At 67.9% G+C, this 56095-nt stretch carries 51 protein-coding genes (2 of these 51 running past the window's edge); 31 read left to right on the forward strand and 20 right to left on the reverse strand.

Annotation, left to right across the window (positions count from 1 at the left end; translation table 11 throughout):
• Positions 1-2096, reverse strand: partial view of a heavy metal translocating P-type ATPase gene (locus Q8K84_RS14770; protein ID WP_305283469.1) — the 5' portion only. It extends 232 nt beyond the left edge of the window; the window shows 2096 of its 2328 coding nt (coding positions 1-2096); it begins with the start codon at positions 2094-2096; its stop codon lies beyond the left edge, outside the window.
• A gap of 93 nt (positions 2097-2189) precedes the next feature.
• Between Q8K84_RS14770 and Q8K84_RS14775 the strand changes: the two genes are divergently transcribed.
• From Q8K84_RS14775 to prfA, 7 genes are all read left to right on the forward strand, one after another.
• The gene (locus Q8K84_RS14775) at positions 2190-2468 is read left to right on the forward strand and encodes a metal-sensitive transcriptional regulator (RefSeq protein ID WP_305283470.1); all 279 of its coding nucleotides are present in this window, start codon (positions 2190-2192) and stop codon (positions 2466-2468) included.
• Between the two features lie 88 nt (positions 2469-2556).
• On the forward strand, positions 2557-4818 hold the full coding sequence (ptsP, locus tag Q8K84_RS14780; protein WP_305283471.1) for a phosphoenolpyruvate--protein phosphotransferase: 2262 nt from the start codon (positions 2557-2559) through the stop codon (positions 4816-4818).
• Positions 4819-4968: 150 nt separating this feature from the next.
• Positions 4969-5964, forward strand: coding sequence for a RodZ family helix-turn-helix domain-containing protein (locus Q8K84_RS14785; RefSeq protein WP_305283472.1), 996 nt, complete (start codon positions 4969-4971; stop codon positions 5962-5964).
• Between the two features lie 78 nt (positions 5965-6042).
• Entirely contained in the window at positions 6043-7185 is a 1143-nt protein-coding gene (ispG, locus tag Q8K84_RS14790) for a flavodoxin-dependent (E)-4-hydroxy-3-methylbut-2-enyl-diphosphate synthase (protein WP_305283473.1), read from the forward strand.
• 36 nt (positions 7186-7221) lie between these two features.
• Entirely contained in the window at positions 7222-7725 is a 504-nt protein-coding gene (locus tag Q8K84_RS14795; RefSeq protein ID WP_305283474.1) for a hypothetical protein, read from the forward strand.
• A 34-nt stretch (positions 7726-7759) separates the two neighbouring features.
• On the forward strand, positions 7760-8053 hold the full coding sequence (locus Q8K84_RS14800) for a hypothetical protein (RefSeq protein ID WP_305283475.1): 294 nt from the start codon (positions 7760-7762) through the stop codon (positions 8051-8053).
• Positions 8054-8346: 293 nt separating this feature from the next.
• A complete protein-coding gene (gene prfA / locus Q8K84_RS14805) occupies positions 8347-9423 on the forward strand; it encodes a peptide chain release factor 1 (RefSeq protein ID WP_305283477.1) in 1077 nt (358 codons plus the stop codon).
• Positions 9424-9427: 4 nt separating this feature from the next.
• On the opposite strand, the gene Q8K84_RS14810 is transcribed toward prfA, so the two are convergent.
• Entirely contained in the window at positions 9428-10492 is a 1065-nt protein-coding gene (locus tag Q8K84_RS14810) for a YihY/virulence factor BrkB family protein (protein WP_305283478.1), read from the reverse strand.
• A gap of 216 nt (positions 10493-10708) precedes the next feature.
• Between Q8K84_RS14810 and Q8K84_RS14815 the strand changes: the two genes are divergently transcribed.
• From Q8K84_RS14815 to Q8K84_RS14825, 3 genes are all read left to right on the forward strand, one after another.
• Positions 10709-11512: an MOSC domain-containing protein gene (locus tag Q8K84_RS14815; protein ID WP_305283479.1), complete on the forward strand. Its 804-nt coding sequence runs from the start codon at positions 10709-10711 to the stop codon at positions 11510-11512.
• Positions 11509-12378, forward strand: coding sequence for a peptide chain release factor N(5)-glutamine methyltransferase (gene prmC / locus Q8K84_RS14820; RefSeq protein ID WP_305283480.1), 870 nt, complete (start codon positions 11509-11511; stop codon positions 12376-12378). Before Q8K84_RS14815 ends, prmC begins: the two co-directional genes overlap by 4 nt.
• Before the next feature lie 266 nt (positions 12379-12644).
• Positions 12645-13481 (forward strand): DUF4167 domain-containing protein, encoded by an 837-nt coding sequence (locus Q8K84_RS14825; RefSeq protein WP_370867874.1) that lies wholly within the window; start codon positions 12645-12647, stop codon positions 13479-13481.
• A gap of 79 nt (positions 13482-13560) precedes the next feature.
• Here Q8K84_RS14825 and Q8K84_RS14830 read toward each other — a convergent pair whose 3' ends face one another.
• A complete protein-coding gene (locus tag Q8K84_RS14830) occupies positions 13561-15618 on the reverse strand; it encodes a TonB-dependent receptor (protein WP_305283482.1) in 2058 nt (685 codons plus the stop codon).
• Positions 15619-15720: 102 nt separating this feature from the next.
• Between Q8K84_RS14830 and Q8K84_RS14835 the strand changes: the two genes are divergently transcribed.
• The 5 genes from Q8K84_RS14835 (at position 15721) to Q8K84_RS14855 (ending at position 19062) form a co-directional block, all read left to right on the forward strand.
• Entirely contained in the window at positions 15721-16206 is a 486-nt protein-coding gene (locus Q8K84_RS14835) for a Fur family transcriptional regulator (protein WP_305283483.1), read from the forward strand.
• A gap of 85 nt (positions 16207-16291) precedes the next feature.
• Positions 16292-17596, forward strand: a complete 1305-nt coding sequence (locus Q8K84_RS14840; protein ID WP_305283484.1) for a hemolysin family protein — start codon at positions 16292-16294, stop codon at positions 17594-17596.
• Positions 17580-18005, forward strand: a complete 426-nt coding sequence (gene arfB, locus Q8K84_RS14845) for an alternative ribosome rescue aminoacyl-tRNA hydrolase ArfB (protein ID WP_305283485.1) — start codon at positions 17580-17582, stop codon at positions 18003-18005. Before Q8K84_RS14840 ends, arfB begins: the two co-directional genes overlap by 17 nt.
• 67 nt (positions 18006-18072) lie before the next feature.
• Entirely contained in the window at positions 18073-18606 is a 534-nt protein-coding gene (locus Q8K84_RS14850) for a hypothetical protein (RefSeq protein WP_305283487.1), read from the forward strand.
• 75 nt (positions 18607-18681) lie between these two features.
• Positions 18682-19062, forward strand: a complete 381-nt coding sequence (locus tag Q8K84_RS14855; RefSeq protein WP_305283488.1) for a hypothetical protein — start codon at positions 18682-18684, stop codon at positions 19060-19062.
• 60 nt (positions 19063-19122) lie between these two features.
• Here Q8K84_RS14855 and clpB read toward each other — a convergent pair whose 3' ends face one another.
• Positions 19123-21705, reverse strand: a complete 2583-nt coding sequence (gene clpB, locus Q8K84_RS14860; protein ID WP_305283489.1) for an ATP-dependent chaperone ClpB — start codon at positions 21703-21705, stop codon at positions 19123-19125.
• Positions 21706-21920: 215 nt separating this feature from the next.
• Between clpB and Q8K84_RS14865 the strand changes: the two genes are divergently transcribed.
• Entirely contained in the window at positions 21921-23201 is a 1281-nt protein-coding gene (locus Q8K84_RS14865) for an OmpP1/FadL family transporter (protein WP_305283490.1), read from the forward strand.
• Positions 23202-23225: 24 nt separating this feature from the next.
• Here Q8K84_RS14865 and Q8K84_RS14870 read toward each other — a convergent pair whose 3' ends face one another.
• Genes Q8K84_RS14870 through Q8K84_RS14885 form a run of 4 tightly spaced genes read right to left on the reverse strand, consistent with a single transcriptional unit; the run spans position 23226 to position 25602 of the window.
• Complete coding sequence (locus tag Q8K84_RS14870; RefSeq protein ID WP_305283491.1) at positions 23226-23654, reverse strand: DUF1178 family protein; 429 nt, start codon at positions 23652-23654, stop codon at positions 23226-23228.
• Entirely contained in the window at positions 23651-24484 is an 834-nt protein-coding gene (locus tag Q8K84_RS14875; protein WP_305283492.1) for a carbon-nitrogen hydrolase family protein, read from the reverse strand. The genes Q8K84_RS14870 and Q8K84_RS14875 overlap by 4 nt, the downstream gene beginning before the upstream one ends.
• A 19-nt stretch (positions 24485-24503) precedes the next feature.
• Positions 24504-24761: a glutaredoxin 3 gene (gene grxC / locus Q8K84_RS14880; protein WP_305283493.1), complete on the reverse strand. Its 258-nt coding sequence runs from the start codon at positions 24759-24761 to the stop codon at positions 24504-24506.
• 58 nt (positions 24762-24819) lie between these two features.
• Positions 24820-25602 carry a ComF family protein gene (locus Q8K84_RS14885; protein ID WP_305283494.1) on the reverse strand — a complete coding sequence of 261 codons (783 nt, stop codon included), beginning with the start codon at positions 25600-25602 and terminating at the stop codon, positions 24820-24822.
• On the opposite strand from Q8K84_RS14885, the gene Q8K84_RS14890 reads away from it, so the two are divergent.
• Complete coding sequence (locus Q8K84_RS14890; RefSeq protein WP_305283495.1) at positions 25601-26515, forward strand: methyltransferase domain-containing protein; 915 nt, start codon at positions 25601-25603, stop codon at positions 26513-26515. The two genes, Q8K84_RS14885 and Q8K84_RS14890, sit on opposite strands and share 2 nt — an antisense overlap.
• 4 nt (positions 26516-26519) lie before the next feature.
• Here Q8K84_RS14890 and Q8K84_RS14895 read toward each other — a convergent pair whose 3' ends face one another.
• Both Q8K84_RS14895 and mutT read right to left on the reverse strand, forming a co-directional pair.
• Positions 26520-26753, reverse strand: a complete 234-nt coding sequence (locus Q8K84_RS14895; protein WP_305283497.1) for a Flp family type IVb pilin — start codon at positions 26751-26753, stop codon at positions 26520-26522.
• Positions 26669-27076 (reverse strand): 8-oxo-dGTP diphosphatase MutT, encoded by a 408-nt coding sequence (mutT, locus tag Q8K84_RS14900; protein ID WP_305283498.1) that lies wholly within the window; start codon positions 27074-27076, stop codon positions 26669-26671. The genes Q8K84_RS14895 and mutT overlap by 85 nt, the downstream gene beginning before the upstream one ends.
• Before the next feature lie 312 nt (positions 27077-27388).
• On the opposite strand from mutT, the gene Q8K84_RS14905 reads away from it, so the two are divergent.
• The 3 genes from Q8K84_RS14905 to Q8K84_RS14915 all read left to right on the forward strand — a co-directional run bounded on the left by Q8K84_RS14905 (position 27389) and on the right by Q8K84_RS14915 (position 32136).
• Positions 27389-28816 carry a DEAD/DEAH box helicase gene (locus tag Q8K84_RS14905; protein WP_305283499.1) on the forward strand — a complete coding sequence of 476 codons (1428 nt, stop codon included), beginning with the start codon at positions 27389-27391 and terminating at the stop codon, positions 28814-28816.
• An 85-nt stretch (positions 28817-28901) separates the two neighbouring features.
• Positions 28902-29453, forward strand: coding sequence for a biliverdin-producing heme oxygenase (locus tag Q8K84_RS14910; protein ID WP_305283500.1), 552 nt, complete (start codon positions 28902-28904; stop codon positions 29451-29453).
• A 163-nt stretch (positions 29454-29616) separates the two neighbouring features.
• The gene (locus tag Q8K84_RS14915) at positions 29617-32136 is read left to right on the forward strand and encodes an HWE histidine kinase domain-containing protein (RefSeq protein WP_305283501.1); all 2520 of its coding nucleotides are present in this window, start codon (positions 29617-29619) and stop codon (positions 32134-32136) included.
• 3 nt (positions 32137-32139) lie between these two features.
• Here Q8K84_RS14915 and argJ read toward each other — a convergent pair whose 3' ends face one another.
• Both argJ and Q8K84_RS14925 read right to left on the reverse strand, forming a co-directional pair.
• The gene (argJ, locus tag Q8K84_RS14920) at positions 32140-33498 is read right to left on the reverse strand and encodes a bifunctional glutamate N-acetyltransferase/amino-acid acetyltransferase ArgJ (RefSeq protein WP_305283565.1); all 1359 of its coding nucleotides are present in this window, start codon (positions 33496-33498) and stop codon (positions 32140-32142) included.
• A 95-nt stretch (positions 33499-33593) separates the two neighbouring features.
• The gene (locus tag Q8K84_RS14925; protein ID WP_305283502.1) at positions 33594-34595 is read right to left on the reverse strand and encodes a peptidylprolyl isomerase; all 1002 of its coding nucleotides are present in this window, start codon (positions 34593-34595) and stop codon (positions 33594-33596) included.
• Between the two features lie 150 nt (positions 34596-34745).
• On the opposite strand from Q8K84_RS14925, the gene Q8K84_RS14930 reads away from it, so the two are divergent.
• The 5 genes from Q8K84_RS14930 to Q8K84_RS14950 all read left to right on the forward strand — a co-directional run bounded on the left by Q8K84_RS14930 (position 34746) and on the right by Q8K84_RS14950 (position 40955).
• Entirely contained in the window at positions 34746-35915 is a 1170-nt protein-coding gene (locus tag Q8K84_RS14930) for an acetyl-CoA C-acyltransferase (RefSeq protein WP_305283503.1), read from the forward strand.
• 237 nt (positions 35916-36152) lie between these two features.
• Positions 36153-38912 carry a preprotein translocase subunit SecA gene (secA, locus tag Q8K84_RS14935; RefSeq protein ID WP_305283505.1) on the forward strand — a complete coding sequence of 920 codons (2760 nt, stop codon included), beginning with the start codon at positions 36153-36155 and terminating at the stop codon, positions 38910-38912.
• A 141-nt stretch (positions 38913-39053) separates the two neighbouring features.
• Entirely contained in the window at positions 39054-39701 is a 648-nt protein-coding gene (locus tag Q8K84_RS14940) for a class I SAM-dependent methyltransferase (protein WP_305283506.1), read from the forward strand.
• 28 nt (positions 39702-39729) lie between these two features.
• Positions 39730-40440 (forward strand): tetratricopeptide repeat protein, encoded by a 711-nt coding sequence (locus tag Q8K84_RS14945; RefSeq protein ID WP_305283507.1) that lies wholly within the window; start codon positions 39730-39732, stop codon positions 40438-40440.
• Between the two features lie 89 nt (positions 40441-40529).
• Complete coding sequence (locus Q8K84_RS14950; RefSeq protein WP_305283508.1) at positions 40530-40955, forward strand: hypothetical protein; 426 nt, start codon at positions 40530-40532, stop codon at positions 40953-40955.
• Here Q8K84_RS14950 and Q8K84_RS14955 read toward each other — a convergent pair.
• Together Q8K84_RS14955 and Q8K84_RS14960 are read right to left on the reverse strand one after the other, a co-directional pair.
• Positions 40939-41322, reverse strand: a complete 384-nt coding sequence (locus tag Q8K84_RS14955; RefSeq protein ID WP_305283509.1) for a DUF4440 domain-containing protein — start codon at positions 41320-41322, stop codon at positions 40939-40941. The two genes, Q8K84_RS14950 and Q8K84_RS14955, sit on opposite strands and share 17 nt — an antisense overlap.
• Positions 41319-42305, reverse strand: coding sequence for an NADPH:quinone reductase (locus Q8K84_RS14960; RefSeq protein ID WP_305283510.1), 987 nt, complete (start codon positions 42303-42305; stop codon positions 41319-41321). Before Q8K84_RS14960 ends, Q8K84_RS14955 begins: the two co-directional genes overlap by 4 nt.
• 142 nt (positions 42306-42447) lie before the next feature.
• Here Q8K84_RS14960 and Q8K84_RS14965 point away from each other — a divergent pair, with 142 nt between their 5' ends.
• The 5 genes from Q8K84_RS14965 to Q8K84_RS14985 all read left to right on the forward strand — a co-directional run bounded on the left by Q8K84_RS14965 (position 42448) and on the right by Q8K84_RS14985 (position 47671).
• On the forward strand, positions 42448-43551 hold the full coding sequence (locus Q8K84_RS14965; protein ID WP_305283511.1) for an NADH:flavin oxidoreductase: 1104 nt from the start codon (positions 42448-42450) through the stop codon (positions 43549-43551).
• Entirely contained in the window at positions 43548-44699 is a 1152-nt protein-coding gene (locus Q8K84_RS14970; protein ID WP_305283512.1) for a trans-acting enoyl reductase family protein, read from the forward strand. Before Q8K84_RS14965 ends, Q8K84_RS14970 begins: the two co-directional genes overlap by 4 nt.
• Positions 44700-44837: 138 nt before the next feature.
• On the forward strand, positions 44838-45434 hold the full coding sequence (locus tag Q8K84_RS14975) for a TetR/AcrR family transcriptional regulator (RefSeq protein ID WP_305283513.1): 597 nt from the start codon (positions 44838-44840) through the stop codon (positions 45432-45434).
• Between the two features lie 66 nt (positions 45435-45500).
• The gene (locus Q8K84_RS14980) at positions 45501-46652 is read left to right on the forward strand and encodes an epoxide hydrolase family protein (RefSeq protein ID WP_305283514.1); all 1152 of its coding nucleotides are present in this window, start codon (positions 45501-45503) and stop codon (positions 46650-46652) included.
• On the forward strand, positions 46649-47671 hold the full coding sequence (locus Q8K84_RS14985) for a low specificity L-threonine aldolase (protein ID WP_305283515.1): 1023 nt from the start codon (positions 46649-46651) through the stop codon (positions 47669-47671). Before Q8K84_RS14980 ends, Q8K84_RS14985 begins: the two co-directional genes overlap by 4 nt.
• On the opposite strand, the gene Q8K84_RS14990 is transcribed toward Q8K84_RS14985, so the two are convergent.
• From Q8K84_RS14990 to Q8K84_RS15015, 6 genes are all read right to left on the reverse strand, one after another.
• Entirely contained in the window at positions 47631-49349 is a 1719-nt protein-coding gene (locus Q8K84_RS14990; RefSeq protein ID WP_305283516.1) for an alpha/beta fold hydrolase, read from the reverse strand. The genes Q8K84_RS14985 and Q8K84_RS14990 overlap by 41 nt on opposite strands.
• 94 nt (positions 49350-49443) lie before the next feature.
• A complete protein-coding gene (locus Q8K84_RS14995) occupies positions 49444-50439 on the reverse strand; it encodes a nitronate monooxygenase family protein (protein ID WP_305283517.1) in 996 nt (331 codons plus the stop codon).
• Between the two features lie 96 nt (positions 50440-50535).
• Positions 50536-51495 carry an acetyl-CoA carboxylase carboxyltransferase subunit alpha gene (locus Q8K84_RS15000; protein ID WP_305283518.1) on the reverse strand — a complete coding sequence of 320 codons (960 nt, stop codon included), beginning with the start codon at positions 51493-51495 and terminating at the stop codon, positions 50536-50538.
• A 120-nt stretch (positions 51496-51615) separates the two neighbouring features.
• Positions 51616-52665, reverse strand: coding sequence for a mechanosensitive ion channel family protein (locus Q8K84_RS15005; protein WP_305283519.1), 1050 nt, complete (start codon positions 52663-52665; stop codon positions 51616-51618).
• Positions 52666-53586 (reverse strand): tyrosine recombinase, encoded by a 921-nt coding sequence (locus Q8K84_RS15010; protein ID WP_305283521.1) that lies wholly within the window; start codon positions 53584-53586, stop codon positions 52666-52668.
• A complete protein-coding gene (locus Q8K84_RS15015; RefSeq protein ID WP_305283522.1) occupies positions 53583-54896 on the reverse strand; it encodes a hypothetical protein in 1314 nt (437 codons plus the stop codon). Before Q8K84_RS15015 ends, Q8K84_RS15010 begins: the two co-directional genes overlap by 4 nt.
• Before the next feature lie 119 nt (positions 54897-55015).
• On the opposite strand from Q8K84_RS15015, the gene Q8K84_RS15020 reads away from it, so the two are divergent.
• On the forward strand, positions 55016-56095 hold the 5' portion of the coding sequence (locus tag Q8K84_RS15020; RefSeq protein WP_305283523.1) for a coniferyl aldehyde dehydrogenase. The gene runs 366 nt beyond the window's last position; 1080 of the gene's 1446 nt are visible here — the first part of the coding sequence; the start codon lies at positions 55016-55018; the stop codon falls past the right edge of the window.

Below are 56095 nucleotides of genomic sequence, written 5' to 3' on the forward strand. Positions count from 1 at the left end.
TCTCCATTGATCAGCGTCACCGCGGCGCTCTCTTTGGCGACGTCGGCGCCAGCGCCCATGGCGATTCCCACATCGGCGCTGGCCAGGGCCGGGGCGTCGTTGACCCCGTCGCCAGCCATAGCCACGACCCGGCCGGCCTTTCGCAGTTCCTCGACAATGCGCGCCTTGTCCTGAGGAGACACGTCGGCGCGCACCTCGTCGATCCCCAGGCGCGCGGCGACCGCCAGGGCTGTCACCTCGTTGTCGCCGGTCAGCATCAGGATGCGGAGACCCGCCGCGTGCAGGGCGGCGATGGCCGGGCCAGCGCTGTCCTTGATCGGGTCAGCAATGGCGATCAGGCCCGCCAGGGCGCCGTCGAGGGCGACGAAGATCACGGTGGCCCCCTGCCGCCGGTAGACTTCGGCATCCTCTTTCAGGGAAACTGCGGACGCGCCCTGTTCGGCGAGGAATGCGGCGCTGCCGACCGCGACCGCGCGCCCCTCCACCTGTCCCAGAACGCCGCGGCCGATCGGGGAGTCAAAGTTCATTGGGTCGCTCAGCGGCAGGTTGCGGGCCTGGGCGGCGCGAACAATGGCCGCGCCCAACGGGTGCTCGCTGGATCGCTCCAGGCTGGCCGCCAGCCGCAGCAGGTCGTCCTCAAGCATCTCCTCGACGGTCGTCACCGCCACCACATCGGGCCGCCCCTCGGTCAGGGTGCCGGTCTTGTCCACCACCAGGGTGTCGACCTTCTCAAGACGTTCCAGGGCCTCAGCCGAACGGATCAGAACCCCGGCCTGTGCGCCGCGCCCCACCCCAACCATGATCGAGATCGGCGTCGCCAGCCCAAGGGCGCAGGGGCACGCGATAATCAGTACAGAGACGGCCGCCACCAGGGCGTAGGCCAGCCGTGGCTCAGGGCCCAATAGACTCCAGCCGATGAAGGCGGCGACCGCCACGGTGACCACCGCTGGGACGAACCAGCCCGCCACCCGGTCAGCCAACCGCTGGATCGGCGCGCGACTACGCTGGGCCTGCGCCACAAGCTGGACGATCTGAGCCAGCAGGGTCTCGGCGCCGACCCTTTCAGCCCGCATGACGAAGCCGCCGGTGGTGTTCAAGGCGCCGGCGGAGACCTTGTCGCCGACCCCCTTGGTGACCGGCAGCGACTCTCCGGTGAGCAGGGACTCGTCGACCGCAGCGCGCCCCTCAATCACCTCGCCATCAACGGCGATCTTCTCGCCAGGACGGACCCGCAGTCGATCCCCGGGCGCAATCTGATCCACCGGAACTTCTGCGTCCTGCCCATAGGCGTTGACCCGCATTGCGGTCTTGGGCGCCAGATTCAACAGGGCGCGCAACGCGCCCGAGGTCCGCTCGCGGGCGCGCAACTCCAGGATCTGGCCGACCAGAACCAGGACCACGATGACGGCGGCCGCCTCGAAATAGAGCGGTGGCGCGCCATGGGCGTCCCGGAAGGCGGCGGGGATGATCCCGGGCGCAAGGACCGCGACGGCGCTGAAGGCCCAGGCCGCCAATACCCCCAGAGCGATCAAAGTGAACATGTTGAACTGGCGCGTGCGCAGAGACAGCCAGCCGCGCTGCATAAAGGGCCAGCCCGACCACCAGACCACTGGAGTCGCCAGGCCGAGTTGCACCCAGCCTCCCACGCCCTCGGGCAGGGGCGCATGGAGGCCAAACAGGTGCGCGCCCATCTCAAGCATAAACAGCGGCAAGGTCAGGACGCCGCCGATCCAGGCGCGGCGCGTGAAGTCGGCTAGCTCGTGGTTGGGCGCGGCCTCGGCGGAGACCAGGTCAGGCTCCAGCGCCATGCCGCAGATCGGGCAGGCCCCTGGCCCTTCCTGGCGGATCTGGGGGTGCATGGGGCAGGTGTAGATCGTCCCCGCCGCCGCCGGGGCATCTGGCGCACCGGGGGACAGGTAGCGCTGGGGATCGGCCTCGAACTTGGTCTGGCATCCGGCGCAGCAAAAATAGTGGGACTGGTCGTCATGTTGGGTCACGTGCCGCGCGCCGGCGATCGCCACCCGCATGCCGCAAACTGGATCTACGGCGTCCCCGGTCCCGGTCCTCCCCTCGCGATGATGATGAGACTGCAGCATGGCGACCTCCGTGACCCCGGCAAATTATACCCCCTTAGGGTATTACGCAAATGCAGGCCTGGAGTTATGATCACGGCAGTGTCGGAGACGCTCATGAAGGATGCAGAGACCAAGTCCAAGCTGACCAACCGCCTGAGCCGTATCGAAGGCCAGGTGCGCGGCATCGCCCGCATGGTCGGGGATGATCGCTATTGCATCGACATCCTCACCCAGGTGCAGGCCGTTCGCGCGGCGCTCGCCCGGGTCGAAACCGAGCTTCTGAAAGACCATCTGGACCACTGTATCGAGGGCGCCATTGTGAGCGGCGACACCGAGGAACAACGGCGCAAGGCCAGCGAGCTGATCGATCTGCTCAGCCGCGCGACACGATAGTGGCCTGTTTGGCGCGCGATCGAATTCCGTCTCTGATCCGACGTCTGTTGCTGCTAGAAATTCCTGAGGGACAGGAGGCCACCAGAAGATGGCGATGACCGGCGCGGTCATACGGGGACAACGGAGCCTGCTGCGGCAGATCCGCGAGGCTGTCCAGCGCAGCGCGCCGGCGCAGGACCGCCTGGACATGGTGGTGCGGATCATCGCGCGCTCCATGGTCGCTGAGGTGTGCACGCTCTACATGCGCCGCTCGGGCGGCGAGATGGAGCTGTTCGCCACCGAGGGCCTCGATCCCCTGGCGGTCCACCTGACCCGTATGCGGCCGGGCGAAGGCTTGGTGGGCGAGATCATGCGCCTGGGCCGGCCGCTGAACCTGGCCGACGCGCCGAACCATCCGGCCTTCTCCTATCGCCCGGAGACCGGCGAGGATCCCTATCACGCCTTCCTCGGCGTCCCCCTCCTGCGAGGCGGCCGGGCCATCGGCGTGCTGGTGGTCCAGAACCGCACCGAGCGGGTCTATACCGAGGACGAGGTCGAGGACGTCCAGATCATCGCCATGGTGTTGGCCGAGATGGTCGCGGGCGAACTGATCTCCGAGGACGAGCTGGCCGGTGTCGAGATCGCCCCTCATCGGTCGGAACGGCTGAAGGGCGCCCGGTTCGCCGATGGCCTGGCGCTCGGCGTGGCGGTGCTGCACGAGCCGCCTGTGGCCCCGTCGAAGCTGCTGGCCGACGATGTGGTGGCGGAAGAAGCCAAGCTGACCCAGGCCATTTCCAGCCTTCAGGCGCAGCTGGACGAGATGCTGGAGGGCCAGCACGGCCTGGTGGAAGCCTCCTATGAGGTGCTCGACACCTATCGGATGTTCGCCCACGACCGGGGCTGGAACCGGTCCCTGCAGGATGCAGTACGCAACGGCCTGACCGCCGAGGCCGCCGTGGAGCGGGTGCGTTCCGAGCATCGGGCGCGCCTGGGCCAGGCGCGCGACCCCTATCTGCGCGAGCGGCTGCACGACTTCGAGGACCTGGCCGACCGACTGCTGCGCCATCTGGCCGGCGACGGCCATGTGGCCCGCGAACTGCCTGAAGACGCCATCCTCATCGCCCGCAACCTCGGCCCGGCCGACCTGCTGGAATACGACCGCCACAAGCTCAAGGGTCTGCTGCTGGAGGAGGGCTCCTCAGCCAGCCATGCGGCCATCGTCGCCCGAGCCCTGGACATCCCCTGCGTCGGGCGGCTGGACGGCCTGCGCGACCGGGTGACCGAGGGCGACCCGGTGATCGTCGACGCCGAGACGGGCGAGGCCTATCTGCGGCCGCGCCTGGACGTGGTGCAGGCCATCCGCTCGCGGATCGAGGTCCGGTCCCAGCGTCGGGCCGAATTCGCCAAGCTGCGCGATACGCCCGCCTTCACCCGGGACGGGGTCAAGGTCACCCTGCTGATGAATGCGGGTCTGGACGTGGACCTGGAAATCCTGGGGGAGACTGGGGCCGAGGGCATTGGCCTGTTCCGCACCGAATTCCAGTTCATGGTCGCCGAGGAGCTGCCCCGCTTCAACGCCCAGACCGCCCTCTACAGCCGGGTTCTGGACGCCGCCGGCGGGTTGCCGGTGACCTTCCGCACCCTCGATCTCGGCGGCGACAAGGTCCTCCCCTATCTAGAGGCCGAACGGGAGGAGAACCCGGCGCTCGGCTGGCGGGCCATCCGCATGGGACTGGATCGCCCCGCTCTTCTACGCCTGCAACTGCGGGCCCTGATCGCCGCGGCCCGGGGTCGGGCCTTGCGCGTCATGTTCCCCCTGGTGGCCAGCGTGGACGAGTTCCGCGCCGCCCGGGCGCTGGTGGACCATGAAGTCGCCTGGGCCCAGCGGCGCGGTCGGCCCGCGCCGGCCCGCCTGGACGTGGGCGCCATGATCGAGGCGCCGTCGCTGATCTGGCATCTGGACGCCCTGCTGCCCATGACCGACTTCGTGTCGGTCGGGACAAACGACCTGCTGCAGTATCTGTTCGCCGCCGACCGCGGCAACGCCCGCATGGCCGACCGGTATGATCCGCTGTCGCCGCCGGCCCTGCGGGTGCTGGCCGAGATCCAGAAGGCCTGCGCCGATACGGGCACGCCGGTTTCGGTGTGTGGCGAGATGGCCGGCCGGCCGCTGGAGGCCTTCACCCTGGTGGCGCTGGGCTATGAGCGCCTGTCCATGCCGCCCGCGGGCATTGGGCCGGTGAAGCAGATGGTGCTGTCCTGCGACCGCGAGGCGGCCCACCGGGGGGTCACCGCCCTGATCCGCGGAACCGGCGGGTCGGTGCGCAACGAGATCGAGACCCTGGCTCGGAAACTCTACCTGTCGGTATAGCTTGACCGTAGAGAATCAACCACAGGCCGACATTGAGTTCCGTCGGCTATCGCGTTATGCTAAAAGGGAAATTAATAGTTCCGTGCAAAACGGACAGGGCGGGTGGCGACCTTAGGTCGCAGCAATTTTATTCGAGGGCGGCGAGCAGACATGGCGCTCGACACGGGCCGAGTCACTGACTTCAACGTGAGCTACGACGGCCAGCGGGCCGCCGCCAGCGTCGAGTCCTACATGCCCACCCTCGACTCCGGCCCAACCATCGGCGCAGCCCTCAAGGCGGCGCGGGAGTTCCGTGGTCTCTCCCTGCAGGACGTGGCCGATTCGACCCGGATCCGGCGCGCCTATCTGGCCGCCATCGAAGAGATGCGGATCGAGGATCTTCCCTCCCGGCCCTTCACCATTGGCTATGTCCGCTCCTATGCCCGGGCCCTGGGCCTTGAGGCCGAGGCGGCGGTCAGCCGCTTCAAAGCCGAGGAGCCAGCCACGGATGACGCCCTGCGTGAGCCCGTAGGCGTCCGCCGCACCGGCGATCGTCGGCTGGGCTTCGCCATCGTGGCCGGAACCCTGGTGATCGGGGCCATTGTGGTCTGGAACTTCGCCCAGCGGGGCATTCAGGACGCTCAGGCGCCGGCGGCGCCGGTCGCCGCCGCCGCGCCGGAAAAGGGCGTCGGCCCGACCGAACCGCAGGGGCCCCTGGCGCTCGGCGCCCCCCTGCCCGCGCCGGTGGAATCCACCGTGCCCGAGCTCTATGAGACCCCGGGTCTCGACGTGGCCGCCGCGGCCGGCGGCTCGGCCGATGCGGTCATCGCCTCCAACCAGGCCCGGGCGCGCAACCCCGAAGCGGCGGTCGATCCGACCGACCTGCCGGCGGCCTTCAAGGCTGATGGCGCAGTCTATGGAACCCCGCCTCAGTCCGCCACGGTGGTGCTTCAGGCCCGCGAGTCAGCCGCCCTGATCGTGCGCGGCGCCGATGGCTCAGTCTATTTCGCCCGGCAGCTAGCGGCCGGCGAGGCCTACGGGGCCCCGCAGATGAAGGGCCTGGTCATTGATGTGTCGGAGCCGAAGGCTTTCCAGGTCTTCGTGGGCGGCCAGACCCGCGGCCTTCTGACCACCGCTCAGACGCCTGTGAGCCGGCTGGCCGACTAGGCCCCGGTCTGGGCCCAGGTCTTGCCTCTGTCTGGGCCCTTGGGAATTCCGCCGCGAGGCGCTATTTTCCACGGCGTCATGACCCAGCACGATCACACCCATCTCCGCCCCTGGCGCACTATCGAACGACGGGTCAGCCGCAAGATCCGCGTGGGCGCCGTCGAGGTGGGGGGTGACGCCCCGATCACGGTCCAATCGATGACCAACACCCTGACGTCGGACGCCGGGGCGACCATCGACCAGATCCGCCAGCTCGAAGAGGCTGGCGCTGACATTGTCCGCGTGTCCTGCCCAGATGAAGACTCCACCGCGGCGTTTGCGACCATCGCCAAGGCGGTCAAGGTCCCCCTGGTGGCCGACATCCACTTCCACTACCGGCGGGGCATCGAGGCCGCCAAGGCCGGAGCGGCCTGTCTGCGCATCAATCCCGGCAATATCGGCTCCCCAGACCGCGTGCGCGAGGTGATCCAGGCGGCCAAGGACCATGGCTGTTCGATCCGCATCGGCGTCAACGCCGGCTCCCTGGAGCGGGAACTGCTGGAACGCTATGGCGAGCCCTGCCCGCAGGCCATGGTCGAGAGCGCGCTCAGCCACGCCCGCATCCTGCAGGACCACGACTTCCACGAGTTCAAGATCAGCGTGAAGGCGTCGGACGTCTTCATGACGGTGGCCGCCTACCAGATGCTGGCCGAGGCCATCGACTGCCCATTGCACCTGGGCGTCACCGAGGCCGGCGCGCTTCGCACCGGCACGGTCAAGTCCGCCATCGGCATGGGCTCCCTGCTCTGGGCCGGCATTGGCGACACCATCCGGGTCAGCCTGGCCGCCGACCCTGTGGAAGAGGTCAAGGTCGGCTTCGACATGCTGAAGTCGTTGGGCCTGCGCCACCGGGGCGTCAATATCATCGCCTGCCCCTCCTGCGCCCGACAGGGCTTCAACGTCATCAAGACGGTGGAGGCCCTGGAGGAACGCCTGGCCCACATCTCCACGCCCATGAGCCTGTCGATTATTGGCTGCGTGGTGAACGGACCCGGCGAAGCCCTGATGACCGACCTTGGCTTCACCGGCGGCGGCAAGGGGTCAGGCATGGTCTATATGGCCGGCAAGCCCGACCATAAGATGGACAACGAGCACATGGTCGACCACATCGTCGAGCTGGTGGAGGCCCGCGCGGCGGAACTGGCGGCGGCGGAAACCGCGGCCCTGGCCGCCGCAGAGTAAACCGGGCGAGGCGTGCCCCCTTTCGAGTAGCTTTTCATGACGGCGCCCACGGACAACCGACGCCTGACAAGCCGAATTCTGGCCTATGAGTTCATCGATCTGCTGAGCGCGATGGCGCGGCTCCACGGGGGCGACATCATCTCCCTATTGGTCTTCACCGGCGTTTGGACAGCCAATACGAGCCATCTTCGGGCCACCACAGACCGCTACGCCGCCCTTCACGACATCCCGCCTGACAGCCAACGCCGACCAATCAGCGAAGCAGACCTCGCCGCCCATCTGTGCATGCCCCGACAGGTTCAGGACCCCTATGTGGAGGCCCTGGTTGGGACAGGGCTGCTGGAGCGTCGCCCGGGGGGTCTGGTGGTTCCCTCGGCGATCTTCACACGGCCGGAAATGCTTTCGGACGCCAACGAGACCTACCGCCGCCTGATCTCCATGCTGGCGCGCCTGCGCCAGGGCGGCATCTCCCTGGGAGAGAGCGCAGACGAGGCCAAAGGTGACGTCAGCGTCACGCTTGCGCGCCCCTCCGCCACTTGATTAGGTGGCCCCTCAACGAAACGGGGAGGACATCATGTCCGCGGACGGCAACTGGAAGATCACGATCAACACACCGATGGGGGCGCAGACGGTCGACGCCGCCATCACCACCAATGGCGACACCTTCACCGGCACGACCTCGGGCCAGATGGGCACGCAGTCCGTCGAAGGTAAGGTCAATGGCGACACCCTGAGCTGGTCCACCCAGATCACCTCGCCCATGCCCATGACCCTGGAGTTCGAAGCCACGGTCGCCGGCGACACCATGAGCGGCAATGTGAAGCTGGGCGCCTTCGGCTCGGCGCCGATGAGCGGCGTCCGCGCCTAAGGCGAGGCGCAGCAATACTGCCGGGAAGGCGGCTGCGTGCGCGCAGCCGCCGACCGCTTTTCAGCTGCGACCGTCCGCACGCAGCACGGCCGTCAGAGCGTTCATCAAGGACTTGGCCGACGCGAGTCGTCGCCTGCAAGCCCAGCCCCTCGGGCGCCAGGGCCGCCCGCGCAGGGGGCAAGCTCGACCACACGACATTGCAGCCTGGAACACGGGGCGAGTGGTTCGTCATTTGTCGGCGGCCGCCGCCGACGCTAGATAGGCGCTCTTCGTCCATCAGGTGCTTCAAGATCGTGCGACTTCCCCAGGCCAGGCTCGACCAGGTGCTCGACCGCTACCATGAGATCGAGGCGCGGATGGGCGCGGCTGCGGATGGCGCGGAGATCGTTCGCCTGTCCAAGGAGCATGCCGAGCTGCGCCCCGTCGCCGAGGCCGTGCAGACCCTGGTGAAAGCCCGAGCCGAGGCGCCCGACCTGGAGCAGATGGCCGCTGCGGCCGACCGGGAGATGGCGGGTCTGGCCCGGGAGGAGCTGGCCGAGCTCAACGCCCGTCTGCCGGAGCTGGAGCATCAGGTGGCCCTGTTGCTGGCGCCCAAGGACAAGGACGAGAACGCCTCGGCGATTCTCGAGGTCAGGGCCGGCACCGGTGGCGATGAAGCCGCCCTGTTCGCCGGCGACCTGTTTCGGATGTACCAGCGCTACGCCCAGACCCGCGGCTGGCGGGTGGAGATCGACTCGGTCTCCGAGGGCGAGGTTGGCGGCTACAAGGAGATCATCGCCGCCATCACCGGCGACGGGGTGTTTGGCCGGCTGAAATTTGAGAGCGGCGTCCACCGGGTGCAGCGGGTGCCTGAGACCGAGGCCGGCGGGCGCATCCACACCTCGGCCGCCACCGTGGCGGTGCTGCCTGAGGTCGAAGACGTCGAGATCGAGATCAACGACGCCGACCTGCGGATCGACACCTACCGCGCCTCAGGCTCCGGCGGGCAGCACGTGAACAAGACCGACTCCGCGGTCCGCATCACCCACCTGCCCAGTGGCATCGTGGTGACCTCGTCTGAAAAGTCGCAGCACCAGAACCGGGCCCGGGCGCTGAAGGTGCTGAAGGCCAGGCTCTATGATCAGCAGCGTGAGGCGCTGGACACCGCCCGCGCCGACGCCCGCAAATCCCAGGTGGGGTCTGGCGACCGCTCCGAGCGCATCCGCACCTACAATTTTCCGCAAGGCCGGGTCACCGACCACCGGATCAACCTGACCCTCTATAACCTGCCGAAGATCATCGAGGGCGAGGGCCTGGACGATGTGATCGAACCCCTCATCGCCGAGGACCAGGCCGGCCGCCTGGCGGCTCTGGAAGACGAGTTCAACTAGACCCCTAGCCCCGGCGCCGCAGCCGGGTGACGAAGCCGCCTGCGCCCTGGCGAACGCGGCCGATCGCGTCTGCCAGGGTGGTGGTCAAGGCCTTGCCCACCGTATCGGCCATGGTGGCGCCGCGCTCTCCCAGGGGGGCTTCGGGACCGGTCGTGGAATCCAGGGCTGTCTGGTGCTCAATCTCGGCGTTCAGCTCCGCGCCGATCAGGACGATCATGGATGAGATCCAGATCCACATCATGAAGCCGATCACCGCGCCCAGGGAGCCATAGGTCACGTCGTAGCGGGCGACATTGTTCAGGAACCAGGAGAAGATCAGCGATCCGCCGAGCCACACCACGGCGGCGAAGACACCCCCCGGAATCACCCAGCGCCAGCGCGCCCTAGCCCGGCACGGGCCATAGCGGTACAGCAGGGTGAAGGCGCCGGCGGCGACAGCCAGCAGCACGGCCCATCTGAGCGGAATCCACACCGCCGCGAACCCGCCAAGTCCCAGCAGCGTCATGGCGATGGGCATGGCCACCAGCAGGCCGGTGACCAGGATCAGAAAAGTCAGGGCGCCGAAGGTGGCGGCATAGGTGATCGCCATCAGCTGCACGATGTTGCGCTTCTCCTGCTCGTCATAGGCGATGTTCACCCCCTCCACGAGGGCGCGGACGGCGTTGCTGGCGGTCCACACCGAGACCAGCAGGCTGAAGGCGAAGGCGAGACTGAGGTTGGCCTTCCGCTCCACCGCGAGGCGGCGCATCTGGTCGCCGATGATCTCCAGGACATCCCCGGGTATGACCCGCGACATCTGCGCCAGTTGGGACTGCACCTGGCCAATGTCGGCGACCAGGCCATAGAGGGAGACAAACACCGCCAGGGCCGGGACGATGGCGAGCAGGGTGTAGAAGGTGACCCCGGCCGCCACGCGTGGGAGCTGATCACGATTGATTTCGGCGACGGTGCGCCAGACCACATCCTTCCAGCCATGGAGCGGGATTTGTGTCGGATGGCCCGCCAGCCGTCCCCTGCCCGGCTCCTCGGCGGCGATCTGGATGGGGTCTGATCCCCCTGAACGGCTCATGCCGGGGGGCGGCTCCGGCGGCTTGCGACGGCGCCAGGCCGTCATGCCCGCCAGCAACAGCCAGGGGGCGACCGCAAGGCCGCGCCGTAAAAGCGCGGGGCCACGGGAGCCTTTCGGTGGGGGGGAGGAGTCGGCGGGCATGGGTCTCAGGTCAAACCCCTAGCAAGCCACGCCGTTCCCCTTGTGAGGGCGCACGCCTTGCGGCAACAGAGGACCATGGCCGGACACATTGCAGCCCTCTATCGCCATCCCGTCAAGGGATTCACCCCTGAGCCCCTGGCGCGCGCCCAGCTGCAGGCCGGCGCGCCCTTCCCCTGCGATCGTCTCTATGCGGTGGAGACCGGCCCATCAGGCTTTGATCCGGCCGCGCCGGCCTTCGTGCCCAAGCAGAAGTTCGCGGTGCTGGCCGCCCTGCCCCAGGTGGCGCGGGCCACGACGCGCTACGACGAGGACAGCCAGACGCTGAGCGCCAGCGCTCCGGGTCTGCCAGACCTGACCGCCTCTCTCGGGGAAGAGGCTGGGCGCCAGGCCTTCGCCAGCTGGCTGTCGCGGCTGCTGGGCGAGGAGGCTCGAGGGCCGCTTCGGGTCGTGCAAGCGCCCGGCCACCGATTCATGGACCATCCCCGCGGCGACGTCTCCATCGTCAACCTCGCCAGTGTCCGCGACCTGGAACAGAAACTCGGTCGGGAAATCGATCCCCTGCGGTTTCGCGCCAACATCTATGTGGAGGGCTGGCCGGCCTGGGCCGAAAACCAGTGGGCCGGCGCCCCCATGATGATCGGGTGGGCGCAGGCCCAGGTGTTCAAGCCCATCGTGCGATGCGCCGCCCCCGATGTGGATCTGGTCACAGGCGCGCGCGACATGGAGATCACCAAGGCCCTGTTCGAGCACTACGGCCACATGTTCTGCGGCGTCTATGTCCACGTCACCCGGGAGGGTGCGCTCAGCCCCGGCGACGCCTGCAGCCAGCCTGAGGCTGAAGACGCCCCCCGCTCTGCTGCGAAGGAAGCCAAGGCATGAGCCTGACCCTCTTGAAGGCCTGGGGACAGGCCAAGGCCCGCCTTGAAGCCGTCGGCCTGTCTGGGCCGGTGATCGACGCCCGCCTGCTGGTGGAGGCCGCCGCCGACGCCACGCGGCTGGATATTGTCACCGATCCCCACCGCCTGTTGACGCCGGAGCAGGAGACGCGGCTGGAGGACTATCTTACCCGCCGTTCCCGGCGGGAGCCGGTCAGCCACATCCTGGGGCGCAAGGGGTTCTGGAAGATCATGCTGCAGGTGACGCCGGATGTGCTGACGCCGCGGCCAGACACCGAATGCGTGGTGGACGCCGTCCTGAAGGCCACGGGAGAGCATGACCGCCTGTCGATCCTCGACCTCGGTGTCGGCTCGGGCGCCATCCTGCTGGCCATCCTGGCGGAGCGCGCCAACGCCCGGGGGCTGGGGGTCGACGTTTCCGAGGACGCCCTGGCGGTGGCCCGGGACAACGCCGCCCATCTCGGCCTCGCCAGCCGCTGCGCCCTCCTGAGGGGCGACTGGGCGCACGGCCTGTCGGACGCCAGTTTCGACATCGTCACCGCCAACCCCCCCTACATCGCCTCAGAGGTGATCGAGACCCTGGAGCCGGAGGTGCGGGTGCACGAGCCGCGACTGGCCCTGGACGGGGGCCCCGACGGCCTGGACGCCTATCGCCGCCTGGCGCCGGAGATCCTGAGGGTGCTCAAACCCGGCGGACGGTTCGCGGTCGAGATTGGTTATGATCAGAAGACCTCGGTCGAGACCCTGTTCCGCGAGGCTGGGGCCCTGGGCGTGACGACCCAGCAGGACCTGGCGGGACTGGACCGGGTTGTGCTCGGCGAAAAAAGAGCCTTGGAAACTCCGGCCTGAGCCGCTACATCCCTAATTGTCTCCACCCAAATCGCCGGTGAAACAGGCCTGGATCCCGGCAATCGGGACATCGGCCAAGCCGGCAAGCGCCGCGTTGCGACGCGCGCTCCCAGGTCCGGGCGGATGACGGGGATAATTTACGTCTTCAACACGGAAACTTGGGCCAAGGCCCGATCCCGAGATGAGGCTCACGCAGCCGCACGTCCTGAAGGTTTAGCCCAGGACGCGGCGCAAGACGGTTACCGAATATGAGAGATTTCAAGGGCATGAAGCGTCAGCGCGGGCGCAATCGCGGAGGCGGCGGGAACAAACCCCAGCAGCACAACGCGAACCGCGCCTTCGATTCGAACGGCCCCGACGGCGTAAAGGTGCGGGGCAACGCCCAGCATGTGTTCGAAAAGTACCAGCAGCTCGCCCGCGACGCCGCGTCGTCCAGCGACCGGGTGCTGGCCGAGAACTACCTCCAGCACGCCGAACACTATTTCCGCCTGCTGCGGGCCATGCAGCCCCAGCGCTCACCCAGCGAAATTCTGGGCCGCGATCAGGTGAGCTCGGGTCTGGACATCGATTTTGAGGACGAGAGCGGCCAGGGCCTGCCCTATGCCTCCGACCCGCCGGAAGGCGAGGCTGAGCCTGAGGGCGAGGCCCGCAACGGTCGCGACCGGGACGAGGCTCGCCGCGAGGAACCTCGTCGGGATGAAGTACGCCGGGACGAACCGCGGCGGGACGAAGGTCGCCGCGACGAAGCCCGTCGGGACGAGAATCGGCCCCCTCGGCGCGACCGCTGGCGCGAACGCGACGAGCGCAGGGAGCGCAGCGAGCGCGGCGAACAACGGCCCGAGCGCGATCCCCTGGCCGTTGTCGAGCCGCAGGCCACGCCCCTGGGCGCGCCGGCCTCTACGCCGGCCCCCGACGGCCCCATGCTGCGTGACTCCGAGGGCGGCGCCAGCGAGGCGCCGGCCTTCCTCCAGGCCCGCAGCCCCGAGCCCGCCAAGACCGAGGGCGAAGAGCCCGCCCGCAAGCCCCGCCGCCGCCGCGCCCCGCGCAGCTTCGAAGGCGGCGAAGGCGCAGCGCCCACAGCCAGCGAGACCGAAGAGGCCTGAGCGCCCCTCACCGTCCTGACATGAAGAACCCCGGAAGCCAGGCTTCCGGGGTTCTTTCGTCTGGGCTGAGGCGCTGGCCTCAGAAGGTGTAGCCCACCCCGAGCCGGAAGCTGCGGCCCGGAAGGGGCGCGAGGTCCTTGAGGAAGGAGGCGTGTTCCCGGGCCTCGGCGTCGTTCAGATTGCGGCCTTCCAGGAAAATCTTGAACCCGTCGGTCGGGCGAACCACCACCGAGGCGTTCAGCAAGCGATAGCCGTCCGTGGGCAGCTCGCCCTCCGTCACCCGGGTCTGTTCCCCCACTTGGCGAAGCTCCAGCTTGCCGGTCCACCAGCTGGTGGCGAAAATCGCTCGGCCCGCGGCCGACCAGGGCGGAATGCGGGCCGGCGCGCCCAGGTCAGTGTCGCCGCGGACATAGTCAGCCGCGCCTTCCAGGGTGAAGCTGCGCGCCCCATCCTGCCAGAGGCGATAAGCCACTTCGACCTCCCCGCCCCAGAACTCGGCGTCGGTCTGGCGGTAGGTGAAGATCGCGAGATCGCTTTCGGGATCCTCCGCGCCGGTGGGTCGCAGGTCGATAAACCCCTCATAGCGCACGGCGAAGGCGTGCAGGTCAGCGTCCCAGGGGCCGCCGTCATAGTGCAGGGTCGCGTCCAGGGCGTAGGAGATCTCGGAGTCCAGATTCGCATTCCCCACCTCGTAGGCGCGGGTGGCGATATGGGCGCCGTCGGCGAACAGCTCAGCCTCGGTGGGGGCCCGGGCGGTGCGCGACAGGCTCACGCCGGCATACCAGCCCTGCGCCGGTCGCATGAAGGCGCCGAGGCTGGCCGAAACATTGTCGAACTCCGCCTTTTGCGCGGCGGTCTCCAGGGTGCGTCGGTCGAAACGCAGGCCGCCCTCAAGACCCCAGGTGTCACGATCCAGGCGCTGCAGGGTGAAGACGCCCGCCTCGTTGATCTCCACGGCCGGCACATAGGCTTCCTCGCCCTGGGCGTCGAAATCACGGGTCAGGGCCTGCAGGCCCACCGCGCCTTGCCAGCCGTCGCGTTCGGCCTGGACCAGCTCCAGCCGGCCTTCCCAGCCCTCGGACAGGAAGCGGGTCGCCGGCGCGCCGTCCTCAATTTCCACATGCTCATAGTCGGCATAGCCGCCGGAGACGCGCAGCCGCTCGAAGGGGCCGAGCGCCAGGTCCAGCCCGCCTCGCAGGTCATAGCGCGTCTGCTTCAGCTCGATGCGGACGCCTTCTTCCTCATGCCCATCATGATCATCGTCGTGACCGTCGTCGTCGTGGTCGTCGTCGTGGTCATCATGATCATCCTCATGAGCGTGCCCCGGGACGCCGTAGCGGCTGTCAGTCTGTTTAACCGACAGGCCCAGGAAGCCGCGCTGACCGACATAGGAAAGCCCGGCGCCGTATGATTCCAGGGTGACGGCGGTGTTTTCGACGGTGCTCGCCTGCCGACCCAGAAACTCTTCGCCATCGGCAGCCAGCTGGCGGCGCGATTCAGCCGGGACCGGCACGTCATAGTCCTCGGTCTGGCGACGCAGGGCGTCGAGGCTGAACACCCACGGGCCGACCCCGGCCTTCAGCGCGCCTGAGGCCATTTCGCCGGTGTCGACGCTGGAGATCGCCCCCATGACGCGACCTTCGATCCCCTCCACGGGGGTCTCTGAAATCCGGTCGTCGATGACATTGACGACCCCGCCGATCGCCGAGCCGCCATAGGCCAGAGCCGCAGGCCCCCTCAGCACCTCGATCCGCCGCGCCTCCTGGGGATCGACGGCCACCTGATGGTCGGGCGACAGAGCGCTGGCGTCCACCATGCCGACCCCGTTGGTCAGGACCAGCACCCGGGGGCCCGCCAGGCCCCGGATTACCGGCCGGCTGGCGCCGGGGCCAAAGAAGCTTGACCGCACTCCGGGCAGATCGCTGAGCGCCTCCCCCAGACCGCCGGCTGTGGCGGTATCCAGGTCGTCCCGGGTCAGGACGTCGACGCTGGTGGTCACCGAGTCGAGAGACAACGCATAGGGCGCCGCCGTCACCACCACTTCGGACACCTCATTGCCCCGCGCCGAGGTCTGGCTCATGGCCGGGCCCGCCGCGACCAGCAGGCCTGCGGAGGCGAGGAGAAGGGATTTGCGCATGACGACGACCTGTTCTTAGAAACCAAGCCTCAGCGTTATGAAATAACATAACCAGGCGTCAAGCCGGTTGCGCATAAATTCGGAGATGATTAGCTGGTCTGCATGGGAGTCGATTGTCACCACCCCGAAAGCGCGCAGCCTGGTCTTGAAGGCCTGGCCCTGGCCGACGCCGTCGCGGCGGCGGCCAACAAGTGCGAGCGCACCCGGGAGCGCCTGACACCGCCGCGCCGCCGGGTTCTGGAGCTGTTGCTCGAGGCTGATGGTCCCATGAAGGCCTATGACCTGATCGCCGCCTATGGACAGGACGGTGAGCCCGCCAAGCCGCCCACCGTCTATCGCGCGCTCGACTTCCTCGAGCGCCTGGGCTTCGCTCACCGCATCGAGAGCCTGAATTCCTATGTCCCCTGCCGGATGGAAGGGAGCAGCCATCGGGCGGCCTTCCTGATCTGTGAGTGCTGCGGGACGGCGGAGGAGTTCGAACCGGACTTCGCCCCGCAGTTCGCCGCCGCCGAGGCGGCTGGCTATGCGGTGCGGACCGTGACCCTGGAGGCCCGCGGCCTCTGCCCGGCCTGCAAGCCCGAGGCCTAGCAATTTGGCGCCTAGCGTGAGGCTGCGAAGGCCCTAAGCTGACGCAGCGACATCGAACCGCTTCGCGCTCACCCCTTTCAGGTCAATGCTGCTCATCTCAATCGTCGCCGTGCTGCTCCTTCTGGTGCTCAACGGCCTCTTCGCCATGTCCGAACTGGCCGTCGTTTCCGCACGGCGGGGCAAGCTGCAGGGTCGGGCCGACCGTGGGGACAAGGGCGCCGCCGCCGCCTTGCGCCTGGCTGACCATCCCACGCGGTTCCTGTCGTCGGTCCAGGTAGGCATCACCCTGATCGGAATCCTGGCTGGCGCGTTCGGCCAAGCCACGATCGCCGCCGAGCTAGACCTGGTCCTTGAGACCTTCGGCCCCCTGGCCCCCTATTCCGAAGCCCTGTCGACAGCGCTCGTGGTCATCACCCTGACCTACCTGTCGCTCATCGTCGGCGAACTGGTGCCAAAGCGGCTGGCCCTCATCTTTCCGGAGACCATGGCCTCCTTGGCGGCCCGGCCACTGACCTGGCTGGCGGTGGCCATGGGACCGTTCATCACCCTACTGACCACCTCCACCGCCGGGGTGCTCAGACTGATGGGGGTGAGGGACGCCCAGGGTGAGGCCATGAGCCATGAGGACGTGGAAATGGCCCTGGCCGAAGGCGCCCGCGCAGGTTTGATCGAGCCCGCCGAACAACGGATCATGACCGAGGTCATGCGTCTGGGAGACCGGCCGGTTCGCGCGGCCATGACGCCACGGCGTGAAGTCTACTGGATTTCCCTGGCCGACACGCCGGCCAAGATCCGCGAGGATGTGCGCAACTGCCCCTATTCGCGCATCGTAGTCAGCCGGGGGCAGGACATCGATGATCCCCTCGGCGTACTGCACAAGAAGGATGTGGCGGACCTGCTGATAGACGACGCGGCTTTCGACCTGGAGCCGTTGGTCCATACCCCGCTCTTCATCCCCGACACGACCTCCATTCTCCGGGCTCTTGAGCAGTTCAAGAAGACCACCACCCATATGGCCTTCGTGGTGGACGAATTTGGCAACCTGGAGGGCGTGATCACCCCGATCGACCTGCTAGAGATGATCGCTGGCGATTTTCCCGAAGATCACGACGCAGCCGCACCGATGATTCTGGAGCGGGCGGACGGCTCGTTTCTGGTGGATGGCCGCGCCGATCTCATGGATCTCGGCGACCGCCTGGGCGAAAGCTATGAGGAAACCGAGGGCTTCCACACCGCTGCGGGCTTGGTGCTTCACCGCCTGGGTCGGATACCAACCGAGGGCGAGACCGCCATCATTCGCCGCTACCGCATTGAATTCGTCGACATGGACGACCGTCGGATCGACAAACTGCTGTTCACCCGGCTCGAGGGCGATGCTGAAGATCAATGAGACCCTGGCCATTGATGAGGACGAAATCGCCCTGCGCTTCGTCCGCGCTTCTGGGCCCGGGGGGCAGAACGTCAACAAGGTCTCCACCGCCGTGGAGTTGCGCTTCGATGTCTGGAATTCGCCGACCCTGCCCGAGCCCGTGCGCGCCCGGCTCGCCCGGTTGGCTGGGCGCAGGCTGACCCAGGAGGGCGTCCTGGTCCTGCTGGCCGAGCGGTTCCGAACCCAGGAGCGCAACCGCGCCGACGCCCATGACCGGCTCCTGGAGCTGATCCGAAAGGCCGCCGAGCCGCCGCCGCCGCCGAGGAAGAAGACCCGGCCCACCCTGGCCTCGAAGAAGCGCCGCCTTGAGAGCAAGACCCGCAGGGGCGCGGTGAAGGTCGCCCGGGGACGCCCTGGGGGCGATGACTAGACCAGACTGCGGCGGCGTGACGCATCAAAGGTTGGCTTCTGTCACAGTCCTTAATTATGGTCGCCTCATGTCCAAGCTCCACATCATGGCGATCTCCGCCACGCTCGCCCTGGCCACGGCCTGCGCCCCCACCATGGGCCCGCCCCCTCCGCCCCCTGGCATGGGAGCCCCCTCGCCCACCGTCTTCCGTCAGGAGGACTTCTCCTGGTCGGCGGTGCCCGGTCGCAACACCATCGATGGGCGGTTGACCTACCGCCAAGGTGCGACCCGCTACACCTGTTCAGGGGCTGGGGTGGTGCTGACGCCGGAGACGCCCTGGACCCGGCGACGGATGAGCATCCTCTATTCCTCGCCCGAAGCTGCGGCCCTGCCCGCCGACGAGGTGCGCGCCCGTACGCCCTCAGCGCCCAATGACGACTACTCATCCTTTGTCCGACGCAGCACCTGCGATGCGGCTGATCGGTTCAGCTTCTCCAACCTGCCTGACGGGGCCTGGTTCGTCATCACGGTGGCGCGGCCCTCGGCCGGGGCTGGCGAAAGCGTGGCCATCATGCGCCGGGTGGTCACCCGCGGCGGCCGGATTAGCCCCATCGATTTGTAGGCCCTCTGACGCAGGCGTGAGCCTGGATTTCGCCCGTCGCTGGAACCCGGCGGCGGGCGTCGTCCTTTCTGAACCATGGCCTCGCTTCCTAAAACCCCCACCGCCGCCCGCCCCACCATCTATGCGCTTGGCCTGGCGAGCCTCGCCATTGGGCTGATCAAGACCGCACGCCCGGCGGCCATCGCCGGCCGCACCGGCCTGGGCGAGGCCTCGATGGTGCGCACCCTGGGACTCCGTGAAATGTCGGCCGGCGCGGGCCTGTTGCTCGACGGCGGCGACAAGCGCTGGCTGGTCGCCCATGGGCTGAACATCGCAGGCCAGGTCGCTGTACTGCTCAAGGCGCGGCCCTCTAACCGGCGGGAGTGGCAGGGTCTGGCCCTGTTCTACGGCGTCCTGCTCGGTCTCACCCTCGCCGATGTCTACGCCGCAAGGCGTCTGGCCCAGGCGGAGCGCTGAGCGAGAAACGCCCTCCCTGCGAACAGGAAGGGCGTGGGTCTCCAACAGGACGCCAGGGCCTCAGTGGACCTGAGCGCGGCCGATCACCAGGCCGTCGTCGCTGGCCTGAACATCAATCACGGCGCCGTCCTCCAGATCGCCGGCCAGCAGCTTGCGGGCGATGGGATCGATCAGCGCCTTCTGGATCACCCGCTTCAGCGGCCGGGCTCCATAGACCGGGTCATAGCCCTTGTCCCCCAGCCAGGTCATGGCGGAGGCGTCGAGGGAGAGCGCCATGCGGCGGTCGGCCAGCATCTTTTCGACCCGATGCAACTGGATGCCGACGATGTTGTCCATCTCCGCCCGGCCCAGCCGCTTGAAGAGGATGATCTCGTCGATCCGGTTGAGCAGTTCGGGCCGGAAGTGACTACGAACCACCTCCATGACCATCGGCCGGACCGCCTCCACGGGCTCGCCCTCGGCCTGGGCGGCCAGGAACTCCGAGCCCATGTTCGAGGTCATGATGATCAGGGTGTTGCGGAAGTCGATCGTGCGGCCCTGGCCATCGGTCAGCCGCCCATCGTCCAACACCTGCAGCAGGATGTTGAAGACGTCCGGATGGGCCTTCTCGACCTCGTCGAACAGAAGCACCTGATAGGGCCGGCGGCGGATCGCCTCGGTCAGGGCGCCCCCCTCGTCGTAGCCGACATAGCCCGGAGGCGCGCCGATCATACGGCTGACCGAGTGCTTCTCCATGTACTCGCTCATGTCCAGGCGGGTGATGGCCTGTTCGTCATCGAACATGAATTCGGCCAGCGCCTTGGTCAGCTCGGTCTTGCCCACACCCGTCGGGCCGAGGAACAGGAAGGAGCCGATGGGGCGGTTAGGGTCCTGCAGGCCCGCGCGGGCGCGGCGCACAGCGTCGGAGACGGCGGCGAGCGCCTCCTCCTGGCCGACCACCCGGCCGCGCAGATAGTCCTCCATGGACAGCAGCTTTTCGCGCTCGCCCTCCAGCATCTTGTCGACGGGCACCCCTGTCCAGCGGCTGACCACCGCGGCGATCTGCTCGGCGTCGACCACCTCGGGGCTGACAGGCTCCTCGGCCGCCGCCGTCTCGGCCTGGGCCAGGCTCCGCTCCAGGGGCGGAATTTCCCCATAGGCGATTTCCGAGGCCCGCTGCAGGTCGCCCCGACGCTGGGCGGCGACCAGTTCGGCGCGCAGGCGGTCCAGGGCCTCGCGGATCTGGGCGGCCGAGCTCAGCTTGTCCTTTTCCGCCTTCCAGCGGCCGGTCATGCCGGCGGACTCCGCCTCCAGCTCGACCAGCTCGTCCTCCAGCTTTTCCAGGCGCGCCTTGGAGGCGGCGTCGGTTTCCCGGGTCAGGGCCTCGCGCTCGATCTTCAGCTGGACGATCCGGCGGTCGATCTCGTCCAGCTCCTCGGGCTTGGAGTCCACGGCCATGCGCACCCGGCTCGCCGCCTCGTCCACCAGGTCGATGGCCTTGTCGGGCAGGAATCGGTCGGCGATGTAGCGGTTGGAGAGGGTGGCGGCGGCGACAATGGCGCTGTCGGAAATCCGCACCCCGTGGTGGACCTCGTACTTCTCCTTCAGGCCGCGCAGGATGGAGATGGTGTCTTCCACCGTCGGCTCGGAGACGAACACAGGCTGAAAGCGCCGGGCGAGCGCGGCGTCCTTCTCCACATGCTTGCGATACTCATCAAGCGTGGTGGCGCCGACGCAGTGCAGTTCGCCCCGAGCCAGGGCGGGTTTGAGCAGGTTGGAGGCGTCCATCGCCCCCTCGGATTTACCGGCGCCCACCAGGGTGTGCATCTCGTCGATGAACAGGATGATCGAGCCCTCGGCGGCGGTCACCTCATTCAGGACGGCCTTCAGTCGTTCCTCGAACTCCCCGCGATACTTGGCCCCAGCGATCAGGGAGCCCATGTCGAGGGACAGTAGCTTCTTGTCCTTCAGGCTTTCAGGCACGTCACCATTGACGATGCGCAGGGCCAGGCCCTCGACGATGGCGGTCTTGCCGACGCCGGGCTCGCCGATCAGCACGGGATTGTTCTTGGTGCGCCGCGACAGCACCTGGATGGTGCGGCGGATCTCCTCGTCCCGGCCGATGACGGGATCGAGCTTCTGGTCCCGGGCGGCCTGGGTCAGGTCGCGGGCATAGCGCTTCAGGGCGTCATAGCCCTCCTCGGCCGATGCCGAGTCGGCGGTGCGGCCCTTGCGGACATCGGTGGCGGCGCTCTCCAGGCCGCTGGCCTTGGCGCCGGCGCTCTTCAGCGCCTCAGCGGCCTCGCCCCCTTCGGCGGCGATGGCCAGCAGCAGTCGCTCGGTGGTGACGAAGGCGTCGCCGGCGGTCTTGGCGTCGGCCTCGGCCTTGGCGAACACCCGGGCGCTCTCGGGCGCCATGTAGAGCTGGCCTGAGCCGCCCTCGACCTTGGCCCGTTTGGCCAGAGCGGCCTCGACGGCGGCGTCGGCCTCGTCGGGACGACCGCCAGCGCTCTGGATCAGGGCGCGGGACAGCCCGTCCTTTTCCTCAAGCAGGACCTTGAGCAGGTGGATGGGCGCGAGCTGCTGGTGCCGGCGGGCGAGCGCGAGGCTCTGGGCCGACTGGATCGCCTGTTTGGCGCGATCAGAATAAACGTCGATGTTCATGGCATCCCCTCGTTAGGCGGACTGACGAGGTCCTGCCTTGAGCAAGCGCAATCCCCGTCGGCACCAGATGTAGGTGTGACACTTCGGCCACACAAGCGAGCCGCCCGCCTTTCTTGCCTGCCGTTCGGGAAACCAATCCGCGCCCCCCGCCTTCCCCACCCTTCAACGGGGCCGTCGGCGCCGTTCTGAATTCTGAGTGGCGTGGAGATAGGCACATGAAAAAGGCTCTGGTGTTGGCGCTGGCGGGCGCGACGGGGCTGGCCAGCCCAGCGGCGGCTGGCGGTTTTTATCTGCAGGAGCAGTCGGTTCGCGGCGCTGGCCGCGCCTTCACGGGCGAGACCGCCGATACGGGAGTGGCCTCCCTCTGGTGGAACCCCGCCGCGATCGCCCGATCGCCGCGAGAGGTTTATGTGGGCGCCCACGCCATCTTCGTCGACGCCCAGGTGAACAATGATGGTTCGACCATCACCTATCCGGGCGGCGTCACCGCGCCGGTCGGCGGCGAACCCCGGGCCTTCAATCCCATCCAGAGCGGGGTCGCCCCGAACTTCGCCATCGCCACCCCCGTGGGCGACCGCTTCGCCCTGGGGCTCTCTGTGGCCGCGCCCTACAACTTCACCACCGAATACCGCGACAACGCCTGGGCCCGCTATGACGGGCTCGAGTCAGGCCTGACCACCGCCGACGTCCAGCTGACCGGCGCCATGCAGGTCACCGACTGGCTCGATCTCGGCGCCGGCGTCAGCGCCCAGTACACCCGGGCGACTCTGTCGACCGCCTATCCAAATCTGGCGCCCGGCGCGCCCGATGGGGTGTCGCAACTGAAAGGCGATGGTTGGGACTTCGGCTGGTCCGTGGGCGCCCAGGCGCATTTCGACGCCCTGACCTTCGGAGCCAGCTATCGCTCGGCCATCGAGCATGACCTGGAAGGGGACGTCCGCTTGGTCGGCCTCGGGGGTCCGCTCGCACCGTTCAACACTGACACAGCCGGATCGGCCGTCTTCTCGACCCCGTGGATCGCCACCCTCGGCGCCCGCTGGCAGGCGACAGAACGGCTGGCCCTGAACGCCCAGGTCAATCGCATCGGTTGGAGCGAATTCGACACCATCGAGGTGACCTCGACGGCGGTCAACCAGACCCTGCCGCAGCGCTACAAGGACGTGACCACCGGCGGCGTTGGCGTGGACTACATGGTCAATCCCCGCCTGACCCTGCGGGCCGGGGCGCAGTACGACCCCACGCCCACGCCCGACGATCTGCGCACCGCCCGGGTGCCGGACGGCGACCGCTGGCTCTATGGCGTCGGCGCCACGGCCCGGCTGACCGACAGCCTGCAGATGGATGCGGCGGTGTCCTACATCACCTTTGACGAGAGCCGGATCAATCACGACACCACCTTCTATGAAGGCACGCCCGCGCAGACGGTCACCCGCCTGCGGGGCGACGTGAACGGCGAAGGCGCCATCCTGTCGCTGGGCCTACGCAAGACCTTCTAGGCCTGTACCGGCCCTGTGATCCGCTCAGTTGACCTCGGTCTTCTTGGGCGGGTCCGGCGGCAGGGGCGCCACGGGAACCCCGTCCTCCACCAGGGCCTTCACCTCGGCCGGGGTCGCCTGGCCATAGATGCCCCGTTCCTCTGAGCGACCTTCGTGGATCGCCCGGGCCTCCGTAGCGAAAGCGTCACCGACATCGTCGAAATTGTCTTCGACGTGCCGCCGCACCTTGCTGAGCGCCTCCATCATCACGGCCCTGGCCTGAGGCGGGAGATCAGGGGTGTTGCGTTTGGTGCCGGCGACGGCGGGCGCCATGATCTGCTTGCGCACCTCGACGGCGCCACAGACCGGACAGGACAACAGGCCCTGGGCCTGTTGGGCGTCAAAATCGTCAGAGGCGCGAAACCAGCCTTCGAACTCATGGCCGTGGTCACAGGCCAGGGCGTAGCGGATCATGACAAGGGCGCCGGGCCGGTGAAGTCACGGGCGTTGGCCAGGGCCGGAATCGCCGCCCGCGCCTTGGCCACCTCAGTCAGGTCCAGGTCGGCGAACAGGACGCCGGGCTCATCGTGGTCGAGCTTGCCCAGCACCTCGCCCCAGGGCGCGATGGCCAGGCTGCGGCCATAGGTGCCGCGACCATCCTCATGGAAGCCGCCCTGCGCCGGCGCCAGGACGAAGCTGCCGGTCTCAATGGCCCGGGCGCGCAGCAGCACCTCCCAATGGGCCTGGCCGGTGGGGCGGGTGAAGGCGGCCGGCACGGTCAGGATCTGCGCCCCAGCCAAGGCCAGGGCCCGGTGCAGGGCCGGGAAGCGAATGTCGTAGCAGATGGTCAGGCCCAGGACCGCGCCCTCTGCCCGCGCGATGACGGCGCGGTCGCCCGGCGCATAGACCGCTGATTCCCGGGCGGTCTCGCCGCTGGGCAGATCGACGTCGAACATGTGCAGCTTGTCATAGGTGGCCGCGATCTCGCCCTGCGGCGTGATCAGGGCGCTGCGGTTGGCCGCCTGACCATCCTCGCGTCGCACCAGGGCCGAGCCGATCAGCAGGCTGACCTGCAGCCGCCTGGCCGCCTCCCGGAGACCCATGACCACCGGGTCCGCCTCCAGCGAAGTGAGCTGCGGCGCCAGGAGGTCGCGATCCTTCTGCAGGATGTTCGTCCCCTCCGGCGTCAGGATCATGCGCGCACCGCCTTGCGCAGCCCGACTGATCAGCGGGATGACGTGATCGAGGGCCGCGGCGTGGCTGGCCGGGGTCCGGGTCTGGATGAGGGCGACGCGCAGGGTCATGGGGTCAGCACCGACCGGCCTAGGCCTGGCCGAGCAGGGCGTCGAGCTCGCCGGCCCGTTCCAGGTCCATCATCTCGTCGCAGCCGCCGATATGGCGATCACCGATGAAGATCTGCGGAAAGGTGTTCCGACCCGAGCGCCGGTTCATCTCCTGGCGTTTCTCAGGATCGAAGGCGGCCTCGATCTCGGTGAACTCGACGCCCTTCTTCTCCAGTAGCGCCAGGGCGCGCACGCAGTAGGGGCAGAAGGGCTTGGTATAGAGGGTGACGTTTGGCATGGCTGGGATAAGGGGCGTCCAGGTTGAAATGTCCAGACCTGGGCCGTAAGGCCGCAGGTCATGAGGGAGTGGTCGCGGCTTTCACCCGCGCGACCACGGCGAGATCGACGCGTGCTGCGCCTGCGGCGAGCAGGGCCCGCGCGCAGCCTTGGGCTGTGGCGCCTGTGGTCAGAACGTCGTCAATCAGCAGGATGTTGCGACCGGCCACCTGATGGGCCCGTCCGGGCGGGACGGCGAAGGCGCCGGCGACGTTGCGTTTGCGCCCTGAGCCAGACTTCCCGCCCTGGCTTTCGGTGGCCCGGCGGCGGACCAGGGCGTCTGGCAGATAGGCGCGGCCCCGCAGGCGGGCCAGGCCCCGGGCGATCTCGGCGGCCTGGTTGAACCGGCGGGAGAACAACCGCCCGCGGTGCAGAGGAACCGGGACCATGGCGTCGGCCTCCTCCACCAGCGCGTCGGCCGCCCGCGACAGCCAGCGCGCGAACAGCGGCGCCAGGTCCTGACGGTCGGCATGCTTGAACTGCAGGATCGGATCGCGGGAGGTCTCGTCATAGAGACACGCCGCCCTCGCCCGCCCGAAGGCGCGCGGACGCGCCTCGCAGGCCGCGCACCGCGCTCCTGGGCCCAGGGCGTATTCGAAGGGCGCGCCACAGCCGTCACACACAGGACCGTCGATGAAGGTGATCTTCATCCAGGCCTCGGTGGAGAGCCCGGGCGACAGGGGTCTTGGCCCCGCATCCAACGCCAGCGGCGGAAACACCAGGTCCAGAAGCCCGCGCCCAGCCGATTTCAGCCGCAGCCCTGGTTTCCAGACGAGGCCCGACAGGCCATCTTGCAGGCTCATGTCACCTGCTCCCCCCAAACTCTTCGACCGCGCCCTGGTGCGCAGACGCCTGGCGCGCGCAGCGCCGGGTTTCGACCAGGCCGACTTCCTCCACCGGCGCGCCGCCCAGGACGCCGTGGAACGGCTGGAGGCGATCATGCGCGACTTCCCCCTGGCCGTCGATCTCTCGGCGCGGCGCGGCGCGTTCGCCGAAGCCCTGGCGCAAAGCGACGCGCGGCCACGCATCGGCGCGGTGATCGAAGCCGATTTTTCCGGCGCCATGCTGGCCGGCCGGACGGGACCCCGGCTGGTGGCCGATGAGGAGCGCCTGCCCTTCGCCCCCGGAAGCCTGGACCTGGTGGTCTCCACGCTCAGCCTGCACTGGACCAATGACGTGGTCGGCGCCCTGATTCAGATCCGGCGAGCGCTTAGGCCAGACGGGCTGTTCATCGGCGCCTTCTTAGGCGGTTCGACCCTGTTCGAACTGCGCCGCTCGCTGATCGACGCCGAGGCCGAGCTGACTGGCGGGGCCGGCAGCCGCGTCTCCCCTTTCGCCGATGCCTCCGACGCCGCGGGCCTGTTGCAGCGGGCAGGGTTCGCCCTGCCGGTGGCCGATGTGGACCGGGTGAGCGTGCGCTACGACCATCCGCTGAAGCTGATGGCCGACCTGCGCCAGATGGGGGAGACCAATGCTCTGGCCGACCGTCATCCCCGGGGGCTGACGCGGCAGGTCCTGGCCCGGGCCTTCGAGCTCTATCAGGAACGGTTCGGCGAGGCCGACGGCCGCATCCCGGCCACCTTCGAAATCCTCACCCTCACCGGCTGGGCGCCCCACGCCAGCCAGCAACAACCCCTGAAGCCCGGCTCAGCCAAGATGCGCCTGGCCGAAGCCTTGGGCGTCGAGGAGAACCCGCTGCCGCGGGAGGAGGATTGAGCCCTCAGCCTAGGGCGTCGGCGACGCTGATCAGCAGGTCGTAGATCTGGGCGCGCAGGGCGCCGGCGGCGGTGATGATGACAAGGCCGAGCAGGGCCGCCAGCAGGGTGTACTCGATGGCTGTTGCGCCGGAGTCGGCCTTGGCGAACCGCTTCAGACCAGATCGCGCAGCCAGGCGACCAGCGGCGCGTCGGCCGGCGGCATCGGATAGTTCCGGAGCTCGTTTGGCTTCACCCATGCGAGGGCCTTGTGTTCTTTCGCGGTGACGAACCCGCTCCAGCGCCTGCACAGATACAGTGGCATCAGCAGGTGAAAGGACTCATAACCGTGGCTGGCGAAGACAAAGGGGGCCAGGCAGGCATTGGTGACCTGAATGCCCAGCTCTTCGTCCAGCTCGCGGATCAGGCAGACTTCCGGAGTCTCTCCGGCCTCGACCTTGCCGCCGGGAAACTCCCAGAGACCGGCCAGTTGCTTGCCCTCTGGGCGCTGACAGATCAGCACCCGGCCATCAGTGTCGATCAGGGCCGCGGCGGCGACCAGCAGGAGGGGTTTCTCGCTCATACACCCTCCATTCCCGCCCTGGACCAGGAATGCAACAGGGCTGGACATTCGCCACGGTCACAGGTGGCGCTGACGACTGTGGGTTGACTTCGCACCTGCGAAAGCCGATGTGTGCATTGCGCCCTGATTGGCGCTATCGGTGCTCCAGCCCGCGTGAGGGCCTCCTGAAACGGGGGTTCGGCCTGTTGAGCGCCCTAAGAGATCGCATAGATCGCCCCGCCACGCGGGGGCTTTCCCCAAACTGACCCGCGTCCAGCGACCCTTGCAGAGCAAGAGGCCGCGTTCGGCGCACTCCGAAAGACTGTAAGTCACTTGACCCAATTTTCTGAACTCGGCCTGGCCAAACCTTTGCTGAAGGCCCTGGCCGACCAAGGCTATGAGACCCCGACCCCGATCCAGGCCAAGGCCATTCCGGGCGTGCTCTCCGGCCGTGACATCCTGGGCATCGCCCAGACCGGCACCGGCAAGACCGCCGCCTTCGCCCTGCCGATCCTTCACCGCCTGGCCGCTGATCCCAAGCCCGCGCCCCGTCGCGGCTGCCGGGTCCTCGTCCTGTCGCCGACCCGCGAGCTGGCCACCCAGATCGCCGAGAGCTTCCGCACCTATGGCCAGCACCTGGGCCTGACCGTCACCGTGATCTTCGGCGGCGTGAAGTATGGCGGCCAGATGCGCGCCATGGCGCCGGGCGTCGACGTACTCGTCGCCACCCCGGGCCGCCTGATCGACCATCTGGGCGAAAAGACCGTCACCCTGCAGGGCGTCGAGACCTTCGTGCTCGACGAAGCCGACCAGATGCTAGACATGGGCTTCATCCTGCCCATCCGCCGCATCGTGAAGCACATCCCCGCCCAGCGGCAGAACCTGTTCTTCTCCGCCACCATGCCGACCGAAATCGGCAAGCTGGCCGGTGAGCTGCTGAAGGACCCGCTCAAGGTCTCGGTCACCCCGCAGGCGACCACCGTCGAGCGCATCACCCAGAAGGTTCTGTTCGTCGAACAGACGCGCAAGCGCGCCCTGCTGGCCGAGCTGTTCGCCGAAAAGGACTTCAAGCGCGTCATCGTCTTCACCCGCACCAAGCGCGGCGCCGACCGGGTGGCAAAGAGCCTGGAACAGGGTGGCGTGGAAGCCTCGGCCATCCATGGCGACAAGAGCCAGGGTCAGCGCGAGCGGGCGCTGGCGGACTTTAAGGCCGGCAAGATCCGCGCCCTGGTGGCCACCGACATCGCCGCCCGCGGCATCGATGTCGACGCCGTCAGCCATGTGGTTCAGTACGAGCTGCCCAACGTGCCGGAGGCCTATGTCCACCGGATCGGCCGTACGGCCCGGGCCGGCGCCGACGGCTCGGCCATCGCGTTCTGCGCTGATGACGAACGTAACCTGCTCCGCGACATCCAGAAGGTGACGCGCCAGACCATCCCGTCCTTCGACCGTCGCAACGACAAGGGCCTGGCCCTGATGACCAAGGCCATCGCCGATGTCACGCCGGAGGAACCCCGTCAGGCCTCGGGTCGCTCGCGCGACCCGCGCAATGACGTGCCCGCCGCCCTGCGCCAGACCCGGGGTCGTCGTCCCGACCAGAACCGTGGTGGCGGCGAAGGCCGTGGCGGCGGTCAGCCCCGTCGTGATGGCGCCAAGCCAGCGGCCCAGGCCGCCAAGGCCGGCGCCGCCGGCGGCGGCGGCGATCGCTTTCGTGGTCCCAAGCGCGAAGGCGTCGCCAAGGCCTGGAGCCCGATTGACTAGTTAAGTCTGATGCGACCGCGGGCGGCGACCCATTCGCCGCCCGCGCGTTGGTCCTGTGACATCGACAGGACCCGTGACGACTTCCATGACTCTCAGAAACACCCTGCGCGCGGCGACGCGCCAGGATCACGACCGCGTCGATCGGTTGGGCGCAGCCTTCGACCTTGCGCGGCCCGCCGATTATGGCGCCTTTCTCCAGGCCCATGCTGCGGTGCTCCCCGCGTTCGAGGCCAGCCTCGACCTGGCCCCGCCTGAAGACCTTCCCCCTGACTGGCCCCAGCGCAGGCGCGCTCAGGCCCTGGCCGCCGATCTTGCCGCCCTCGGCCTTGGCCCAGCTCTAGCGGCCTCCCAAGCCACTCTCCCAACCCGTCCAACGCGCCTGGGCGCGCTCTATGTGCTGGAGGGCTCTCGCCTCGGGGGAGCGGTCCTTCGCCGTGCCCTGTCAACCGCGCAGCCGGCCGCGCCGGACGCCTACCTCGCCCATGGGGAGGGCCTCCTCCTGTGGCGAAGCTTCCTGCGCTGGTTGGACAATCAGCCCCTCGACGCCGAGGAAACCCAAGCCGCCATCCTGGGCGCCCGTCAGGTCTTCAGCGCCTTTGAGACCGCCTTTGAGGCGGTTTCGGCGCCTGTGCGATAGGCGCCTGGCCAAGTCAACCGGGGGCGGCATTTCGGCTCAGTTAGTCCGCTACCCGACAGACTCCGGCACGCCTTTGCTGTTGCATGGGTGGTGAAGCTCCCGCCGACGCAGCTCCCCCGTTCGCGTCCCCCTTCCCCTTGGATACGAGATCGAGTTCGCGGCCTTGTCCGATGTCGACCTGACGAATTGCGACCGCGAGCCCATCCACCTGCTGGGCCAGATTCAGCCGTTTGGTTTCCTGCTGGCGGTGACCAGCCAGTGGACGGTGGCGCACGCCTCAGACAATGCCCCCACCTATCTCGGCGACGCGGCCGAGGCGCTGATCGGCCGGGCCCTCACAGATGTCCTGGACGGTCATGCCGTGCATGAGATCCGGGGTCGCCTGCAGACCATGCGGGGCGCCGACTCCGTCGAACGGGTGTTCAACCTGCCCCTGCGGGCCGGCGGCGAGCCTTTCGACGTAGCTGTCCACTATTCCGGCGACCTGTTGGTGATCGAAGCCGAGCCAAGCCGAACAGACTCCTCGCTTGAGGCGGCCTCGGCGGTGCGGTCCATGGCCAATCGGGTGGCCGAGCGAAAAACCATCGAGGACATTGTCCATGAAGCCGCCAGGCAGGTCCGCGCCCTGACCGAGTTTGACCGGGTGATGGTCTATCGCTTTGATGCCGACGGCGCCGGCGAAGTGATCGCCGAATCCGTGCGCCCCGGGGTGGGATCGTTCCTGGGACAGCACTATCCGGCCTCCGACATTCCCCAACAGGCCCGCGCCCTTTATGAGCGCAGCTGGCTGCGCATCATCGCCGACATCGACGCAGAGACCCCCAAGGTGCGCCCCGCGCTCGGTCCCAGCGGGGAGCCGCTGGACCTGTCCATGTCCATGCTGCGCGCCGTCTCGCCGATCCATATCGAATACCTGCGCAATATGGGGGTGGGCGCCTCGCTCTCGATCTCCATTCTGCGCCAGGGCAAGCTCTGGGGGCTGTTCGCCTGCCATCACTATGGCCCCCACCACATCTCCTACGAGCGGCGCACGGCGGCCGAGCTGTTCGGCCAGATCTTCTCCTACATGCTGGAGAGCCGCGAGCAGGAGGTTGAGGTTCGCCACGTGGAGCGAGCGCGGAATCTGCACGATCGGCTCGTCAGCTCAGTCGCCACCGCCTCGGGACCCGAGAGCCTCACGCCCTATATGGCGGAGCTCTGCGGCCTGGCGGGGTGTGATAGCGTAACCGTGCGGATCGGCGGTCAAACCATCAGCCACGGGGTCGGTCTTGCGCCCGAGCGGTTCCAAGAGCTCATCGCCTTCCTGGACGCCCGCCCGGCCACAGGGATTTTTCATACCCATCATCTGGCCGCTCACCTGCCAGCCGCCGAAGACTGGCGGGAGGCCGCGGGCGTCATCGCCGTGCCGCTGTCGCGGGAGCCGGGCGACTATCTGATCTTCCAGCGCGCCGAAATCCTCCGCGAGGTGGCCTGGGCCGGGGATCCGAACAAGACTGTGACCTTGGGCCCCCTGGGCGCGAGGCTCACCCCGCGCCAGAGCTTTGAAACCTGGAAAGAAACGGTGCGCGGCCAGTCGCGACCGTGGTCAGCCTCGGAGCTGGTGGCGGTGGAAAGCCTGCGCCTGACCCTGCTGGAAGTGGTCATGCGCCTGACCGACCTGGCCACTGCCGAACGGGGCAAGGCGCAGCACCGGCAGGAAGTCCTGATCGCCGAGCTGAACCACCGGGTTCGCAATATCCTTGGCCTTATCCGCGGCCTGATTTCCCAGAGCCGGGATGGCGCCGCCGACGTCCAGCAGTTCTTCGAGGTGGTCTCGGGTCGGGTCCAGGCTCTTGCTCGGGCGCATGACCAGATCACCCAGCATCAATGGGGTCCGGGCTCCCTGCGCGAACTGATCCGCAGCGAGGCCGACGCCTATCTGGCCGCCAAGGCCGACCGGCTGGTTCTGTCGGGGCCTGACGTGCAAATCGAGCCCCAGGCCTTTTCGACCCTGTCCCTCGTGATCCATGAGCTGGTGACCAATTCAGCCAAGTACGGCGCGCTGTGTGACAGTCGCGGTCAGGTGCATGTGAACTGGAAGACCGACGCATCAGGCGCCCTCGACCTCGCCTGGCGCGAAGAAGGCGGTCCAGTGGTCCAGATCCCGACCCGGCGGGGTTTCGGATCGACCATTATCGAACGCTCCATCCCGCACGAACTGGGCGGTGAGGCGAACGTCGTCTTTGATCCGGCAGGCCTTCAGGTGACGCTGCGGGTGCCCGGGCGCTTCGTCGTGGAAGCCGCGACCGTATCCCCAGGCGAGGCGGCGCCAACCGTCCCCGAGGCCCGGGTCGCCGGGCCTGACCACGTGCTGGTGGTGGAAGACAACATCATCATCGCCCTCGACCTGGAGGGCGTCCTCCTGAAGCTCGGCGCGAACCAGGTGAGCCTGGCCTCCACCGTCTCCGCCGCCCTGGACGCCATCGTTTCGGACCGACCAGACTTCGCCCTGCTTGACCTCAATCTCGGCGATGAAACCAGCCTGCCCGTGGCCGACCGGCTGAAGTCCGAGGGTATCCCCTTCGCCTTCGGCACCGGGTTCGGCGATCAGGCCGAACTGCCAGATCACCTGTCAGGCGTGACCATCATCTCGAAGCCCTATTCCGAGAAGGCCCTGCGCGAGACCCTGACCCGCCGGGCCTGAGGCTCAGGACCTGTAGTCGCCGTTGATGGCCACGTACTGCTTGGTCAGGTCGCAGGTCCAGACGGTGGCGCTGGCCTTTCCAACGCCCACATCGATGAAGACCTCGAGCTCCTGGCGCTTCATGTAGGCGCTCATCTTGGCCTCGTCATAGGTTGCCGAGACCAGGCCGTCCTGGGCGGCCCAATGTTCGCCAAAGCGCACCGACAGCTCATCGCGGTTCACCGGCTCATCGGCCCGGCCCACGGCCATGACGATCCGGCCCCAGTTGGCGTCTTCCCCAGCGAAGGCGGTCTTGACCAGGGGGCTCTCGGCCACTGTGCGGGCGATCTTGCGGGCCGAGATCGGGTTCTCGGCCCCCGCGACGGTGATCTTGACGAACTTGGTCGCCCCCTCCCCGTCCCGCACCAGCTGCAGGGCGAGATCGAGCAGCACCGCCTCCAACTTTTCGCGGAAGTCGGCCAGTCGCTTGTCGCCCGCCCGGGTGATCTTTGGCGCGCCGGACTGGCCGGTGGCGAACAGCAGCAGAGTGTCATTGGTCGAGCGGTCGCCATCCACCGTCACGCAGTTGAAGGTGGTGCGCACATAGAGGTTCACCAGGCTCTGCAGGGCGGGCGCGGAGATGGCCGCGTCGGTGGCGACAAAGGCCAGCATGGTCGCCATGTCTGGGGCGATCATGCCCGAGCCCTTGCAGATGCCGGCGATGCGGACCGGGACCCCGTCGACCATGGCTTCGGCGGTCGCGCCCTTGGGGAAGGTGTCGGTGGTCATGATCGCCCGCGCGGCGGCGCCCCAGTTGTCCGCCGACAGCTTCTGCTCCACCTCGGGCAGGCGCTGGGTGATCTTGGCGTCGTCCAGCAGCACGCCGATGACGCCCGTAGAGGCCAGCATCACGTCGCGCTGGCGGCAGTCGAACCGCTTGGCCACCGCCGAGGCCACCCGGCGCGCGGCGTCCGCCCCGGGCTTTCCTGTGAAGGCGTTGGCGCAGCCGGCGTTCACCACCAGGGCGCGGGCCTCAGCCCCCTTGGTGGCGGCCAGCTGCTTCTGGCACCAGTCCACCGGGGCCGACCCGACCTTGTGGCGGGTGAAGACCCCCGCGGCTGTCGTCCCGGGATCAAAGCTCATGACCAGCAGGTCATCACGCTCATGCTTGTAGAAGCCTGCCCGGCCCACCGCCAGGCGCACCCCGGCGACCGGGGCCATCGCCGGAAAGGGCACGGCGAGCGGCGAGACCGGCAGGGCGCCCTTGGCGGGAGCCGCTGGGGTCCGATCCAGGGCGCGGCTGGCCTTGTCGGCCCGTTTCAGGGCGGCGCGTTTCAGGGCGCTGGCCAGGGGGTCGAGGGCCCGCTCGATCTTCTGTCCCATGGCCTCGCCCACGCTCTCGGACGCCCGAGGCGCGACCTTGGCGGGCGCGGCGGCGGCCTTGGACGCCTTGGCCTTGTCAGAGGGCTTGCGGGCCATCACTTCGGCTCCGGCGTCTTGGCGGCCGGCGCCTTCGGCGCAGCGGCGGCCGGAGCCGGCTTTGGCGTAGGCGTAGGGGCCGGGACCGACTTGGCGGGCGGCGCCGCATCAGCGGGCTCAACCGGTGCGCCGGGCACGTCCTGGGCGGCCCCGATCAGGGTCTCGACCTTGGCCCGGCCGCGCAGCTTCTCCAGCAGGTCGCGCACCTGGTCATAGGTCAGAAAGCGGATGATCTGGGGGCGCGCGGCCTCAAGGGTGATCGGCTCCTCCAGCCGGCGGTCCTCGATGCGGACCACGGCGAAGCCGCCCTCGACTTCAAAGGGACCGACGATCTCGCCGGCCTTGGCCTCCTTGAGCGCCCCTTCATAGGCCTCGGGCATGACATCGGTGGTGAAGTAGCCCAGATCACCCCCATTGAAGCGGGTCGCCGCGTCCGTGGAGCGCTCCATAGCCAGGGCCTCGAAGGAGGCGCCCGTGGCCAGCAGGCTCTTGACCGCCTCACCCTCCTCAAGCGTGGCGACCAGGATCTGCCGAGCGCGGATTTCCTCCGACTGCCGGGCGAGCTTCAACTGTTCCTGATAGAGGCCGCGGATGGCGTTCTCATTCACGGCGTTGGAGACGACACTCTCCACGAGCATGTCCCCCAGGATACGCTCCCGGGCCGCGGCGAGCCGGCGCTGGGCTACAGGATCTTCGTCGAGATTGCGCGACAGGGCCTCAGCAGCCAGCAGCTTCTGATCGATCACCTCGTCCAGCACTCGACGGAAAAGATCCGAGGAGATGTCGAGGGGCTCGCCCTCGCCGATGAGGGCCTGGGCGACGGCCTCGCGCTTGACGTCGGAGGCCCAGACGGTCTTGCCGTCGACCCGGGCCACCGCCTCGTCTCCGGGCTGCGGCGGGCGCTCATCGCCGCCGCGATCGCCACAAGCGGCGAGCAGCAGGCCGACAGCGGTCAAAACGGCCACCAGACCGCCGAAAGACGTGGGTTTTGCACGGGTCATGGGCAGCTTCCCTTGAGCGCCGAGACGAGACTGCAGGCGCAGTCCGTCCCTAGCCATTTCCCCCGCGGGATGCAAAGGTTGCGGCGATCATAGCTCGGCGTCCGCACCACAAGCAGATGGCCGGATCATATTCATTCGGGAGAATTACATATGCGTGAAGCCGTTATCGTTTCCTACGCCCGCACGGGGCTCGCCAAGTCAGGCCGCGGGGGCTTCAACATGACCCCGACCATGAGCATGGGCGCGCATGCGGTGAAACACGCGGTCGAACGCTCGGGAATCGATCCTGCCGCCATTGAAGACTGCATTATGGGCAACGTGGCCCATGGCGCGGGCAATCTTGGCCGCCAGGTGGCCCTTCTCGCCGGCCTGCCCATCACCACCTCGGGTTCGACGGTCAACCGGTTCTGCTCCTCAGGCCTGAACACCATCGCGACGGCGGCCAACTATGTGCGCAATGACGGCGCTGACGCGGTCGTGGCCGGGGGCGTTGAGTCCCTGTCGATGCCCGGCGGCGGCGGCGGGCGCGAGAACATCGATCCCGTCCTGATCCAGAAGTACCCGGCCATCTTCATGCCGATGATCGACACCGCCGACATCGTCGCCGAGCGCTACAAGGTCAGCCGCGAGTCCCAGGACCAGTACTCGCTGGAATCCCAGCAGCGCATGGCTTCGGCGCAACAGGCGCAGAAGTTCAAGGACGAGATCGTCCCCATGAAGACCAAGATGAAGCAGGTCAACAAGGAGACGAAGGAAGAGACCGTCGTCGACTACACGGTCGATCGCGACGAGTGCAATCGCCCCGAAACGACCCTCGAGGGCCTCGCCAAGCTGCAGCCCGTCCGCGGCGAAGGCAAGTTCATCACCGCCGGCAATGCGAGCCAGCTCTCGGACGGCGCCGCCGCCGTGGTGATCATGGACTCCAAGGCCGCCGAAAAGGCTGGCCTGAGCCCCATGGGCGCCTTCAAGGGCTGGGTGGTCGCCGGCTGTGAACCCGACGAGATGGGCATCGGCCCGGTCTTCGCCATCCCGCGTCTGCTGGAGCGTCACGGCCTGACGGTCAATGATATCGACCTGTGGGAGCTGAACGAGGCCTTCGCCTCCCAGTGCCTCTATTCCCGCGACAAGCTGGGCATCGACCCGGAAAAGTACAACGTCAACGGCGGCTCCATCGCCATCGGCCACCCCTATGGCATGACCGGCGCCCGTCTGGCCGGCCACATCCTGCAGGAAGGCAAGCGCCGCGGCGCCAAGTACGCCGTGGTCTCGATGTGCATCGGCGGCGGCATGGGCGCTGCTGGCCTGTTCGAAGTCTACTAGTCTCAGACGCTAGCAGCTGATCAGGAAGGGCTCCCCGGCGACGGTGGAGCCCTTTTCCTTTGCCGCGCGGCGCCCGATTGAGGCTCCCCGGCGGGCCTTGCGTTGACACTGGGGGGGCCGCTGCTTAAGTCTCGGCCTCGCTCAAAGAGCGGGATTCCGGGCAGGCGAAGGTCAGACGGCGCGCCGTGCGCAACGCCCGCGACCCCGCATCGACCGCATTCTCGGACGCCCCCGCACATGTTTTTCCAACGGCTCTTCGGCTCCTCTCCCGACCGCAAGGTCAAGGCCTTCCAGGCCCGGGTCGCCAAGATCAATGCTCTCGAACCTCAGCTGGAGGCGCTGACAGACGAGCAGTTGCGCGGCAAGACCGAGGAATTCCGCGCCCGCCTCGCCAAGGGTGAGACCCTCGACCAGCTGCTGGAAGAGGCCTTCGCCGTCGTCCGCGAAGCCTCCAAGCGCACCATCGGCCTGCGCCACTTCGACGTGCAGATGGTTGGCGGCATGGTGCTCCACCGGGGCGGCATTTCCGAAATGCGCACGGGCGAAGGCAAGACCCTGGTCGCCACCCTGCCAGTCTATCTGAACGCCCTGGAAGGCAAGGGCGTCCACGCCATCACGGTCAATGACTACCTGGCCCAGCGCGACGCCGAATGGATGGGGCAGATCTACACCTTCCTCGGCATGAGCGTCGGCGTCATCGTCCATGGCCTGTCCCAGGGCCAGCGCAAGGCCGCCTACCAGTCGGACATCACCTACGGGACCAACAACGAGTTCGGCTTCGACTATCTGCGCGACAATCTGGTCTATGAGGCCGACGAGATGGTCCAGCGGGGCCATAACTTCGTGATCGTCGACGAGGTGGACTCCATCCTGATCGACGAGGCGCGGACGCCGTTGATCATCTCCGGGCCCACCGAGGACCGCAGCGAGTTCTACAAGACCATCGACGTCCTGGTGAAGGAGCTCATCAAGGACCCCGAGAACTTCGATCTCGACGAAAAGCAGCGCCAGGTCCTGCTGACCGAGATCGGCTCGGAGCGCATCGAGGAGATGCTGGAGCAGAGCGGCCATCTGGTGGAGGATTCCGCGGGCCTCTACGATCCGGCCAACGTCTCGTCGGTCCACCATGTGAACCAGGCCCTGCGGGCCAACGTCCTCTACACCCGCGACAAGGACTATATCATCCGCGCCGGCGAGGTGACCCTGATCGATGAGTTCACCGGCCGCATGATGCAGGGCCGCCGCCTGTCCGAAGGTCTTCACCAGGCCATCGAGGCCAAGGAAGGCGCCGAGATCCAGCCCGAGAACCAGACCCTGGCCTCGGTGACGATCCAGAACTATTTCCGCCTCTACAAGAAGCTGTCGGGCATGACCGGCACGGCCTCGACCGAGGCGCAGGAGTTCGGCGACATCTACAAGATGGAGGTCGTCGAGATCCCCACCAACCGGCCTGTCACCCGGGTGGACGAGGACGACGAGGTCTATCGCACGGGCGCCGAGAAGAACCAGGCGATCCTCAAGCAGATCGCCGATTGCTTCGTGCGCGGCCAGCCGATCCTGGTCGGCACGGTCTCCATCGAGAAGTCCGAGCTGCTGTCGGAGCTGCTTAAGACCCATGTCTTCGAGCACGAAGGCCAGACCCTCACCGGGATTCCGCACAACGTCCTGAACGCCCGCTATCATGAGCAGGAAGCCCTGATCGTGGCCGACGCCGGCGTGCCCGGCGCGGTGACCATCGCCACCAACATGGCCGGCCGAGGCACCGACATTCAGCTGGGCGGCAGCATCGACATGCGCCTGTCGCGCTGGCGTGACGAACAGCGTGGCCTGGGGATCGAACCCGACGCCGACGCCTATCTGGCGCGCCGTCGGGAGATCGAGGCCGAGATCATCGAGCTGAAGGAAAAGGCCCTGGCCGCCGGGGGCCTCTATGTCCTGGGCACCGAACGCCACGAGAGCCGCCGGATCGACAACCAGCTGCGCGGCCGGACCGGCCGTCAGGGGGACCCTGGGCGGTCAAAGTTCTTCCTGTCCTGCGAGGACGACCTGCTGCGCATCTTCGCCGGCGACCGGCTCGACTCGATCATGCGCACCTTCGGGGTCCAGGAAGGCGAGGCGATCACCCACAAGTGGCTGAACGGCGCCATCGCCACGGCCCAGAAGAAGGTCGAGCAGCGCAACTACGAGATCCGCAAGAACCTCCTGAAGTACGACGACGTCGTCAACGACCAGCGCAAGGCCGTGTTCGAGCAGCGCCAGGAGTTCATGGAGGCCGAAAACCTCACCGACGTGATCGGCGAGATGCGCGCCGACACCATCGAGGACATGGTCAACCGCCACCTGCCGCCCAAGGCCTATGCCGAGCAGTGGGATGTCGCTGGCCTGGACGAGCGGGTCCGCGAACTTCTCGGCCTGGAGTTGCCGATCAAGGCCTGGGCGGCTGAGGACGGAATCGCCAACGAGGAGATTCACGAGCGGATCACCGAGGCCGCCGACGCCCGGGCCGCCGAACGCGAGGTGGTGCTGAGCCCGGAGCGGATGCGCCTCCTGGAAAAGAGCTTCCTGCTGCAGACCATCGACCTGCAGTGGCGCGAGCACCTGATGCACCTCGACCACCTGCGCAACGTCATTGGCCTGCGGGGCTACGGCCAGCGCGACCCGCTGAATGAGTACAAGACCGAAGCCTTCTCCCTGTTCGAGAAGCTGCTCACCGATCTGCGCCACAACGTCACCAAGTGGATGATGACGGTGGTGATCCAGGAGGAGCAACCCGCGCCGCCCGTCCAGCCCGAACGGCTGGTGGAGGTTCACCTTGATCCTCTGACCGGGGAGAATGCGGCCACCGCCGGCGCTCTGCCGTCCGGCATGTCGCGGGAGCAACGCGAGGCCCTGCCGATCTCATCCCTGCCCGCGGGCTGGGAGCAGACCGGCCGCAACGCGCCCTGCCCCTGCGGATCCGGCAAGAAGTTCAAGCACTGCCACGGGGCCCTGGTCTAGGTGGGCCCGCCGCCGGTTCTGGAATCCAGCGGCCGGTGTCCCGTTTGCGAGGAAGAGGCGGTCTTCGCCTCGACCGACCATTGGCTTCGGGACGGATTTAAGTGCTCCGGTTGTGGCTCAATCCCCCGAGAGCGGGCTCTGATGCGCGTGCTGGCTGAACTCGCCCCGCACTGGCGAGGCCTGGCCATTCACGAGAGTTCTGGGTGTTCGGTGTCCAGCAACCGGCTACGCGCCGAATGCCCTGGCTATGTGGCGACCCAGTACGACCCGGCCACACCCTGGGGACAGCTCCACCCACACGGCTACCGCAGCGAGGACCTTGAGGCCCAGACCTTCGCGGACGCCAGCTTCGACGTTGTCGTCACCCAGGACGTGTTCGAGCACCTGTTCGCCCCGGACCGGGCCATCGCCGAGATCGCCCGCACGCTCAAGCCCGGCGGCTTCCACATCTGCACTGTGCCGATCGTGCGAAAGGCCGAGCCCTCGGTCCGGCGGGCCAGGCGGCGTCGCGACGGGACCGTGGAGCACCTGGCCGACCCCGAGTATCATGGGAATCCCATGGACCCGGACGGCGCCCTGGTGACGGTCGACTGGGGCTATGACATCGCCGACTATCTGGACCGGGCCAGCGGCCTGTCGACTACCATCCACACCATTGATGATCTCAGCCAGGGCATCCGCGCGGCCTATATCGAGGTTCTGGTCTCCAGAAAGCCCCTTCCCACCCAGGTGACGCCGGACGGCGCTCCTGATCGTCGCCCCTTCCTTCGCCGGCGTCTACGCCGTTAAGGTGAAGCTACACAAGGGAGGGCTTCGGGTGGAGAACATCAGATCCTGGATGCTGCGAGGCTTGGCCGCCCCTGGCCTAGCGCTCAGCCTTGCAGGCGCAGCCATGGCCCAGGCTCCCGACGGTTTCTCTCGCGCCGTGGCGGCTTTCAATTCCGGCGACTTCGCGACCGCCCTGGCCGGGTTCCGCCAGTCGGCGGCCCAGGGAAACAACGCGGCTCTGAATAACCTCGGCCTGATGTACGCCAACGGCTGGGGGGTGGCCGAGGACGACGCTGAGGCGGTGCGATGGTATCGTCAGGCCGCTGACCAGGGCAACGTCAAGGCCATGTACGCCCTGAGCGTCATGTATTCGTCGGGCGAGGGCGTACCCCAGGATGGCGGCCTGGCGATGAGTTGGCGGCTCAAGGCCGCCAAGGGGGGTGACTCCAGCGCCCAGCAGGCGCTGGGGACCGACTACCGCCACGGCCTCAATGGCGTCGCCGAGAATCCGGTCGAGGCCGCCCGCTGGCATGGCTTGGCCGCCGCGCAGGGAAACCTGATTTCACAGAAGGCCATGGCCTGGATGTACGACCGCGGCGAGGGCGTCCCGGCCGACGCCGTTCAGTCCTATGTCTGGTGGTCTCTGGCCGCCGCCCGCGGGGACAGCCATGCGACAACCGAGCGTGAGAAGCTCGCCAGCCGCATGACGCCCAACCAACTCGCCGAAGGCCAGCGCCGTCTCGGTTCGCCGGCGCGCTGATAACCTCCCAGGTCTCGGACCAGGGCATTGCATGATTGGTTACGGTGTAACATCACTAGGTTCTGATGTTTTGAGCCGGGGGGCGCTCCATGCTGAATTTGGATTTCTGGACCGGGCGGCTGCGGCTGCTGGGCCTGATCGCCGTGGCGATCAGCATCGCGACCTGGGCCATGGAGCTATCGGGCCTGGTTTATGTCTGTCCCTACTGCCGGACTCAGCGGACGGTCATTGGCCTGCTGGGCCTGCTGATGCTGACCCCCAATCCCGGTTTCTGGATCAGCCGATATCTTGGCGCAGTCCTTGGCGTGTTCGGCCTGGTGGTGGGATCGACCCAGCATTTCAACGGCTGGCGCAAGGTGATGAAGGGTGAGTTCGTCCTGTCGCCCAAGGTCTATGACGACGCCTTCCTGCTGTCAGGGGCGGCGATCTTCATCATCGTGGCCCAGGTCCTGCTGCTCTACGCCTACCGCAAGCCGGCGGTCATGATGGCGGAGCCTGTCAGCCCTGGAGCGTGACGAAGGTCTCGCTCTCGATCAGCCACTGACCGCGGACCTTGGTCCAGGCGGCCAGATACCAGCCTGCGATGTGCTCGCCCTGGCTGCGGGAGACCGCCACCCAGGTCCCCCGTTCAGCGGCGCGTGCGCCGGCCGCGTCCAGCTCGACCGCCTCAGGGGTGCGCACGAAGGCTGAAAAGTCCGGGTCGGCGAACTGAGCGGCGAAGGCGGCGATCACCGCCTCGACCCCGGTGATCAGGGCCCCGTCGCCGACGATCAGGTTCACGCCGGGGACGAAGAAAGGCTTCAGCCGCGCCGCCTCTTTCGCCGCGATCAGCCTGTTGGTCAGGCGGCGACGGGCGAGGATGGCGTCCGTGGGCGTGGTCAAGGCTCAACCACCACCGTGCCGACCTTGGTTCCGGCCTCCACCGCCTCATGGGCCGCCGCGCAATCTTCCAGCCGATAGGTCCCGGCCACCGACAGGATGGCCTGGCCGGTCCCGATCCAGGCGGTGATATCGGCCTGGGCGCGCCGTCTGGCCTCATGCGGGCTGACCGGCAGATAGACCCCGTGGATTGACAGGTTCAGGCCCATCAAGACGCCTGCGGGGATCACCGGCTCGCGAGATCCCTTGGTGGCGTAATAGGCGATGGATCCGTTCAGGCTGACGCTGGCCAGGGTGGAGGCGGCATTGCCGCCGAAGTCCACCTCGACCACATGATGTACGCCCTGGCCGCCCGTCAGGTCGCGGACCCTGGCGGCTACGTCCTCGCGACGATAGTCGATGGTGTGGTCGACGCCGCCGGCCCTGGCCCGCTCAGCCTTGTCGGCGTTGGACACCGTGGCGATCACCGTGGCGCCCGCCCACTTGGCCAGTTGCACCGCGTAGTGGCCCACGGCGCCGGCCCCGCCTGTCACCAGGACCGTGCGACCCTGCACCGGGCCTGCGAGGAACAGCGCCCGGTGGGCGGTCATGCAGGGAATGCCCAGGGTCGCCCCTTGCGCGAACGACACCTCGTCCGGAAGCGGGCGGATGAGGTCCACGTCCAGCTCGATGAATTCCGCCGCCGAGCCAAAGGCTCGCCCATTGCGCTGGCCGTTGTAGAACCAGACCCGGCGACCAACCCAGGCCGGCGAGACCCCAGGCCCCACCGCCTCGACCACGCCAGCCCCATCGCTGTGAGGAATGATCCTGGGATAGGCCATGGGCGCGCCCGAGGCGCCGCCCCGCATGCCCACATCGGACGGATTGACCCCGGAGGCCTTCACCGCGATCAGCACCTGGCCCTGGCCGGCCTGGGGCGTGGGCTGGTCGCCCAGTTGCAGGACCTGCCGCGCAGGCCCGGTTTGATCGTACCAGACGGCTCGCATGTCGCCTCCCAGGGTTGCTCTTGCCCCCTGGATGACCTGGGCGCGCGCTGGTGACAAGTCCGCCCCTTACGCAACGGCGCCCCTTCGTTGCGGCGCCCGCCTCGTCTATGAACAGGGTTCACCTGCCGCCGGAGACGAGACCATGGCTGAGCCCAACCTGTTTGCGCACCTCAGCTTCCCGCACGGGCCTGAGATGAAGAACCGCTTCATGCTGGCCCCCCTGACCAATACCCAGAGTCATGCGGACGGGACCCTGTCGGACGACGAATTCCACTGGCTGACCATGCGGGCCAAGGGCGGCTTTGGCCTGACCATGACCTGCGCAGCCCACGTCCAGAAAATCGGTCAGGGCTTCCCTGGCCAGCTGGGGGTCTTCTCCGACGACCATCTGCCGGGGCTCACCCGCCTGGCCGCCGCCATCAAGGCGCAGGGCAGCGTCGCGGTCCTGCAGTTGCACCATGCGGGCAACCGTTCGCCCAAGGAGCTGATCGGCGAAGCGCCGGTCTGTCCCTCCGATGATCCCGAGACCGAGGCGCGGGCGCTGACCGAGACCGAGGTCGCCGCGCTCATCGAAGCCTTCATCGTCGGCGCCGAACGCGCCAAGAGGGCCGGCTTCGACGGGGTCGAGGTGCATGGCGCCCACGGCTACATCCTCTGCCAGTTCCTCTCGGCCGATCTCAACCACCGCACTGACGCCTATGGCGGTTCGGCTGAAAATCGCGCCCGCATCATCGTGGAGATCGTCGAAGGTATCCGCGCCCGCTGCGGCGAGGACTTCCTGCTGGGCCTGCGCCTGTCGCCGGAGCGGTTTGGCCTGAAACTGGCCGAGATCCGCGACCTGGCCGCCCAGATGCTCACCCATCCAGCCCTGGACTTCCTCGACATGTCGCTGTGGGACGTCCGCAAGGAGCCGACCGAGGCCGAGTTCAAGGGGCGCAGCCTGATGTCCTATTTCGCTGACCTGCCCCGGGCGAACGTCCGGCTGGGCGTCGCGGGCAAGATCATGACCGCGGCCCAGGCCCGGGACGCCCTGGCCGCCGGCGCCGACTATGTTCTGATCGGCCGGGCCGCCATCCTGCATCATGACTATCCGCGCAAGGTCGAGGGCGATGTGGACTTCGCGCCCGTCGCCCTGCCAGTGAGCCGCGCCCACCTGGCCGCCGAGGGCCTGAGCCCCAACTTCATCACCTATATGAACAACTGGCCGGGCTTCGTGGCCCAGGACCAGACGGAGGACGCCCTGTGAGACAAGACGCCGAGTTCGACATCATCGTCTATGGCGCCACCGGCTTCACCGGCCGGCTGGTGGCTGAGCATCTGGCCAAGCGCTACGGCGTGGGCGGCGAGGTGAAATGGGCCATGGCCGGGCGCAGCGCCGACAAGCTGGCCGCCGTCCGCGACGAGATCGGCGCCCCAGCCGACACGCCCTTCGTGGTCGCCGACGCCGACGACAAGGCGTCCCTGAAGGCCATGGTCGAGCGGACCAAGGCGGTCATCACCACCGTCGGTCCCTATCAGCTCTACGGAAATGACCTAGTCGCCGCCTGCGTCGCGGCCGGGACCGACTATCTCGATCTCTGCGGCGAACCGGTGTGGATGCGCCACATGATCGACGCCCATGAGGCGAAGGCGAAGGAGACCGGCGCGCGGATCGTCTTCTCCTGCGGCTTCGACTCCATCCCTTTCGAGCTCGGCGTCTTCTATCTGGCGCAGGAGGCCAAGGCGAAGCTCGGCCACACCCTGCCCCGGGTGAAGGGCCGCGTGCGCAAGATGAAGGGCGGCTTCTCTGGCGGCACCGCCGCCAGCCTCAAGGCCACCATGGCGGCCCTGTCCAAGGACCCCAGCCTGTTCGCCCTGATGGTCGACCACTTCGCCCTGACGCCAGGCTTCAAGGGCCCCGAACAGCCCAAGGGCGACAAGGTTGAGGAGGACGCAGACCTGGGCGCCACCGTCGGCCCCTTCGTCATGGCCGCCATCAATACCCGCAACGTCCATCGTTCGAACCTGCTGACCGGCCACGCCTATGGTCAGGACCTCGCCTATGACGAGATGGTGGTGGTCGATCCCAACGCCCCGCCGGCCCCGGCCCTGGGCGCAGAGGGCGGTCCCAAGCCCGGCGAAGGCCCCAGCAAGGAAGACCGCGAGACCGGCTTCTTCGATGTCCTGTTCATCGGACTGGGCGAGGGCGGCGAGCAGATGCGCGTGGCCGTCACCGGCGACAAGGATCCGGGCTATGGCTGCACCTCGAAGATGATCGGCGAGGCCGCCATCTGCCTGATCAATGAATGCCCCGACACGGCGGGCGGAATCTGGACGCCCGGCGCCGCCATGGGCATGAAGCTGATCGAGCGCCTGCGGGCCAACGCCGGCATGACCTTCGAGGTTGAGGCCTGAGATCATCGCAGGGCCCCGCCGTCCGACCGACGGTGGGGCCACCGGCCCCAGAGGCCGCCCGGCCAACTTGATTTTACGACGTAAATGTAACAGTGAGGTTGTCGTGATGCATGCGATCAACCTGCTGTTCGAGGTCTGATGCCCCGGGTCCTGACCGAGTCCGATGTCGCCGACTTCCGCGACCGCCTCTGCGAGGTGGCCGAGACGCTGTTCGCCCAGCGCGGGCCCGAGGCCGTGACCATGCGCCAACTGGCCAGCGCCTTAGGCGTCAGCCCCATGACTCCCTACCGCTACTTCAAGGACAAGGACGACATCCTGGCCGCGGTCCGCACGGCGGGCTTCGATCGCTTCGCCGAGGCCCTGGAGGCCGCCTATGGGCAGCCCGGCGACGCCAGGGCCAAGGGCGCGGCGGTGGGCGAGGCCTATGTGACCTTCGCCTTCGACCATCCCCAGACCTACAAGCTGATGTTCGACATGTATCAGCCCAACGAGGTCGACTATCCTGAGCTCTCCCGGGCTGCGGACCGCGCGCGGGCGACCATGAGCCAATATGTCCGTAGCCTGGTGGAGTCCGGCCACCTGGCTGGCGACCCGGTGAGGATCGGCGAGATGTTCTGGGCCTCGACCCATGGCTGCATCGTCTTGGAGATGGTGGGCAAGCTGCCCCCCGGTGGGGCTCGCAAGCTGATCGCCGAGGTGATCCCGGCCATTTCCCGAGGCCTGCGTACGGCCTGAGCGCCCTTGACGCGCCCTGGGTCAAGCCGGGCAACCTCTCTCTCAACTAGCCAGAGGGAGCGCGCCGTGAGCCAGGTTCAACCGTTTAAGGTTCAGTGGGATGAGACCCGCGTCGCCAAGGTGCTGGGGCAGGTCGCCGCCTATGAATGGCCGCCCATGCCCGAGGTCCCGGACGGCTGGGCCTATGGCTGCGACGGCGCCTGGCTGAAGGGGCTCTGCGACCACTGGACGGGGGCCTATGACTGGCGCGCCGCGCAGGCCGAGCTTAACCACTTCCCGCAGTTCACCGCCCGCGTCGAGGACTTCGACCTGCATTTCGTCCATGTGATCGGCGAGGCCGGCGGCAAGCGGCCCCTGCTGATGTCCCACGGCTGGCCTGGCTCGCACTACGAGTTCTGGGAGATCATCGAGAAGCTGGCCTTCCCGACGCGGTTTGGCGGCGACGCCAGCGACGCTTTCGACCTGGTCATCCCCTCCCTGCCCGGCTTCGGATTCTCGTCCAAGCCGACCCGCCCCATGGGCCAGCGCAGCACCGCGCGGTTGTTCAACACCCTGATGACCGACGTGCTTGGCTATCAGACCTATCTGGCCCAGGGGGGCGACTGGGGCTCGATGATCACCTCATGGCTCGGCCTCGACCACGCCGCCCACGCCAAGGCCATCCACCTGAACATGATGGCCTTCCGCGCGCCGGGCGGCCCCCAGACCCCGGAGGAAACCGCCTGGATGACCCGCCAGGCCGGTATGATGGACGTCATGGGCGCCTATTTCCGCCTGCAGGCCTCAAAGCCGCAGTCGCTCGCCTGGCTGGGGGCGTCCAACCCGGTGGGCCAAGCCGCCTGGATCGCCGAACGCTTCCACGACTGGTCGGACCTGCGGACCAAGAGTTTCGATGCGGTCTATTCCAAGGACCGGCTGCTGACCAACATCATGCTCTATGTGATGACCGACAGCTTCGCGACCGGCGCGTGGTATTATCGCGGCATGCTGGAGGAAGGGGGCGTGGCCCTGCAGCCGGGCCAGCGCTGCGAAACCCCGACCGCCTTCGCCAACTTCCCTGGTGAGGCCCTCTACCCCGCTCCGCCCCGCTCCTTCGCCGACCGCGGCTACAACATCGTCCGCTGGACCGACATGGAAAGCGGCGGCCACTTCGCGGCCATGGAGGAGCCTGATCTCTTTGTGGACGACGTCAGGGCCTGGGGTAGAACGGCGGGATGAGCCCCCGCTACGACTTCGCCTCCGACAATACCGCCCCGGCCGCACCGGAAGCCATGGCGGCCCTGAACGCCGCCAATGCGGGCTTCGCCGCCAGCTATGGCGCCGACGCCACCGTCGCCCGGGCCGCCGACCTGATCCGGGGGATGCTGGACGCCGACGCCGAGGTCCGTTTCGTCACCTCCGGCACGGCGGCCAACGCCATCTGCCTGGCGGCGCTCGCGCGGCCGTTTGAGGGTGTGCTGGCCCACCGGGACTCCCATGTCGCCACCGACGAGACCGGCGCGCCCGGCTTCTTTGGGCACGGCCTGGCGATCCAGGGGCTGGAAGGGGCCTCGGGGCGCATTGATCCGCAGGCGCTGACCGCAGCCCTCGCTCGGGCCGAAAGCGCCCACGCCCAGCCCCCTGCGGCCCTGTCCCTGACCAACGCCACCGAGTATGGCACGGTCTATTCGACAGACGCCCTGGCGGAGCTGATCGGCCCGGTCCGCGCGCGGGGCTATGGCGTCCACCTCGACGGGGCCCGGCTGGCCAATGCCGCGGCCGCCGGCTTCGACCTGAAGACCATCGCAGGCCTCGGCGTAGACCTGCTGGTGATCGGCGGGACCAAGGCGGGCATGACGCCGGCGGAGGCCATCGTCATCTTCCGCAAGGACCTGGTTCCCCGCTTCGACGCCCGCCTAAAACAGTCGGGGCAACTGCCCTCCAAGAGCCGGTTCTACGCCGCCCCCTTCGTCGGAATGCTGGAGAGCGGCGCCTTCACCGTCCGCGCCGCCCACGCCAACGCCATGGCCAGGCGCCTGGCTGAACTCATGCCCTTGCCGCTGCGCCATCCGGTGGAGGCCAACGCCGTCTTCGTGGAGATGGACGAGGCGACGCTGAAGCGCCTGCAGGCCAGCGGCTGGTTCGTCTATCGGTTCATCGATGGCTCGGTGCGGTTCATGTGCTCCTGGGCGACGACAATCGAGGCCATTGAGACGCTCATTGAGGCCCTTGTCGCCGCGGCCCAACCTCGCCGTTAGGAACCTCGTCGCTCGCCAGCCAGGCCAGAACGTCGGGCCAATGCTTGTGCGGCAGGTAGTGGCCGACGCCGGGCACGACACGCACCTCGGCGCAGGGCCGGCCAAGCCAGGCCAGCAGGCGATCGGCCGAGGCGCCCGGATCATCGGCGCCGTGCCAGACGCTGATCGGAGCGCTCAGGCGCGGGAGGTCCAGCCTCGGGGTATTGACGCACAGCGTCAGTTCGCGCGCCGCGCCCTTGGAGCCGCGGCTCAGGCACTCGCTCATATAGTCGTAGATGAAGGCCATCACGTCGGGATGGCTGCGGAGATAGGCGGCGTCTCCCGGGGCCGAAGCCGCCGTACGAACCATGGTCTCCACCTGTCGCAGGGAAAGCCGGTGACGCAGGAGGGCGTAGAGGGGACCCACCGCCCAGGCCGAGCGGGCCATCCGCCGGTGCAACAGGATCATCGGATGGCGGCGATCGCGCTCGGTCTCGGGCTCCACGCCGGTGGGGCGGCCGGAGACCAGCAGAAGCCGCTCGGCCCGAGGTCCCAGGGCGTCAGCATAGGCCAGGGCGAAGCCCACCCCGTTCATGAAGGCCGCGACCCTGACCTGGGACAGGTTCAAGGCGTCGGTCAGCTCCGCGAGGTCCCTGGCGATGGTGGCGAAGCTGAGCTCTGACGAGGGATCAGAACGTCCGGTGCCCGGGCGTTCAGCGCAGACAATGAAGAGCCCCAGATCCCGGGCGAGCTGATCGGTTCCCCGCGGCAGCAGGCTCGACCCCAGGCCCTGGTGGACCATCATGCAGGCCTGGCCGGCCGGATCGCCATAGACTCGGTAGGCCAGGGCCCGCCCGTCGGCCAGACGGTGCGTGCGCACAGGCGGGGCGGTTCCCAGGGCGCCGGCCTCTGTGGCCGAAACTGTGTCCGGCGCCGTGGTCTGGAGGGACGAGGACAGGGCGCTGAGCTGGGCCAGCGCCCTGACCAGATCGCTCTGGCGGTTCAGCCCCATCTTTTCGAAGACCGCCCGAAGCTGGTTGCGCACGGTGTTGAGCGAGACGTTGAGGTCTTCGGCCGATTCTTTCAGCGTCAGCCCATCCTTGAGCCGCGCCGCCAGCCGCGTCTCGGCCGGGGTCAGGCCGAAGCTGTCGCGGATTGTGCGCCAAAGATGATCGGTGGCCTCTACGGCCGGGAAGATCAGCGCCGCCGACGCCCGCTCTGCGCCGTCAATCCCCAGGACCAGTTCCGGCGGAGTCGCCGACAGGGGCGACATGTAGGCGAAATGGGGGTCGTCATCGTCGGCCTGGACGAACTTGACGATCACCTGGCTGGCGCGACTTTCGCTCAGCCGCGCCCGGGCGTGCGCCAGGGCCTCATGATTGGAGGGGTTGAAGAACCGCATCCCCCGGCTCTCGACCACGCCGAGGCGATCGCGAAACAGAGACTCGCCGGCGCTGTTCCAGCCGACGACCCCGCCCGTGGAGGACAGCAGGATAACCCCAAGGCTCGGCTTTGACCCCAGCGCGGCGTCGTCCAGCCCACGGAGATTGGCCAGGGCCCCATCGGCCTCTGGCGCGGCCTGCGGCGCGGCGCCGACGGCGGCGATGATCTCCTCCCATCGCTCTGGACGCGCGGCGACGGCGTAGATCGTCTCGATCAGCTGAGCGGCGTCAGCTTTCGGCGCAACAGAAGGGGACAAGGGTGATCAGACGCAAAATGGGGGAACCTGGGGGAGGCTCAGATTACACGGGTCGCCCCGTCAGCCAAGCTTGCGTGCGACCACCCGCCGCCCTTCAGGCCATGGCCGGCGCTCTGTGACCAAGCATGCGCGCCATCCGCCCTTCGATGATCTCTTCGGCCTCGGCGACGATCCGGCTGATCAGCTCCTGGCAGGTCGGGATGTCGTGGATCAGGCCCTGGATCATGCCGGCCGACCAGATGCCGTGCTCCGGATCGCCGGTCTCATACACAACCCGACCGCGGGTCCCGGCCACCAGTTCGCGGACGTCTTCGAACTTGGCCCCCGAGCGCTCCAGTTCGACCACCTGACGGCTGATGTCGTTGCGCGCCACCCGGCTGGTGTTGTGCATGGTGCGGAAGATGAGGTCGGTGGCCCGCTCGTCATTGGCCACGATCTGCTGCTTCACATTCTCATGGATCGGGCTCTCCACCGTGCACATGAAGCGTGTGCCCATATTGATGCCCTCGGCCCCCAGAGCCAGGGCGGCGGCCAGGCCGCGACCATCGCCGAAGCCGCCCGAGGCGATCATCGGAATCTTCACCTTGTCGGCGGCGGCCGGGATCAGGATCAGGCCCGGAATGTCATCCTCGCCCGGATGGCCGGCGCATTCGAAGCCGTCGATGGAGATGGCGTCCACACCCATCCGCTCAGCCGACAGGGCGTGACGGACGGCGGTGCACTTATGGATCACCAGGACGCCGTGCTTCTTCAGTTCCTCGACGTGCTCGGCGGGCTTGTTGCCGGCGGTCTCGACGATCTTGATCCCCGAATCGATGATCGCTTGGCGATATTCCGCATAGGGCGGCGGGTTGATGGCCGGCAGGATGGTCAGGTTTACGCCGAACGGCTTGTCGGTCATGGACCGACAGCGCTCGATCTCCTTGACCAGATCCTTGGGCGTCGGCTGGGTGAGCGCGGTGATGAAGCCCAGGCCGCCGGCGTTCGCCACAGCGGCCACAAGTTCGGCGCGGCCGACCCACTGCATGCCGCCCTGCACGACCGGATGCTCGACGCCGAACATCTCGGTGAAACGGGTCTTCAAGGCCATGACGTCCTCCCAAACAATTGTTTGAAGCACTCAAACCCTTGAACGGCGTTCAGGCAAGCCGTGCCGTTGAGGCAGGACGCGATCTGTCGCCCGGACCTAGAGGCCTGAGCGGCCGATGGCGTAGAAGCGCGCCGCGCGCGCGGCCCTCAGCTCGTCGGCGGAAAGCCCTGACAGCTTGTCCAGCTCCTCGGCCAGCACATCACCCAGGGCCTGCAGCATGGCCGCAGGATCGGAATGGGCGCCGCCGGTCGGCTCCGGCACGATGCGGTCCACGATCTTCATCTTCAACAGATCCTGGGCGGTGATCTTCATCGCCTTGGCCGCCTCCTCGGCGGTGCGCGAGCCCCGCCAGAGGATGGAGTTGGCGCCCTCCGGCGAGATCACCGAATAGATGGCGTGCTCGAGGATCAGCACCCGGTTGCCTGAGGCGATGGCGATGGCGCCGCCTGATCCACCCTCGCCGCAGACCACGCAGATCATCGGCACGCCCAGGGTCAGGCAGCGCTGGGTCGAACGGGCGATGGCCTCGGCCACGCCGCGCTCCTCGCTGCCCACGCCGGGATAGGCGCCGGCGGTGTCGATGAAGCTGATCACCGGCAGGTTGAAGTTCTCCGCCATGTCCATCAGGCGGATCGCCTTGCGGTAGCCCTCCGGGCGGGTGGAGCCGAAGTTGTGCTTCACCCGGCTGGCGGTGTCGTGACCCTTCTCCTGGCCGATAATCATCACCGGCCGGCCGCGGAACCGACCAAGGCCGCCAAGCAAAGCCTGATCGTCGGCATATTTGCGGTCACCCCGCAGCTCGACGAATTCCTCGATCAGGCCCGAGGCGTAGTCGACAAAGTGCGGCCGTTCAGGATGGCGGGCGACCTGGGTCTTCTGCCACGGGTCGAGCTTGGCGTAGGCCTTGACCCGAAGCTCAGCAGCCCGGGCGCGAAGCGCCTCGATCTCAGTGTCCATGCCGCCGCCCTCGGCGGTCTCCGACAGGCGCTGAAGCTCCTCGATCTTGGCTTCGAGCTCGGCGATGGGGCGCTCGAACTCGAGATAATGTGCGGCCATCGAGGTGATTGTCCCTGGCTGTGCGCGGAAGCGGCGGAAGTTAGGCGCGAACCCGCATGGTCACAAGGCCCCTCTGGTCGCGACGCCAGACCAACGGACCCTGGCCTCGCGACAGCCAGGTCAGGTCGGCCCTGGGGCGTCCGCTGCCGCCGTCTGGGCGGCGTCTTCCGAAGCCCCCTCCGGAGCGGGCTCGGGCATCGGCCGGGCGACGTCAGCGGCGGCGTCATTGGTGGTGGAGATGGCGGCGACCTTGGCTTCCTCCGGCGCGGCCGGCCTCTTCAGTTGAAGCACATCGATCGCCTTGTCGCCCTCATGCCCGAACAGGCTGCGGATGCGCAGATCGGTCTGCGGGAAGGGAATCTCGATCTTCGCGGCGCGCAAAGCGTCGTCGATGGCCCAGGTATAGGCCGCCAGCATGGCGTTGGGTCGCTTGGCCGCGCTCAGGTCAGGCCACACCAGCAGCTCGAAGTTCAGCGCCGAGTCGCCGAAGCCGATCAGCCAGACCTGAGACTTGTGCATCTCGCTTTCGGGCATGGTGAAAGGCAGGGCCCGGGCCGCATCCAGGACCGCCTCGCGGACCTTTTCCTTGTCGGCGCCATAGGCCACGGAGAAGGGAATGTGGATCCGCCGGGTCGCCCCGTGCAGGGTCCAGTTGACCAAGGTCCCCTCGATCAGATGCGAGTTGGGGATGATGATGTCGATATTGTCGTTGTTGCGCAGTCGGGTCGCCCGGGGTCCGATCTCCTGCACCTGACCACGCTCGCCCCCTTCCAGCTCCACATAGTCGCCGATGTTCACCACCCGGTCGAAGATCAGGACGAGGCCCGAGACGAATTCCTTGACCACCCCCTGCAGGCCCAGGCCGACGCCCACCCCGACCGCGCCTGCGAAGATGGCCAGGGATGAGAAATCGAGCCCCACGGTCGAGAGCCCCGCCACCAGGCCGATGATGACCACTCCATAGGTGACCAGCTTCTCGACGATATAGAGGGCGGAGCTTCCATAGCGGGCGCGGGCGCGAACCCGCCGCAGCCCCATGGCGGCGGCCCAGGCGACCACGAAGGCCACGACGATCACCAGGGCGCCGGCGATCACTCCGCCCAGGGTCACCGGCGTACGACCGATGGTGAAGAGGATGAATTCTTCCAGGCCGGCGAGGTCGTTCTGCATCTAGCGCTTACGCCCCAGTGGATGTTTGGTTTCGACCACCTCGCGCAGATGGTCGCTGGCCAGGTGAGTGTAGATCTGAGTTGTGGCGATGTCGGCGTGCCCGAGCAGGGTCTGGACCACACGCAGGTCAGCCCCGCCCTCCAGCAGATGGGTGGCGAAGGCATGGCGCAGGACGTGAGGGCTGACCCGGGCCGGATCGATACCCGCATCTGCAGCGGCCTCGTCCAGCAGCTGAGCCAGACGCCGGGGCGTCAGTCGGCCGCCCTTTCCGCGGGAGGGAAAGAGCCACGGATTGGCGGCGTCCCCCTTGGGCAGGAACGTCCCGCGAACCTCAAGATAGGCCCTCACCGCCGCCCTCGCCGTGTCATTCAAGGGCGCCAACCGCTCCTTGCCGCCCTTGCCCTTGACGATCAGATAGGCTGGATCCCGCATCAGGATCGCCAGGGGCAGGGCCGTCAGTTCCGACACGCGCAAGCCCGAGGCGTAGAGCAGCTCCACCATGCAGGCCAGCCTCAGGCCCTGGGCGCCATCCCTGGCCGCGGCGGCGGCGATCAAACCGTCCACCTCGGCCCGACTGAGGATGCGCGGCAGTGGGCGGCCCCTGCGCGGCGCGTCCACCCGGCGGGAAGGATCATCGGCGCGCCAGCCTTCGCCGAGGACGAAACGATAGAACTGACGCACGCTGGCCCTTCGACGGGCGGCCGTGGCCGGGGCGAGCCCCCGTTCGCCGAGCGCGGCGAAATAGGCCTCGACGGCCTCGGCGGCGGCGTCCGCCAGACTGGCGCCCTGCCCTGCCAGGAAGGCCTGCGCATCGGCCAAGTCCTTTCCGTAGGCGGTCAGGGTGTTGCGGGCTGCGGCCCGCTCCACCGCCATCATCTCCAGGAAGGCCTCGACCCACCCCTCGGCGATCTGCGCGCTCATCTCAGGGCCAGAAGGCCTTCGACGGCGAAGGCGCGGGCATGATCGCCCAGCCCGGCCAGGTTCAGGGCGGCGATGATGCGAGCGCGGTCGGCCGCTGACGGACCGGCGGGGCCGACCTCAAGGCTGGTCCACAGGGCCAGGAGGGCGGTTTCACCCACCAGCCTTGCGCTCGCGGCCTGTTCCATCGCGAAGGCGCGGGCAACGGGAGCCTTGGCGGCGGGCAGATTGAAGCCCGTGAATTCCCCCCGCGCCTGTGGACTTAGCGGCGTTCCCAGGGCGGCCAGGATCAAGGCGGCCTCCTGCGCCCGGCGTCGGCTGCGCGCCTCCCCCACGCCGCCGCGCTCCACCAGTCGGTCGAGGGTTGGGCGGTCCTGGCGACCAGCGGCGGCGGCGATCAGGGCGTCCAGCAGCGCCAGATCCAGGGCGTCGGCCTGGGGGACCTCGTCCTGCGTCATGGCGCCTCGAACACTCTCGGCCAGGGCAAGATCACCTTGTGCGAGGACCGCCATGGCCGCCGGAACCGGCCCCTCGCTGGCGATCATCGGCCAGCGGGCCTCAGGCGGCGGAGCGCCCTCCATCGCCGAAGCGACCCCGGGCCCCGGCTCAGCCGTCGTGAGATCAAGACCCAGGCTGCGAGATAGGGCCAGGTCCAGGCCATGACGAAGAGACGCGGCCCCAGGATCGCCTGCGCCGGCCAGCTTGGCGCCCATCAGTCGGCCGAAGACGGCGTCCCGCGCGACCCCCTGGGCGAGATCGTAGGTCAGGCGCGCCGCAGGGTCGTCAGCCCGCGCCTGGCAGAAGGCCCGAAGGCGCAGCCAGTAGATCTGATCCCGATCGACGCTGAGACCCTGGGCGACGTCGCAGGCCTGCTGGTCGTCGCCTGACAACAGGGCCGCTTCCGCGGCGGCCTGGGAAAGCGCGGCGCTGCGCTCCACCCCTCCGGTGCGCCGCAGAATGGCGAGGGCCGAACCTGCCTCGCCCAGGACGATCAGGGCCCCGGCGCGGGCGGCCGCGAGCTCACGGTCATCGCCAGCGCCTTCGGGGCCACGGGCGCCGGTGGCGAGAACCGCCCGGGCCAGGGCCGAGGCCGCCGGCGACAGGGGCTTTTCCGCCAGCAGGGGCAGGACTGTTCGCGCAGTCTCCGCCGAGGCGCCGTCCCAGAGACCCGGACTGAGGCCTGTCTCGCGACCCGCGCTTGAAAACAGGTCCGGCGCCGGCAGCATGGTCGTCTCGACCGTCTGGGCGCCCACCGGGCCCGGCAGGACCAGGGCGACCAGGGCGAGGCCGGCGAGCATAGGGGATCTGAACATCAGCATGGGCTCACCTTAGACTGGCTTGGGCCGGGGTCATGCCCCCCTTGCGGATTTTGCATGACAGCCCCGAGGTAAACCGAGCTTCACTGATCTCAAATCCTTGATGCGAGGCCACCATGACCACGTCCGCCGAGCCTACCCGTGACGACATGCAGCGTATCCTTGAGCGCCAGAAGGCCGCTCAACTGGCTGAGGGGCCGCCCTCGGTCGAGCTGCGGCTGGCGCGGCTGGACCGCTGCATCGACCTGCTCATCGATCATGCCGAGGCCATCGCAGACACCATCAACGAAGACTTCGGCTCCCGCTCCAAGGCGGTCACGGGCCTGACCGACATCGCCGCCTCCATCGGCCCACTCAAGCACGCCAAGACCCATCTGCGGAAATGGATGGCGCCAGAGAAGCGCAAGACCACCCCGGCGATCCTCGGCCTTTTTGGCGCCAAGGCGCAGCTGCAGTTCCAGCCCAAGGGGGTGGTCGGAGTGATCAGCCCCTGGAACTTCCCGGTCAACCTGACCTTCGGGCCCCTGGCCGGCATCCTGGCGGCGGGGAACCGCGCCATGATCAAGCCGTCAGAGTTCACGCCGAAGACGTCTGAGCTGATGAAGGCCATGTTCGCCAAGGCCTTCAGCGAGGACGAGATCGCCGTCTTCACTGGTGGGCCCGATGTGGGCCGCGCCTTTTCGGGGCTGGCCTTTGATCACCTGATCTATACCGGCGGCACAGCGGTGGCCCGCCATGTCATGCGGGCGGCGGCCGACAATCTGGTGCCCCTGACCCTGGAGCTCGGCGGCAAGAGCCCGGTCATCCTGTCGGAGGGCGCCGACATGGGCCTGGCCGCGGCCCGGATCATGGCCGGCAAGACCCTGAACGCCGGGCAGATCTGCCTGGCGCCCGACTATGTCCTGGCCCCCGAAGGCCAGGTCGGCGCCTTTGTCGAGGAGGCCCGCAGCGCGGTGGCCCGCATGTTCCCGACCCTAAAGGACAATCCCGACTACACCGCCATCATCGCCCAGAACCACTATGAACGGATCACCGGCTATATAGAGGACGCCCGCGCCAAGGGCGCCGAGGTGGTCGAGCTCAATCCGGCCGGCGAGGATTTCAGCCAGCAGCCCTATCGCAAGATTCCGCCGACCCTGATCCTCAATCCCACCGACGACATGATGGTGATGCAGGAAGAAATTTTCGGCCCGGTC

Source organism: Phenylobacterium sp. (genome assembly GCF_030679875.1).
Lineage (GTDB): Bacteria > Pseudomonadota > Alphaproteobacteria > Caulobacterales > Caulobacteraceae > Phenylobacterium.

What these genes read in the sequence shown, in the direction of transcription:
- Q8K84_RS14775 (WP_305283470.1), top strand. Translation starts at nt 2,190, where the DNA reads ATGAAGGATGCAGAGACCAAGTCCAAGCTGACCAACCGCCTGAGCCGT.
- ptsP (WP_305283471.1), top strand. Translation starts at nt 2,557, where the DNA reads ATGGCGATGACCGGCGCGGTCATACGGGGACAACGGAGCCTGCTGCGG.
- Q8K84_RS14785 (WP_305283472.1), top strand. Translation starts at nt 4,969, where the DNA reads ATGGCGCTCGACACGGGCCGAGTCACTGACTTCAACGTGAGCTACGAC.
- ispG (WP_305283473.1), top strand. Translation starts at nt 6,043, where the DNA reads ATGACCCAGCACGATCACACCCATCTCCGCCCCTGGCGCACTATCGAA.
- Q8K84_RS14795 (WP_305283474.1), top strand. Translation starts at nt 7,222, where the DNA reads ATGACGGCGCCCACGGACAACCGACGCCTGACAAGCCGAATTCTGGCC.
- Q8K84_RS14800 (WP_305283475.1), top strand. Translation starts at nt 7,760, where the DNA reads ATGTCCGCGGACGGCAACTGGAAGATCACGATCAACACACCGATGGGG.
- Q8K84_RS14810 (WP_305283478.1), bottom strand. Translation starts at nt 10,492, where the DNA reads ATGAGCCGTTCAGGGGGATCAGACCCCATCCAGATCGCCGCCGAGGAG.
- Q8K84_RS14815 (WP_305283479.1), top strand. Translation starts at nt 10,709, where the DNA reads ATGGCCGGACACATTGCAGCCCTCTATCGCCATCCCGTCAAGGGATTC.
- prmC (WP_305283480.1), top strand. Translation starts at nt 11,509, where the DNA reads ATGAGCCTGACCCTCTTGAAGGCCTGGGGACAGGCCAAGGCCCGCCTT.
- Q8K84_RS14825 (WP_370867874.1), top strand. Translation starts at nt 12,645, where the DNA reads ATGAAGCGTCAGCGCGGGCGCAATCGCGGAGGCGGCGGGAACAAACCC.
- Q8K84_RS14830 (WP_305283482.1), bottom strand. Translation starts at nt 15,618, where the DNA reads ATGCGCAAATCCCTTCTCCTCGCCTCCGCAGGCCTGCTGGTCGCGGCG.
- Q8K84_RS14835 (WP_305283483.1), top strand. Translation starts at nt 15,721, where the DNA reads ATGGGAGTCGATTGTCACCACCCCGAAAGCGCGCAGCCTGGTCTTGAA.
- Q8K84_RS14840 (WP_305283484.1), top strand. Translation starts at nt 16,292, where the DNA reads ATGCTGCTCATCTCAATCGTCGCCGTGCTGCTCCTTCTGGTGCTCAAC.
- arfB (WP_305283485.1), top strand. Translation starts at nt 17,580, where the DNA reads ATGCTGAAGATCAATGAGACCCTGGCCATTGATGAGGACGAAATCGCC.
- Q8K84_RS14850 (WP_305283487.1), top strand. Translation starts at nt 18,073, where the DNA reads ATGTCCAAGCTCCACATCATGGCGATCTCCGCCACGCTCGCCCTGGCC.
- Q8K84_RS14855 (WP_305283488.1), top strand. Translation starts at nt 18,682, where the DNA reads ATGGCCTCGCTTCCTAAAACCCCCACCGCCGCCCGCCCCACCATCTAT.
- clpB (WP_305283489.1), bottom strand. Translation starts at nt 21,705, where the DNA reads ATGAACATCGACGTTTATTCTGATCGCGCCAAACAGGCGATCCAGTCG.
- Q8K84_RS14865 (WP_305283490.1), top strand. Translation starts at nt 21,921, where the DNA reads ATGAAAAAGGCTCTGGTGTTGGCGCTGGCGGGCGCGACGGGGCTGGCC.
- Q8K84_RS14870 (WP_305283491.1), bottom strand. Translation starts at nt 23,654, where the DNA reads ATGATCCGCTACGCCCTGGCCTGTGACCACGGCCATGAGTTCGAAGGC.
- Q8K84_RS14875 (WP_305283492.1), bottom strand. Translation starts at nt 24,484, where the DNA reads ATGACCCTGCGCGTCGCCCTCATCCAGACCCGGACCCCGGCCAGCCAC.
- grxC (WP_305283493.1), bottom strand. Translation starts at nt 24,761, where the DNA reads ATGCCAAACGTCACCCTCTATACCAAGCCCTTCTGCCCCTACTGCGTG.
- Q8K84_RS14890 (WP_305283495.1), top strand. Translation starts at nt 25,601, where the DNA reads ATGTCACCTGCTCCCCCCAAACTCTTCGACCGCGCCCTGGTGCGCAGA.
- Q8K84_RS14885 (WP_305283494.1), bottom strand. Translation starts at nt 25,602, where the DNA reads ATGAGCCTGCAAGATGGCCTGTCGGGCCTCGTCTGGAAACCAGGGCTG.
- Q8K84_RS14895 (WP_305283497.1), bottom strand. Translation starts at nt 26,753, where the DNA reads ATGGGTGAAGCCAAACGAGCTCCGGAACTATCCGATGCCGCCGGCCGA.
- mutT (WP_305283498.1), bottom strand. Translation starts at nt 27,076, where the DNA reads ATGAGCGAGAAACCCCTCCTGCTGGTCGCCGCCGCGGCCCTGATCGAC.
- Q8K84_RS14910 (WP_305283500.1), top strand. Translation starts at nt 28,902, where the DNA reads ATGACTCTCAGAAACACCCTGCGCGCGGCGACGCGCCAGGATCACGAC.
- argJ (WP_305283565.1), bottom strand. Translation starts at nt 33,498, where the DNA reads ATGGGACAGAAGATCGAGCGGGCCCTCGACCCCCTGGCCAGCGCCCTG.
- Q8K84_RS14925 (WP_305283502.1), bottom strand. Translation starts at nt 34,595, where the DNA reads ATGACCCGTGCAAAACCCACGTCTTTCGGCGGTCTGGTGGCCGTTTTG.
- Q8K84_RS14930 (WP_305283503.1), top strand. Translation starts at nt 34,746, where the DNA reads ATGCGTGAAGCCGTTATCGTTTCCTACGCCCGCACGGGGCTCGCCAAG.
- secA (WP_305283505.1), top strand. Translation starts at nt 36,153, where the DNA reads ATGTTTTTCCAACGGCTCTTCGGCTCCTCTCCCGACCGCAAGGTCAAG.
- Q8K84_RS14940 (WP_305283506.1), top strand. Translation starts at nt 39,054, where the DNA reads ATGCGCGTGCTGGCTGAACTCGCCCCGCACTGGCGAGGCCTGGCCATT.
- Q8K84_RS14950 (WP_305283508.1), top strand. Translation starts at nt 40,530, where the DNA reads ATGCTGAATTTGGATTTCTGGACCGGGCGGCTGCGGCTGCTGGGCCTG.
- Q8K84_RS14960 (WP_305283510.1), bottom strand. Translation starts at nt 42,305, where the DNA reads ATGCGAGCCGTCTGGTACGATCAAACCGGGCCTGCGCGGCAGGTCCTG.
- Q8K84_RS14965 (WP_305283511.1), top strand. Translation starts at nt 42,448, where the DNA reads ATGGCTGAGCCCAACCTGTTTGCGCACCTCAGCTTCCCGCACGGGCCT.
- Q8K84_RS14975 (WP_305283513.1), top strand. Translation starts at nt 44,838, where the DNA reads ATGCCCCGGGTCCTGACCGAGTCCGATGTCGCCGACTTCCGCGACCGC.
- Q8K84_RS14985 (WP_305283515.1), top strand. Translation starts at nt 46,649, where the DNA reads ATGAGCCCCCGCTACGACTTCGCCTCCGACAATACCGCCCCGGCCGCA.
- Q8K84_RS14995 (WP_305283517.1), bottom strand. Translation starts at nt 50,439, where the DNA reads ATGGCCTTGAAGACCCGTTTCACCGAGATGTTCGGCGTCGAGCATCCG.
- Q8K84_RS15000 (WP_305283518.1), bottom strand. Translation starts at nt 51,495, where the DNA reads ATGGCCGCACATTATCTCGAGTTCGAGCGCCCCATCGCCGAGCTCGAA.
- Q8K84_RS15005 (WP_305283519.1), bottom strand. Translation starts at nt 52,665, where the DNA reads ATGCAGAACGACCTCGCCGGCCTGGAAGAATTCATCCTCTTCACCATC.
- Q8K84_RS15010 (WP_305283521.1), bottom strand. Translation starts at nt 53,586, where the DNA reads ATGAGCGCGCAGATCGCCGAGGGGTGGGTCGAGGCCTTCCTGGAGATG.
- Q8K84_RS15015 (WP_305283522.1), bottom strand. Translation starts at nt 54,896, where the DNA reads ATGTTCAGATCCCCTATGCTCGCCGGCCTCGCCCTGGTCGCCCTGGTC.